Source organism: uncultured Serinicoccus sp. (assembly GCF_947500995.1).
In the GTDB taxonomy this organism is placed as follows: Bacteria; Actinomycetota; Actinomycetes; order Actinomycetales; family Dermatophilaceae; genus Ornithinicoccus.
This window is the reverse complement of sequence record NZ_CANMUA010000010.1, coordinates 1-55,936: the sequence shown is the minus strand read 5'-3', so window position 1 is coordinate 55,936 and position 55,936 is coordinate 1. Positions and strand designations below refer to the sequence as shown.

The following is a 55,936-nucleotide window of genomic DNA, read 5'->3' as shown; positions in this document are numbered from 1 at the left end:
CGGTGAACGGGACGAGACCGCGGAGGTCTGCGCGGACGCCAAAGCAAACCCGGAGCCGGACCCGAAGCTCCGCGACACCGAGAACGTCCCTCTCGGTCAGGACGTCGACGAGTATGTCGAACGTGAGGTCCTCCCGTACGTCCCCGACGCCTGGGTCGACCACGCCAAGACCAAGATCGGCTACGAAATCCCCTTCACCCGCCACTTCTACGAGTACGTTCCACCCCGCCCGCTCGAGGATATTGACGCCGACGTCAAGCGGCTCATTGCCGAGATCCAGGACCTGTTCGCGGAGCTCGAGTCGTGACTCAGGTTCGCGAGGCTCGTCTGAGCCATCTGGGCAGCGTGACGCTCGGCAAGATGATCCAGTCGACCGGTGCCGACGGGTCCGTCGACTTGCCCTACGTGCGGGCGGCTCACATCCAACCTATGGGTCGGTGGCACGAGGCAACGCCCAAGACCATGCCGTTCTCGCCGGTTGAGGCAAGGGACCTTGACATTCGACGTGACGACGTCCTCGTCGTCGAAGGCGGTGCCGGCTTCGGGCGTGCGTTTCGAGTTGCGGCAGACATGCCAGGGTGGGGCTACCAAAATTCCATCGTGCGCATCCGACCTAAGGCAGGCAGGGCAGACGGTCGATTTCTCGCCTACGCGCTGCAGTCGGCCCTTGACACGGGGCGCATCGCGCTGGAGACGAGTGTCGCCACGATCCCTCACTTCACTGCGGAGAAGGTCTCCGCCTTCAGGGTGCCTGCACCCGCCCTACGGGTGCAGAGTGCTGTCGCTGACTTCTTGGACCGGGAGACGGCGAAGATCGATGCGCTGATCGCTAAGCAGGAAGCGTTGACACGCTCCGTCTTGGAGCATCGAGACGCGGTGATTCTAGGCCTGATCACGGGGGGCAAGGGCGCGGCGAAGCGTGAAGCGTCGGGGGTCGACTGGATCGGTGACATGCCGGAGCACTGGGAGACCAGGCCGCTGCGCCACGTTCTCGCTTCCGTCGAAACGGGTGTGTGGGGTTCCGATCCCGCAGTGGAGGGGGAGGGTACCCCGTGCGCTCGAGTGGCAGACTTCGACCGGGAGCGGCTGCAGGTAACCGACCCGATCCCAACGCTTCGTGAGGTGTCGGTCGAGGACGTTCGTCGGCGCGGATTGCGCCGGGGTGACCTCCTGATCGAGAGGTCAGGCGGAACCCAGGCCAACCCCGTCGGGTTCGTGGTCTCTTTCGAGAGCGACACTGAGGCAGTCTGCTCCAACTTCATTTCACGGTTGCGGCTCCAGGACGGCATGAACCATAGGTACTGGCTCTACGCCTTCTATGCCGCGCGCCTGACGCGCATCACCGAGAAGTGGACCAAGCAAACGACAGGCATCCAGAACCTCGACTTCGGCGGCTTCTCTTCCGAGCACTTCCCCTGCCCACCATCATCGGAGCAGGACGAGATCGTGGCGGAGATCGACCAGCTCATGTCCAGCACCGGTGCCCAACTGCAGCGGCAGCGCTCACTTGGTCAACTGCTGGTCGAGCGGCGTGCGGCCTTGATCACTGCGGCGGTCACGGGCAGGTTGGACGTCACCACCTACGGAAAGGCGGGCTGAGGCGTGGCGGTGGAGCACGAGCGGCAGCTCGAGGACGAGTTGTGCGACCACCTCGGGGCGCATGGGTGGGTCTACGAGCCAGGCTCCACCGGCTACGACAAGAAGCGGGCGCTGTGGCCCGATGACCTGTTCGCCTGGCTGGAGGCCACCCAGCCGGAAACACTCGCCGCAATCGTGAAGATCGACAAGGATCGGGAGCGACTGCTGGACCGGCTTGCCGAGTCGCTGGACCGTCCTCTCGACGCCGGTGGCGGCACCCTGGCGGCGTTGCGGTACGGGGTCAAGTTCACCAAGCAGCTGGACCTGTGTCAGTTCCGGCCGACGGAGTCGATGAACCCGACGACCACGAGGCGGTATGCCCAGAACCGGTTGCGGGTGGCGCGGCAGGTGTACTACTCGGAGAACAAGACCGACTCGATCGACTTGGTCTTCTTCGTCAACGGCCTGCCGGTCGCCACAGCGGAGCTAAAGAGCGAGTTCCAGCAGGACGTGCACGAGGCTATCCGCCAGTATCGCCACGACCGCCCGCCGGTGGACCACAGGACTCGTCGGCGGGAGCCGCTGCTGGCGCCTGGTCACCGGGCCCTGGTCCACTTCGCGGTGGACAACGCCGAGGTCTACATGACGACTCAGCTTGCTGGACCGGAGACCCGCTTCCTGCCGTTCAACCGCGGCGACGCCGGCCACGCCGGGAACCCGCCGAACCCGCACGGGGCGGCTACGGCATACCTGTGGGAAGAGGTGCTCGACCGCGACACCTGGCTGAACATCCTGGGCAAGTTCATGCACGTGCAGGTGAGCAAGCGCAGGGACCCCGCGATGGGCAGGATCACCCGGTCCTCGACGGTGATCTTCCCTCGCTATCACCAGCACGACGCGGTCACCAAGCTCCTGGCCGATGCGAAGAAGGACGGGCCGGGGCAGCGGTACCTGGTGCAGCACTCGGCCGGGTCGGGCAAGACCAACTCGATCGCGTGGCTCTCGCACCAACTCTCCACGCTGCACGACGCCGGCTCGGACAAGGTGTTCGACTCGGTGCTGGTGATCACCGACCGCACGGTGCTGGACGACCAGCTGCAGGACGCGATCTACCAGATCGACCACAAGCGGGGCGTGGTGCTCCCGATCGGGCAAGGCACCGACAGCGACTTCGCCAATCGGTTCTCGTCCAAGTCGCAGGCCCTGACCGAGGCGCTGACCACTGGCGGGGCGATCATCGTCGTCACCATCCAGACGGTTCCGTTCGCGCTGGAGGCGATCCGGGAGTCCAAGGCGCTGGCGGGCAAGCGGTTCGCGGTGATCATCGACGAGGCCCACTCCTCCCAGACAGGGGAGTCCGCCAACAAGCTGCGACAGACCCTGTCGGGCAAGGTGCTCGACGACGTCACCGACGGGGACGGCACAGTCGGTGTTGACGACCTGGTCCGGCTGGAGCTCGAGGGCCGGGGCGCGCTGCCGAACGTCTCCTTCTTCGCCTTCACCGCGACCCCGAAGGGCAAGACGCTGCAGATGTTCGGCACCTCCGACACGGGGGAGGAGGTCGACAAGAGACCGTTCCACCTGTACTCGATGCAGCAGGCCATCGAGGAAGGCTTCATCCTCGACGTGCTCAAGAACTACACCACATACCGGACCGCGTTCCGCCTGGTCCACGGCGGGCAGGACTACGACTCCGAGACGGTCGACCGGTCCAAGGCGATGAAGTCGGTGATGCAGTGGGTCAAGCTGCACCCCCACAACATCAGCCAGAAGGTCGCGATCATCGTCGAGCACTTCCGCGCCAACGTCGCACCCCTGCTCGACGGCAACGCCAAAGCCATGGTCGTGACCGACTCCCGCAAGTCCGCGGTGCGCTACAAGCTGGCGATGGACAAGTACATCGCCGAGCACCACCTGACCGACGTCGCCACCCTGGTCGCGTTCTCCGGGTCGGTCGAAGACCCCGAGTCCGGGCCGGAGGAGTTCACCGAGCACTCGATGAACACGGACCTGCGCGGCCGGACGATCCCGGAGGCGCTGGGGACGGACGAGTACCAGGTGCTGATCGTGGCGAACAAGTACCAGACCGGCTTCGACCAGCCGCTGCTCTGCGCGATGTATGTAGACAAGCGGCTCGACGGGGTGCAGTGCGTCCAGACCCTGTCCCGGCTCAACCGGGTGTATCCGGGCAAGACCACCTACGTGCTGGACTTCGTCAACCAGGCAGAGGACGTGCTGGCGGCGTTCAAGGTCTATTACGAGGGTGCCTACCTGACGCAGGCTAGCGATCCCAACATCGTCTTCGACCAGTGGGACAAGCTCGCTGGGGTCGGACTCTTCGACGACGTCGACGTCGACGCCTGCGCGAAGGCCTACTGGGGCGACGGGACCACCAGGCCCAGCCAGGGGAAGCTGTCTGCTGCGCTGGCGCCGGTCAAGGAACGGTTCAACACGGCATACCGGCGGGCGCTGCAGAACCGGGACGACAGCGAGACCGACCGGCTCGACACCTTCCGCCGTGACCTGCGCACGTTCGTCAGCACGTATGACTTCCTCGCCGCGATCGTCGACTACGACGACGTCGAGCTGGAGAAGCGCGCGACCTTCGCGCGTCTGCTCGCCGAGGCGCTCAAGGACTCCAACCGGCACGAGGACACCATCGACCTCTCCGACGTCACCCTGACCCACCACGCGCTGCACAAGCAGCTCGAGCAGGAGCTCGACCTGGCGACCGGACAGGCTGAGGGGCTCGCGTCCGTCCTCGCAGCCGGGTCACGCGGTCGTCATGAGGCCGACCTGGTGCCGTGGTCGGAGGTGCTGGCCCACATCAACAGCCTCTTCGAAGGCGACGGCCTCTCCGACGGCGACCAGGTTTCCGCGGTCGAGACCGTGCTGCGCAAGATGCTCGAGAACGAGGACCTGCGTGCGCAAGCGGTGGCCAACAACAAGACTGACTTCTTCTCGGGGCCGGACTTGTGGAACACCATCCAGGAGGTGATCGTCGAGGCCACCGACAGTCAGCAGCGCGGGCTTGAACGCCTGGCCGCCGACCGGTCCCGCGAGGAGATCCTGACCATTATGGGGATGATGAAGCTCTGGGAGACGCTGCGCGAGTCAGCCTGACCCACTCCAAGGTCAGGACGTGGGCCGGCCGGCCCCCACCCCGGTGTCGGGGTAGCGCTCCAGGGCCCACCGGCGCTGGCCGGCGGCGCGCTCCAGTGCCACGCGATCCTTGGCCGGCAGGTCGTCGTGCAGCAGCCATTCCTCCAGGGTCGCGAGCTCCCACGACAGACGTGAGCGCACCCGGTCGAACATTTGACGGCAGCTGCGCGAACAGAACCTCGTGGGTCTGCCGGCTGCGTACCCGGACGGCCACGCGCACATCTGATCGCACACGGGGTTGAGGCACCGGTACTCGGTTCCCGGCTGCACGGTCTCCTCCAGGCCGCTCACGACGTCGGTCGCGACAGGCTCGGCGATGGACTGCAGGTAGGTCTGCAAGGTTCGCTTCAAGGCGCCACCTCGGCGCTCGGGATGCTGGTCAGGCATCGTGGTTGGTAGGCGCCCCATGGTATCTCCTCTAGTCGTTAATGGCGATCTTAGCGGCGGCGAGCCGCGGGATTTATGACTAGCCGATCTGACCGGCCACAACGTCCAAAAGTAGACGGGTCACAGCAAGTGAGCAGCGGAGCCATGCGCGTGCAGCGACATCTCTCCAACTGACACCACGGGAGGTGGGAACTGCGCATAACTGGACGGAAATGGTTGCGCTAGGGGCAGCACTCCGCTAGGTTCCCCTTAGGTCTCTTCGCCCCCGCTCCGGACGGAGTGAGGGCGCACCGGCTGCTACCGGTACGCCCTCAGCGACAGACCCGACTGAACGCTGCGAAAGCGAGGATCCGTCATGGGTCAGTCTAGGGATGCCGTGTGCCCGCGGCCAGCCCGTGTGGTCTCTTGGACGTTCCGGTTCGACACCGGCCCTCAGGTCTGGGACTGGACGACCGGGCCGCCTGATGTGCGTGCCTTGCGTTCGATCCGTGCCCCGCGATCGACGGAGAAGAGCCGCCACATCCCTGTCCAGGCTCACTCCGTCACGCTCGACGGTCCGATCCGTCTGGAGTCCGGGCTTGAGCACGACCTGGTGCGTGAGCTCGACCGTGACCCGGACGTGAAGTGGATGATGTCGCAACCCGTCAGGCTCGGGCTCAGGACGGCTGACGGTCGGTCCCGAGTGCACACTCCCGACCTCCTGGTGCTCGGGCGGGAGAGTGCCGTGACCATCTGGGACGTCCGGCCCGTCCAGCGGCAGGACGAGAAGTTCGTCGAGAATCGCGACCTGACCGAGGCAGCGTGCGTCGAGGTGGGGTGGGGCTATCGGGTCTACGGCGGCGCCTCGCCCGTGCGGCGGGACAACGTGCGGTGGCTAACGGCATACCGGCGGGCGATGCCGTGGTACCCGGCCGCCCGGGACGAGCTCGTCCGGATCTGCCGGGATCCCGGCGCGAACGTCGGGGTGGTTCTGGACGCGGACCGAGGCGCAGGGCATCTGGTCAGCGCGATGTGGCACTACGCCTGGATTGGTGCCCTCGTCGTCGACCTCGACCAGCCGATAGGCCGAACGACTCCTATTCGTGCGCTCCGGGACATGCCGTGAGCGACCCGGCCGTTCCCCTCACGCTCGGGTCGCGGATCCTGAGCGAGGACGGTTACGCGGTCGTCACGGACCTGGAGCGCCACGGGGTGCGTCTGCGCTTCTCCACCGGAGAAGACCGGTCCGTGACCTTCACCCAGCTTCAGGCGCGATCGGTCGGTGACGACGGTCCACAGGCCGTCCACGTCTCCCTGTTCCCGTGGTGGCTTCAGCTCGAGGATTCGGTGCGCCGCGAGGCACTCTTCAAGCAGGAATGCGTCCTCGAGGCACGGACCGGGTTCCGCTTCGGGCTGCGCGAGCTCGCCCAGCCCGGTGAGCCCTTCTACCCGTTCGGTGACGACTTCGGCCTCAGCCTGGCGGCGCGGTACCGCGAGATGAGCAAAGTCGTCTCCTTCGAACGCTTCACCGACCGGGCGGTGATGCGCCGGGTCTACGACGGGGAACTGCAAGACCACAGGATCGCCCCCCGCACGCTGCAACGGTGGGACAACCTCTGGGCCAGCGGCGGGCTTCGGCGCCTCGTCGACGGGCGCGCAATCAAGGGCCGACAGGCCTTCGACGTCATCGATGCCGACTTCAGACGGCTTGCCCTGGAAAAGTTCGCGCAGTACGACGGCTCGAAGAGCCGGCCCAACCTGCAGGAGATCGAACGACAGATCCGCGTGGCCCTCAAGAACGAGGGCATCACCGACCCGCACCTGCCGGACCGGATCACCCAGGAATTCCTCAGCTACCACTGGCGAGCGACCGGATCCTCAGTGCGGGCCCAACGCTCCAAGTCCCTGCGCCGAGTCGCCGGACACCAGAGCTACCCGGCCCAGCACCCGTCCGAGCTCGCCACCGACCTGACCATCGCCAACAACTTCGTCCTCGACCCCCTGCGGGAGCGCGCCATCAACGTCGAGGTCGGCGTCATCCACTCGATCGCCACACGGGTCATCCACGGCATACGAGTGTTTCCGCGGGGAGCCCGCGGCATCGACGTCGGGCTCCTCATTTATGACGCCATGCGGCAGTTCGCCATGGTCGTCGACGGCACCACCATCGATGACTTCCGCTGGTGCGGCATCCCCGAGTCCCTCGATCTGGGCGGCAACCCCGTCCACATCGGCAGACGACCCACTGTCAAGCGTGACCTGACGATCCAAGGAGTGCACTACCTGCCCGGGGTGGCCCCCACCTCCTTGCGCAGCGACCACGGCAGCATCTTCGTCGGCGAGCACTTCCGCGCCCTGCTGAACCACTTCGGCATCGAGTTGCGGCTCTCGCGCGGCAAGAAGCCCACGGACAACCCGCACTCCGAGCGGAAGATGGAGGACCTCGAACGGGCCTACCAGCAGGTGCCCGGATACAAGGGCCGCTCCATCCACCAGCGGGGACGCTTCATCGGCATCGAGGCGGACGAGCCGCTCTTGACCGCCGACGAGCTCGAGCGCCACTTCCGACGATGGGTCGCCCTCGACTACCACCGGATGCCGCACGACGGACTCACCCTGCCCGGAGCACCGGGCATCCGCCTGACCCCCTTGGAGATGCACGACGCCCTCGCGGACGCAACGGGCCGGATCCTCGTGCCGCAGCACCCCGACCTGCTCTACCAGTTCCTCCCGATCATCTGGCTGTCCCCCGGGCACGCCGGTGTCGAGCACAAGAACCTGACCTATGACGCTGTAGTCCTCGAGGACTTCCGTTCGGTTAGGCCCGGCACCTTCCGCGCCCAGGACTCGGCCATGCCCTTCCACATCGACCCGCGCGACGTGACACGCCTCTGGTTCCGCCACCCGGACACCGACCGGATCCACGAGATCCCGTGGAAGGCCCGGCACCTGATCCACGCACCCCTCGGCGATGTCGTCCGCGACCGCGCGCTTGAGCGGATAAAGGAGCGCGGCGGCAACCGATCCATCAACAGGACCCGCATCATGCGCCAGATCATCGAGGAGATCGGGGAGCTCACCACCGCCCCGACTACGGACGAGTGGCGCGCCAGACTCGCGGCAGCGCAACTGCGCTGGGAGCAATCGCAACGCGACCATGCCGAGGTCGCCGACGCTCACCGCGTGCTCGAGGAGCAGGCCGCGGCGGGGCTGCCGAGGATCCGCCGGCCAGAGCCAAGCACGACGCCCGACGGGGCCGAGGACCCGTTCGACTTCGACGCCGCGCTTCCGGACTACGACGAGGAGGCGATCTGATGGACGCGCGCCTGTGGCACCAGCAAGCGACCGCGCCACCGGTCGAGCTTCCCGCGCCGGTACGGGTGGAGGTGTTCGACGAGATGCCGGACGCGGATCAGGACGCCCACTGGGAGGTGCTCAGCTCTGGGTTGGCGACCGTGGTCCTGCCGTCGGTGCTGGCGCGGCGTGCCACCACGCGACTGACCCGGCTGGTGGAGCGCAACGCGCTTCGACCGCCTGGTGCGAAGGCGATCGGGTCGGTCAGCGCCCCGTTCGCGGTTGGCAAGTCCACGTTCGTCAAGGACTGGGCGCAGGCGGCATACCGAGACCTGCTCGGCCCCGCCTGCGCGGACCCGCGGCCGACGTGGAACCCCGAACCGGGGGTGACCGCGGACTGGATCCCGCACGCCTACATCACTCTGCGGGCCGCCTCCAGGATCCGTGACGTGCTCGCCGCGCTGCTGCTCACGATGGGCTACCCCAGCGAGGGCCTGGTCCGGGTCACCACGACACGGGTGGTGCACGCCTTCCGGCAGCACGGGGTGCGGCTGCTGCTGATCGACGACGCCCACTTCCTGGACGTGTCCAACAAGGACTCCCGGGACATGCTCGACTTCCTCAAGTACCTGAACACCGAGCTCGGTGAGCTGGGCGGCACGATGATCCTCATCGGCGCCGACCTGCACGACTCGCCGATCTATCTGGACCCTCAGATCAACGCTCGCCTCGAACGGGTCACGCTGCGCCCCTACGGGTTCGCCACTGAGGAGGAGAAGCGGGAATGGCAGCGGTTCCTCAAGGACGCCGAGGCCGTCCTGCTGCCCTACTTCGACTGTGCCCCGCCGGGGGTGTTCGCCCGCGACCTCGCCGGCCATATCTGGCGCCGCTCCCAGGGCTACGTCGGCGACACGGCCCTGCTGCTCACCGAGGCTCTGCTGGCCGCGTTCGACGACGGCTCGGAGACGATCACCACCGACCACCTCGACGCCGTCCCCCTGTCGGCCAGGGCGACCGCGGGCGAGGTCGACCTGCGCACCGCGACGGCCCGGCCCTCGAAGCGTCGGGCCAAGGTGGGTGCCTCGTGAGCGCCTCCCCGCTGCCGGTCAGGCCCGCGCCCCGCCCCGGGGAGCCGCTGTCCTCGTATGCGGCCCGGCTGGCCGACGCCAACGGCCTGGCCCGGGGCCGGGTCCTCCCGGCGTGGCGGCACGACATCGACGTCCCGATGAGGGAGCTGTCCGCGATCGGCTCCCTCGCCGCGCTCGACCCAGGGGCGGCGACGCAGCTGACGATGGACCGCTACCCGTTGGCCATCCGTGGCCACGGGCCCCAGCGACGCCACGGATGGCGACTGCACCACGCCGTGGCCTGGGTCTGCCCGTCCTGCACAGTGTCGACCGGCCACCGGGAGCTGCTGTGGCAGACCGCGTTGGTCCCGGTCTGCCTGCACTGCTCCTGCTACCTGATCCGAGCCCGCTCCCCGCACGTCGCCGTGCCCGCGCCCCCGCGCGTCCTTGAGATCGTCCAGACCCTGGCAAGGCTGGCCGAGGCCTCGGTCGAGGACCGAGGCGCCAGACAGGTGCTGTACCGGCGGCGACGCCGCTGCCAAGACTTGGCTGCCACCCTCAACGGCGACTCCTTGGACCTGGGTGGGGACCTGCCACCGGTGGACCTGGCCGCGGCTCGACGGTGGGGTGCCTACCCTTGTCCGGACCCGGCCACCGTCGCGGCGCTGCTCGTCCTCACCGGACGACGACGTGGTCGACGCAGCAAGCCGGCTCACCTGCGCTGCCACCAAACGGCCCTCTTCACCGACGCCGACCGCGACCGGCTCGACTGGTTCCTCACCCGGCTGCGCCACCACGTAGATCACGACGACCTGCGCACGGGCCACGTCCCCAGCATGCTCCCCCCACCCCAGGGCGACGACGCTCGGAAGCCCGGGGCGTGGCTGTCGCTGACCCGTGCCGCCACCGCACTGCACATGCTCATCAGCCAGGCCACCGGCGATACCGCGACGCCGGGAGAGGCGATGGCCGCGCTCGGGATCGCGGGTATCCCCTCCTGCGTCCTCATCGACGGCATCGACGCAGGGCAGGGCATGCGTGAGCAGGACGGCGACCTGCTCACCACCGCGCTGCAGGAGCTGCTCGCGGCCGGGCTGATCGACTACCAGCGCCGCCGCGACACTCTTCGACCCGTCAGCCGGCTGCCCAAGACCACCCACCGGCGGCTGCCCACGGCGATCGCGACGAAACCGGCCTTCAGGAGACTGGCGCTGGCATGGATCTGGACCAGGTTCACCCACGGCCCCATGCGCTCCAGCCCCTGGCCCACCACCCCCGACCGAGACGTCGCCGCATTCGACAAGCGGATCGACCCCGAGACGCGGCTGCTGCTGCACGAGACCGGGCAGCAACTCCTCGCCGACACCGACCTGCTCCAGATCCCCGCCACCCAGACCACGTGGGCCGGCATCGCCAGGAGGTACGGATGACACCCGACGACACGCTCTCCGTCGAGTCCTTGACGCAGGTGGCCAGGCGCTTCCTCAGGGCCATTGGCGACACCCCGTCTCGGCGATGGACGCCAGCTACTTCGAAGAGCTGCGCCTCATCGTCGAAAACCTCCTGACCGCCGCCAGCTGCACTTCCGCCCGACCCGAGCAACGGGTGTGGCTGGTGTGGGACTGCCAGGATCCCGTCGCCTGCTACCTGAGCGAGCAGGAGGCTACCGAGGCACGCGCCGACCTGCAGCACCAGCTCCTGTCCGACTACGGCGCGGGCACGGAGCTGCTGGACAGCATCACGGTCAGCGCCGCGACCCTCGAACCCGCCGAGTGCACCGCGACAGGAGTCAGTCGATGAGGGGCATCAGCCGCGAGGTCCTGGCCCGCGACGCCGCCTGGAGCCTGGCGGACGGGAACTGCAAGGGCATGGCCACCCGCTGGGGCCGGTGGGAACGCCACTACCTGACGGCCGAGGCCGTCGACGACCGCACCCGGGCCCTGATCGCACCGGCCGAGGTCTGCGCCGGATGCCCAATCGTCGCCGAGTGCGCCGACCTGGCCGAGCTGTCCGGGTACACAGGGATCGCCGGCGGCCGCGCCTACCGCAACGGCCGCGAAGACACCTACCGCCTCCGCGACCCTCACAAGCCACGACGCAGAACCGCATGACCGCTGCACCCGCACTGCCGATCTCCATAAGCCCCCGCGATGGAGAATCCATCGAGTCCTGGCTTGAGCACCTCGCCGACGCCAACGGCCTGACCACCGCCCAGCTCCTGACCCACCTGCGCAGCCGCGGTGCCAGCACCCGGTACCTGACTCTCGCGCCGGCACCAGGCACGATCCGTGCCCTTGCCGAGCTGGGTCGCACCACCCCGGACACCGTCCGGGACGCCACCCTCGCCAGGTTCGACGGAACCGCCCTCGACCTGACCGGTCTCGACGCCCTTGATCGACACTCTTACCGGCAGGTGGCCTCACGAGGATGGACCCCTGCGCATGGTACTCAGATCTGCCCGCCCTGCCTCGCCCAGACCGGCACCTGGCAGAGCGCCTGGCGTCTAATGATCGTCACCGCCTGCACCCGCCACGGAACCCTGCTCGCCGCCGCCTGCCCCAGCTGCCGGCGGCCTTTCCGCGACCAACGCCACTCCCACCTGCGCCCGGTCGGCGCAGGCACGATTTGCGGGAACCCCCTCGGCGCTGGACCCACCAGCCAGTGCCAGCACGACCTCGCCGCCATCCCTACCACCACGGTCGACGACCCCCTCCTGGTCACACAGGCTCGCATCGACAATGCCCTCAGCGACCGGCCCGTCACGGTCCTCGGAGAACCGGCCGGTGGTGCGGCATACCTGGGTGACCTGAGACACCTGACCACCCTCTTGCTCCACCTGGCCTGCCGACCCGGCGCCGAGCAGCTCGCCGGCTGGGCGAGCGACCTGCTACCCGAGAGCCAGCGACGCACCGGGGATCGAGGACCGCGCTGGGGCATGCGCCCACCCGCTCCACCGGCGCTGCGCGCCGCCGCACTCACCATGGCCGACAGAATCTTGGCCGCAGCGAACCTCGACACCGCCGCGACCGCGCTAACGCCATGGACCGAGCTCACCCCGGCCGCAAACGACGGACCGCTCGGATGGCTGGCCGATCGCACCGTGATGACCCCAACCCTGTCGCGGCTCGTGCTGTCCGCCCGCGCCCCGCACCGCCGCCTGTCCCACCACCTCGACAGCCACCCCCACCGCGGAGCCCGCATGCCGATCAACCTCGTCGCCATCCCCCAGGTCATCCCGCACCAGCAATACGCCGAGCACCTGGTCGGAGCGTTCGACAGTCGCGAGGAAGTGGTGCGCCAGTTCGCTTCCCTCTGCCTGGCCCGGCTCCACCCCGACATCACGTCCTGGGCCGCCGCCGCTCAGGCCCTGGGCATGCCAGGCTCAATGGGCACCCGCTGCGCCCGCGCCTGCTCCGCCACCCGGCTCACCACCACCCAGGAATGGCAGGACCGCATCCGGGCAGCCATCACCGACGTCCGGCCCCGCAACTACCGCGCCACCGAAGCCAAGATCGAGCACCGCCTCCACCTGACCAACCGCTGGTTCCACGAATGGACCCGCCTTCACCGACCCGGCACCCACTACACCAGCGTCAGCTACGCCCTGACCTGGCAATGGGTCCACGTCGCCCACGCCCACCTCGACCTCTCACCTACCTGGCAAGGCACCAGGCCCACCGCCAAGGAACGCGCCCTCTACCGCCAGTTCGAGAACTCACTCAACGACAAGCAACAGTTCGAACTCGCTTACGCCCTCCACAAGCGTGCATGAGACACGCGGTACAGCCCCTTGTCGGTGCCTCCCTCTAGGGTGATGATCATGACGGCGGGACCGCGCATGCTGATCACAGACCTGGACAACACGCTCTGGGACTGGTTCGAGGCGTGGTACCAATCCTTCAGCGCCTTGCTCGATGGGCTCGTCTCCATCACTGGCCTGGACCGGCAGGTACTGGAGGAGCAGATCAAGGCGGTCCACCAGCGACGAGGAACCACGGAGTACTCCAACCTCGTCCGCGAGGTGCCCGCTCTGGTCGAGTTCGCTGGCCCGGACGATCCGTTCGACGTCTTCGACGAGGCGTTGCACGCCCAGAACTCCGCGCGCAAGCGCACCACCAGGCTGTACCCAGGTGTGGGCGAGACGTTCGAAGTGCTTAAGCGTCAGGGAGTACGGGTCGTCGCCTACACCGAATCGGGTGCCTACTGGACGGAGTGGCGTCTCCGAAACACGGGTCTCGACGGCGTCATCGACGTGCTGTACTCCTCGCCCGATCATGACGTAGCCGCGGGCGTCACCCCTGAGGATCTCAGAACAGGGCGGTTCACAGGCACATACGGGTTGCAAGCCACCCAGCACAACCAGCTACCCCTGGGTGTCCTCAAGCCGAACAAGCAAGTGCTCCTGGAGATCCTGACCGAACAGCAATGCGCCCCGGACGAGGTCGCTTACCTCGGCGACAGTCTCATGAAGGACATCGCGATGGCACAAGGTGCAGGAGTCCTGGATGTCCACGCAGCGTACGGCCAGGCCCAGAAGCGACCCGAGTACGACCTCTTGCGGCGAGTCACGCACTGGACCGACGCGGACGTGGCACGCGAAGCGGCCCTCAGCCAAGGAGGTGGCGAGATCGTTCCCGGACTCATCTGCCACCACGAGATCAACGAGATCCTGCCCGTCTTCGGGGCCTCACTGGTGGGTGCGCCTTGACCGGCGAGGACCCCGGCACCTCGATCGATGACGAGGGGAGTGGACCCGCTGGGGAGGGTTCTCCCGAACGTCTAACCCGGGACCAGGAGATCGGCCACTACATCGACATGTGGAAGCAGGCCGTAGCCGTACAGATGCACTTCAACGACATCGAGTGGCGCATCCGCGGACTGGCGCTGACCGTGGCAACGTTCGCCCTGGGCGCAGCCGGCGTAGCCGCCAAGGACGGTACCCGGGTCGGGTGGTTCTCCCTGGGGTCCCTGGTCATCTTGATCGGACTTCTGCTGTGGTACGCCTTCTACTTCGTCGACCGCGTCTGGTACCACCCACTCCTCAAGGCTTCGGTGAAGCACGGCACCCAGATCGAGGACGAGATCAAGCGAACGCTGCCCGAGGCAGGCATGACAGCGTCCATCACAGCAGGCAGCACATACCAGACGCGCGGAGCTGTTCGCTGGCTCAGTCGGCGCAAGGCGATGCACTCCGACGACAAGCTCGTCTGGTTTTACCAGGTCGGAGCCTTCGCCCTGGCACTGGCCGCCATCGCTTTCCAGGTCGGCGCGTTGGCTACGGCGGCTGCGCCCGCCGTCCCGCCAGCTCCGGATTCGACATCGGAACGTGCATCGGCTCCAGGCCCATGACAACACAGGGAGCCCTGGACAGCGTGTCGGCGAACACGGAGTGCCGGGCCTATGCTCCCAGGGTCAGATGCGAGACTCGTGAGGGAGGTGCATTGGGAGATGACTGAACCTCCCGTGTGTTGGTCCCAGGCGGCGCCGGTGTGGCACTTCACGAGGATCGAGCACTTGTCGACCATCATCGATCAGGGCCTGCTCTCAGACGCACGCGCCAAAGACCTAGGCTTGATGACAGTCGAGGTGGGCAACACGGACATCAAGGCCCGGCGAACATGCCGTCAGGTGCCCGTCGAGCCTGGCGGCGTAGTCGCCGACTATGCGCCGTTCTATTTCGCTCCTCGAAGCCCGATGTTGTACGCGATCCATCGGGGCAACGTGTCGACCTACCAGGAGGGCTGCGGCCGGCTGCTCTACCTACAGACCACCATCGAACGGCTCGCGGGGTTGGCTCTCCAGATCGTACTCAGCGACAGGAACGCCGTCCTGGACTACGCGGCCTTCCACGAGCTGGTTCCAGGTAACGCGCCTCCGGAAGACTTCATAGACTGGGAGGTAATGCGTGCACGCTACTGGAACAACACGCCTGATGAGCCGGCGCGTAGGGAACGACGTATGGCCGAATGCCTCGTCCACGGAGGCGTGCCATGGGAGGCGTTCACGGAGGTCGCCGCCAGTTCCAGCCAGGTGGCCCACGAGGCCAGAGCGTTACTGGCCAGGCATGGAATCGCCACCCCAACGACTGTCCGTCCTAACTGGTACTTCTAGGACATGGAAGAGAGTGCGATGATCAAGGAGATCGCAGGCAACCTCCTGCAGGCCGACGCGGACGCCCTGGTGAACACCGTCAACACGGTAGGAGTCATGGGCAAGGGCATCGCTCTGCAGTTCAAGAAGGCCTACCCGGCAATGTTTGTAGACTACACAAGCGCCGTCAAAGCTGGCGACATCGAGTTGGGCAAGGTGCACGTATGGCCAACTGAGCATATGACGGGGCCGCGCTACATTATCAACTTCCCTACCAAGGGCCATTGGAGAGCGAGGTCGCGATTACACGACATCGAGGCAGGTCTAGAAGACTTGGTTCGAGTTGCGAGGGATCTGCAGATTCGATCGATCGCGTTACCGCCGCTGGGCTGCGGTAACGGCGGTCTCGACTGGCGCGATGTCCGACCGCTGATCGTTCAGACGTTCGCCCAAGAGGAAGACGTGGATGTGCTCGTATTCCCGCCTAAGGGAGCGCCTACGGCCAGCCAGATGCCCACGGCGACGACGAGGCCCAAGATGACTGCAGGGCGAGCTGCCCTCGTTGAAATCCTTCGGCGCTACACGCAGCAAGCAATGACACCACCTTCCCTCATCGAGTCACAGAAACTTATGTACTTCCTTCAGGCGGCAGGGGAACCGCTGCGCCTGAACTTCGCCGCCAACCGTTACGGCCCGTACGCGGATAACCTTCGGCATGTCCTGCACATGGTCGAGGGCCACTTCATCCATGGCTACGGGGACGCCAGTGCGCCGGTTCAGGAAGCTGAGCCCTTGACGGTCTTGCCGGGTGCAACCGAGGAAGCAGTCGCAGCGTTGGCGGAACGCGCTGATACTAGGTCGCGGATCGACCGCGTGCTTGACTTGGCTGCGGGATTCGAGTCTGCCTACGGGCTCGAACTGCTTGCGACCGTGCATTGGCTCGCCACCCAGGCTGATCACCAACAAGTATCTGAGGATTACTTGGTGGGGCAGGTCGAAGGCTGGTCTCCCCGCAAGTCGCGGATGTTCACGGCGAACCACGTTCAGTCGGCACTCGCTGCGCTCCGCGACCGCGGGTGGCTCGCCGGCCAGGCAGTCCCGGTCTAGCGGAGTGCTCGTCTCGACTCAACTGGCCGGACAAAGAACATCGCAGTAGCGATGCATCCATCGCAACCCCGCCTAGCCCGAGCCGTTACGACTTTGCACAGCGACAGGAGTTTCTTGTGAAGGAATATTCTACAATTCGGCAGCTTGCCTCAGATACTGGCCTTGTCGTCGATCGGCTGGACAGTAGAGGAGAGAACTTTCCGGTGGAGCGCGACTGGGGAATCTACCGTGGCTCAGGATATGGACTTGCCGGCTCTGACGACAACGGTTGGTTGGTCACGTTCGCAGCCAACAAGATCAGCCCGACAGGTCGAATCGTGGGGGAAGGGTACCTCGTAGCGCACGCGGTCGAGACTTCTCCCGAGAACTCCGCTGGTATTTTTGGAGTGGACCTTGACGAAGAAAGCGAACACACAACGCCCACTTTTGGTGGCCGCTGCCTGCTCCTTGGAGGGCCATGGGATGAAGACGAGAACGACGCACTAAACCAGCAGGCTGCGCAGCAGCCCTGGTTTAAGGCTCGCAGAGGAGGGGCCGCGGCGAATGTCGAGCACTTGGACCAGTGGTTGACCTCCATGGGGCGCGGTGTTACGGAAGATCATGCGTAGGGACCCGGTTCGGCCGACGCAAGTCTCGGGCGCCCCACTCTGCAGACCGCGCGGGATTCGCGCGGCGCCAGTCGCCTGCTTCGTCGGTCTGCGGGCGTGTACCTGCGTGGACCCCTTCGCGCTCACTCACAAAGCGTCCTGACCGTCACCTACCGAAGGCCTGAATCCAGGACGGCGGTCACCGCCAGCGGGCTGCGTACCTTGCGCGACGAGACGCAAGGGAACCGATCGGGCAAGGTTGGGTGCTCGGGATTGTGCAACCTCCGCTGCATCTCGACACAAGTTCGCACAAACGACCGCCGTATGCGGCAATAGGCGGGCGTGATGGACACCATCACTTTACGTTATGGAGGAGTTGGCTGTACGGGCTCAGGGTTACATCGTCCGCGCTCCGGCTCCGGCCGAAGCACGTCGATCCGCGTAGTTCAGCCAGCCGTCGGAATGTGGCGGAACTACTGCACCGACCGTCTCACCGGCTCTCCTCAGGCGCAGCAGCTGGTGGGCATGGTCGAGCGGAATAGACCGGCTGCTATGCGCAGGGCTTCGCTCATCGTGAGGTAGGGCGCCCACGTGTCGGTCAGGTCGTCGACGGTGAGGCCGAACTTGATGGCGTACGTCGCGGCAAGCATGAGCTCCCCGGCACCGTCGAGCGCAGCATGCACCCCCAGGATCTTGCGGGTCTGGGTGTCGATGACGAGCTTGAGGACCCCGCGGGTGTCCTGGTTGACCAGGGCGCGCGGAATGTCCTGCGCGCTCAGGACCCGGCTCTCAGCGTGGTGGCCGAGTTCCAGGGCTCGGGCTTCGGTCAGTCCGGCGCTGGCGAGTTGAGGAGTGGTGAACGTGACTCCGGGCAGGCCGCGGTAGTCCACGGTAGACAGCTCGCCGAGCGCACCGGACGCGGCGACCCGGCCCGTTTGCGCGGCAACGTAGATGTACTGCGGGGCACCGCAGACGTCCCCGGCGGCGAACACCCGCTGGTTGGTCGTGCGCTGGTTCTCATCCACGACGATGAAGCCGCGGGCGTCCGTGCCGATCCCGGCGGCCTCCAGTCCCAGACCGGTGGTGTTGGCGTAGCGGCCGGTGGCGACCAGCAGGCGCTGGCCCTGGACCTGAGCACCGCTGACCGTGGTGACCTTGACCCCTTCGGCGGTGGGTTCCACTTCCCGCCCGTGCTCCTCGACCACCGTGATCCCGTCCTGCGCGAAGACGCTTCGCAGCACGTCAGCGACCTCGGGTTCGGCGTAGGGGGCGATCCGGCCCACGAGGGTGACGTCAACGCCCAGCTGGGCCCATAGCTGAGCCTGCTCCAGACCGACATAGCCCCCACCCAGCACGACCATCGAGACGGGCAGGTCCTGCTGTTCCATCGCGGTGCTCGACGTCAGGTACTCGATCTCGCTCATGCCGGTCAGGTCCGGAATGAGCGGGGCTGCTCCGGTGGCGATCACGTACGACGCCGCGCGCAACATCTGGTCCTCGACCTGCAGCGTGTGCTCGTCCAGAAACCGCGCATGCCCGTAGGTGATGGCAAACTCGTGCGCCTCGGCGACATCGACGTACTTCGCCTGGCGCAGGTGCTCGACCAACCCCTGCTTCTGGTTCATCAGCTCCCCCACCTCGGGGGCATCAGCACTGGTGGGCACACCCTGAAACGGGCTGGTCAGCGCCCGGTGGCGCCGGCCAGCTGCAGCGAGCAAGCTCTTGCTCGGGATGCATCCCACGTTCAGACAGGTACCGCCGAGCGGACCATGCTCGACCAGCAGCACGCTCTTTCCGCGGGAGCGCGCCTCGATCCCGGCGGCCATGGCCGCACCCCCGGTGCCGATGACGATCAAGTCGTACTGGACCATGACTGCTCTCTTCCGGTCGGGACGCAGGGTCGCTTAGACCGTAAGGCTTCCAGTGCACTGGAAGGTCAAGAGCTACGGTGCAGGTATGCGCATCGGAGAGTTGGCCGCGGCAACCGGCGTGAGCACAAAGACCATCCGGTTCTACGAAACGGCCGGCGTGCTACCGGCGCCCGCACGGACCACATCGGGCTACCGGCAGTACGACGCCAGCGCGGCGGACCGGCTCGCATTCATCAGAGCCGCACAGGCAGCGGGACTGACCCTCGCCCAAATCCGAGATGTCATCTCAGCCCGCGACATCAGCGAAGCACCCTGCCACCACGTCGCCACCCTGCTGGCCGACCACGCCGCCGCACTCCAAGCACGGCTCTCTCAACTCAGCGAACTGCTCGAGCATGTGCGCTGGCTCAGCCATCGGGCGACCACGCTGGATCCCGGCCAGTGCCTCCCCCAGCATGTCTGCCACGCCATCCCGACCAGCCAACTGACGGACCGCTCCTCCAGCCGCTGAACACCACATCCGGTATGCCGATCCCGCGACTACTCCACCGCACCCTCCTGCTGCGCGTGACACTGCACACCTTCGGCATCCCTCGGGTACGCCGGCAGCCCCGCGACCCGCTCTGACACACCCTCCGATTCTTCGGTGGCCAGCTGGAGGTTTGGCAGTCTGCCGCTACTGCGCTCCGTCGGCTCTTCCAGGGAACCTCAGGAGTGTTGGGCAAGCGGAGGCCGGGTAACTGGTGCACGGTCGTAAGTCCCGACGGCTCTGGTCAGAGGCCGAAGGCTCCGCCACTGACCAAGATGGCGATGCCCAGTCCGATGAGGACGATGGGGAACAGGATGTGCTCCCACCGCTCAAGGACTTCGGCGATCGGGGGGCGGGTGGCCACGAACTTGGCCAGCATGACAAGGACCGCGACCAGCCCGAGGAAGACGATGCAGTAAGCCACCACGGCCGCCGGTCCCACGCTGAGGAAGACCGGGACGTAGACGCCGATGTTGTCCCCACCGTTGGCGAAGGTGACCCCCGCGACCGTCCAGACGGCGACGTTCTTGCCGGTGACCTTGGCATCGTCACCATCGTCGTCGTTCCCGCGCCAGGCCTCCCATGCGGCCCACAGACCCAAGACCAACGGGATGAGTCCGAAGTACGGGATGACTGCCGAGGGCAGGAACGCGTCCGCGCCCAGGGTGACGAGCACTGCCGCGCCAAGGATGCCCGCGAACCCCAGGTACTGGCCCAGCACGATCCGGGCCGTGGTTCCGGACTGTCCTGCGCCGCGCGCGAAGAACAGCGAGAGCACGATGATGTCGTCGATGTTGGTCGCGATGAACAGGCCGATCGCCTGCAGGACCGAGGACAGGATCATGCGCCAGCCTCGGCGGCGCAACATCTGGCGATCGAGCAAGCCGGATCGAGACACGGGGCGTTCTCGTCCACTGCGAGGGCAACCTCGACCAGCGCGGTCAGCGCCCGCGCCAGGTGCGGATCCGCGATCTCATAGCGTGTGCGGCGGCCTTCGAGCTCGGCGACCACGATGCCGCAGTCTCGCAGGCAGGTCAGATGGTTGGACACGTTCGAGCGCGTCAGGCCAAGGTCGCGCGCCAACTCCGCCGGGTAGGCAGGCCGCTCAAGCAGCACCAGGAGAAGCCGTGACCGGGTGGGATCCGCCAGCGCCCGGCCCAGCCGGTTCATCACATCCAGACGAGAAGCAATGGTCAGCACGCGCTGAACTATACAGCACTGACTGTACCAATAACGGTGACTGCAGCGCCTCCGATGCGTCGCTCCGCTCCGTTGTCAGGGGCCCCAGCCTGGCGCCTCCGCCAATGCGGACCACGTGGGAGGTGAACCACGCGCCCCCCTGGCGTGTGGCCCTACTTTGCGCGGATCGTCGGTTTGAGCGACAGTCGCGCAAGATCGACCCCTCACGATCGTGCAATCTTCACTGCATCTCGACAACCAGGCGGACGAGGACCACCATGGCGACGAGCTCGACCAGCGTCTGGGTCACGACGACCAGCGGGACGACCGCCAACGACGCCGGCAGCGCCAGCGCGAGCGGCAGCACGACCAGGGAGTTGCGGGTGGCGGTGGAGAAGACCACCGCCCGCGTCGACGGCACGTCGAGACGCGCGGCGCGACTCACGGCCATCCCGAGGGCGGCGGCGATGACGACGAAGGCCACGTAGATGGGCACCACCCGGGCGACCTCCGCCGCCTGCGCCCCCAGCCTCGCGACCTGGGAGCCGACCACCAGCGCCAGGGTCGCCATCAGCAGGGGAACCATCGCTGCTGCCATCGTGTCCTCGACCAGACGGCCGGCGCGGTGCCGTGGGGAGAGCGCATGGACGAGGGCGGCCGCCGTCAGCGGGACGACGATGAGCAGGAGGAAGGCCTCCACGAAGGGCGCGACCTCGACGACCGACAGCACCCCGGGTCCGGCGAGCACCACGAGATAGAGCGGCAGCAGCAGGACCTGCAGCACCATGAGCAGCGGGACGGCGGCGAGCAGGCGATCGCGTGCCCCGCCGGCCAGCCCCGTGAAGACGATGACGTAGTCGACGCACGGGGTCAGCAGCACCAGCAGCACGCCCAGCAGCAGGCCGGGGTCGTCCGCCACGAACCGCGACAGTCCCCCGGCGACCAGCGGGACCACGACGAAGTTCGCGACCACCACGCTGCCCAGGAAGCGGGTGTCGCGCAGCGCGTGGCCGACGTCGACGAGGGGCACGCCCAGGAAGGTCGCGAAGAGCAGGGCCATGAGGGCCGGTTCGATGCCCGGCTCCAGCACCGGTCCGAGCTGGGGGCGGGCCATCCCGACGGCGGCGCCGAGGGCGATCGCCGCGAGGAGCAGCGGGACCTGGTGGGCGTCCCACCAGTCGACGACTCGGCGCGGCATGTCGTCCGTCAGCCGCCGGAGCGCTCTTCGACGAGCCCGGCCAACCGGTCGAGGTCCGCGGCCACCGTCTGGCAGTCTCGGTCGAACTCCTCGTCGGTGAGCTCGATCTGGCGCACGGTGAAGACGACCTCGCTGCCGTGCGGGTGAGCCAGGACCCGCAACGGGTTCGTGACGACGGTGCCGGACGGGAGGACCACGTCGTAGACCCGGTCGCGGTCCGCTCTGATCACCCGGCTGATGTGACGGCTCCTCATGCGCAGAGCCTGACACGTGACGGGCCACCGCGACGCAGATCCCCTTGGGCTGACGGACGCGCGGTGTCCGGCATACCCCCTAGGTTGAGGTCATGAGCACCGATACGGGCGACGTCGCCCGGCTGGAGGTCCGAGCCCTCACGCCCGAGACGTGGCAGGCCTTCGACGATCTCGTGCTGCGGCACAACGGCATCTTCGGGGGGTGCTGGTGCACCTACTTCCAGCCCTCGTGCGCCGACCGGCTGCCGGGAGCCGAGGGCAGCAGGAAGATGAAGCGGGAGTATGTCGAGTCCGGGATCGCGCACGCCGCTCTCGTCATGGACGGTGACGAGGCGGTGGCGTGGGCCGAGTTCGGCACCCCGGAGGAGCTGCCCAACATCCACCACCGCAAGCAGTACGACACCGAGAAGGACGCCGACCCCGACCACCGCATCACCTGCGTGTTCGTCGACCGGCGCTACCGCCGCCGCGGCCTGACCGAGGTCGCGATCCGGGGTGCCCTCGACCTGATCGCGCAGGACGGCGGGGGAGTCGTCGAGGCCTACCCGCACGACCTGACGCACCAGACGAAGAAGATGTCGTCCTCGTTCCTCTACAACGGCACCCGGCGGCTCTACGAGCGTCTGGGGTTCACCTACGTGCGCCCCAAGGGCCTGAAGAACTGCGTGATGTCGATCGAGGTGCCCGCCGGATGAGCACCCCTTCCCCGCGCGCCGCACGTGCCCTGGCGCTGGCGGCCACGGTCGCGAAGGACCACGGCCTGCCGGCTGACGACCTGCACGTGCTCCACGACTCGTTCAGCGTCATCGTCCACCTCGCGCCGGCACCGGTCGTCCTGAGGGTGCCGACGCTGACCGTGCTCCCCCTGGCGGAGGACGTCGCCCAGCGACGACGGGAGATCGACGTGTCGGCCTGGCTCGCCGGGCAGGGCTTCCCGGTGGTGACGCCGAGCGACCTGCTCCCACCGGAGGTGCTCGTGGTCGAGGACGTCGCGATCACGGGATGGCACTGGGTGGAGCACCGCAACGAGGGCTTCGACCCGGCCGTCTTCCGCGGGCGCATGCCCCTGGTGGCCGACCTGCACCGCGCCCTGCCCGGGTATCCCGGAGCCCTCGCGGAATGGGTGCCGCTGCACGGGTGCGAGTCGATGCTGGACGGTGTCGAGTCGTCCGAGGTGCTCCCTGCCCAGGACGTCTCACGGGCCCGGCGGGAGCTGGCCGTGGTGCGGGAGCGCTGCTCCGGTCTCGAGGGCCTCGTCCCGACGCACGGCGACGCCCCCTTCTACAACGCACTCGTCACGCCGCAGGGCACGCTCGTGGGAGACCTCGAGCACGTGGGTCTGGCCCCGGTGGAGTGGGACCTCGTCGGCTGCTCCGAGGAGATGGTTGAGGCCTACACCGCAGCAGGCGGGGCGGTCCCGGACCCCGAGCGTCTGCGCATGATGGAGGTCGCCCGCAACGTCCAGCTCGTGGCTGCCCACACCTTCGTCCCGTCGGTGCCCGAGCTCGGGCCGGGGATGGCTCCGCTGGTCGAGGCCTGGCGCGGGTCGCCCGAGCTGGTCTGAGGGGCTGGCGACCGGAGGAGTCGGTAGGTGTCCGGTCACTGGTGGACGTGCGCCCGCTGCCCTTCCCGGTCGAAGATCATGATGAGCTCGGCAGGGCCGTCCACGGCGCGGAGCGCGTGCGGGGTCATCGTGGAGAACTCCGCCGCCTCGCCGGTACCGACCTCGATCTCCCGGTCGCCCAGGAGCAGCCGCACCCGGCCGTCGATGACGACGAACCAGTCGTGGCCGGGGTGGACCCGCTGGTCAGGACTCTTGGCCGTCGGCTCGAGACGCATCTTGATCGCCACGGTCCCTCCGTCCGGGCGGCTGAGCGGCCACGTCGTCTGGCCCCCGGAGCTGTGCGGGGCGGGCCGGATGACGACGTCGTCGTCGCCTGGCCGTTCGAAGAGGGCGTCCAGGCTCACCCCGAGGGCCTGCGCCAACGGCACGAGCACGTCCAGCCCGAGGGTCCGTCGGCCCGTCTCGATGCGGCTGATCGTCGACGGGCTGAGGTGGGTGCGCTCGGCCAGCTCCTCCAGCGAGTAGCCCAGCGTGGTGCGCAGGCTGCGCAGCCGGGTGCGGGCCAGGGTCTCGACGTCGGTGGTCGGGCTCATGGGGCCAGTGTCCCGCAGGCGTTGCGAATTCTGCAAACGGATTCTCTGATAGTGCACGACAGGTCTACCGTGGTCACCATGACGACGCACCACGACTCCCATCAGCACGACCACCGCTCCGGACCCGTCATGGAGCGCCACTGCGATGTCGCCATCATCGGCGCGTCGGCCGCCGGCCTGGCCGCGGCGCTCCAGCTGGCCCGCCAGCGACGGACCGTGATCGCCGTCGACGACGGCACCCCGCGCAACGCCCCGGCGGACCACATGCACGGCTACCTCGGCCGGGAGGGCGCAGCGCCCTCCGAGCTGGTGGCCGTCGGACGCGAGGAGGTGCGCAGCTACGGGGGCGAGGTGCTGACCGGCCGCGTGCTCGCCGTCCACCCCGCGGTCGACGGGCGCTTCCGCGTGGAGCTGAGCGGCGGGCATACCCTCCTGGCCCGACGCGTGCTCGCGGCGAGCGGCATCGTCGACGAGCTCCCCGACATCGAGGGCGTCGCCCAGCGGTGGGGCCAGGACGTCATCCACTGCCCCTTCTGCCACGGCTACGAGGTGCGCGACCAGCGGCTGGTCCAGGTCATCTCCCACGCGATGGGCCTGCACCCCACCGCGGTGCTCCGCCACCTCACCGACCGGCTCACGGTCGTGCTGCACGACGTGACGGGGTGGGACTCCGGCGCCGAGGCGACCGTCACCCGGCTCGAGGCCGCCGGCGTGCCCGTCGTACGGACCGACGTGCGGCGTGTCGTGACCGGGCCGGACGGTGGGGTGACCGGTGTGGAGCTCGTCGACGGGACGGTGGTGGGCGCCGACGCGGTGCTCGTCGGCACGCGGTTCCACGCCCGTCTGGAGGCGCTCGCGCCGCTCGGGATCGAGGCGACCCCGCACCCCACCGGTCTGGGTGAGGTGCTGCAGGTGGACCCGATGACCGGGCAGACCGCCGTCGCCGGGGTGTATGCCGCGGGCAACCTCACCGACCCCTCCCTCCAGGTGCTGCCCTCGGCCGCCCACGGGAGCCGGGTCGGCGCGATGATCGCCTTCAGCCTGGCCGACGAGGACCTGCGCTCGGCGCAGCGCACCTCCGGTGAGGAGGGCGACTGGGACGCCCGCTACGGCACGGGGGAGCGCATGTGGAGCGGCAACCCCAACGGCACCCTCGTCGCCGAGGTCGGGGGTATGCCGCCCGGCCGGGCGCTCGACGTCGGCGCCGGAGAGGGTGGCGACGCGCTGTGGCTGGCCGAGCAGGGCTGGGACCTCACCGCCAGCGACATCTCCGGTGCCGCGCTGGAGCACGTGGGGGCCGAGGCGGGCCGCCGCGGCCTGGAGGTCACCCTGCTGCACCGCGACGCCAACGCACCGGGCGCCTTCGAGTCCGGTGCCTACGACCTCGTCTCGCTGCAGTACGGCTCCTTCCTGCGCACACCCGAGCAGCGTGGGCTGCGGTCCCTGCTGGGTGCCGTCGCCCCCGGGGGGACCCTGCTGGTCGTGGGCCACGACCTGTCCCCGCTGCGGGAGCCGGTCGACCCGGCGGAGCAGACCCGCATGTTCGACCCGGGCGCCTACGTCGGGACCGAGGAGGTCGCCGCGGCCCTCGAGGCGGAGGCGGGATGGCGGGTGGAGGTCTTCGAGATCCGGCCCCGGCCGGCGGGCGCCGCCTCCACCCACCACGTCGACGACGTGGTGCTGCGGGCCGTCCGGGAGGGCTGACGCGACGGTCCGGCGGGTGCCTCGACGCCTGTCAGCACCTCGAGGCCGCGCCCGGTCGGACCTCCAGAGCCGGGCCGCCTGCCGCAGGAGGCGGCCCCGCGCGGACCCCGGCGACGACCGCCTAGGGTCACCCCATGACGGCCGCCTCCCCCCGACGTGCCGTCGCCACGATGGTCGTGGCGATGCTGCTCGGGACCTCGGTGTGGTTCAGCGCCAACAGCGCGGCCGACGGGCTGCGCGTCGAGTGGGGCCTGGACGCGTCCGGGGTCGGTCGGCTCACCCTGGCGGTGCAGCTGGGCTTCGCGCTCGGCACGGTCGGCATGGCGATGTCCGGCCTGGCGGACCGCTTCCGCGCCAGCCGGGTCTTCGCGGTCTCTGCCGTCGTGGCGGCGCTCACCAACGCGGGCTTCGCGCTGCTCGCCACCGGCCCGTTCGAGGGCATGGTCTGGCGCTTCGTCACCGGGATGGCCCTGGCCGGTGTCTACCCCCTGGGGATGAAGATGGTCGTCTCCTGGGACCCCGGCCGGGCCGGCGCGAGCCTGGGCTGGCTGGTGGGCATGCTGACGCTGGGGACGGCGCTCCCGCACGGGATCCGGGCCGTCGGCGTCGGACTGGACTGGACTCAGGTGATGCTCACCTCCTCGGTCCTCGCCCTGGGCGCCGCGGCGCTGGTCCTCGCCCTCGGGGACGGGCCGCACCTTCCCCGGGCAGCGCCGGGTGGTCTGCGCTGGGGGGCGGTGCTGCGCGCCTTCACCGTCCGCGACTACCGTTCCGCGGCGCTCGGCTACTTCGGGCACATGTGGGAGCTGTACGCCTTCTGGACCCTCGTGCCGCTCCTCGTCGCCGACGTCCTCGCACCGACCGACGGGGTAGTCCCGGCGTGGTCCTTCGCCGTCATCGGCGCCGGCGCCCTCGGGTGCGTCGTCGGCGGTCGGCTGTCCGCGACCTGGGGGAGCGCGCGGGTGGCCGTGGTGGCGCTCGCGGCCTCCGGGCTGGTGTGCGCGGCCTACCCGTTGCTCGTCGCAGGACCGGCCCGGCTGGTGCTCGTCGTGCTCCTCCTCTGGGGCGTCGCGGTCATCACCGACTCGCCGCAGTTCTCCGCGCTCAGCGCACGCGCCTGCCCGCAGGACCTGGTCGGCAGCGCCCTGGCCATCCAGAACAGCCTCGGTTTCGCGCTCAGCGCCGGGTCGATCCTGCTCGTCTCCGCCACGTATGCCGGTCTCGGCGCCACTGTCGCGTGGCTGCTGCTGCCCGGCCCCGTCCTGGGGCTGCTGGCGATGGCGCGGGAGCGTCACCGCGCCGGGTGAGGCGGCCGTCTCCGCCCGCGCGTGCCCCGGCGGACGCGCATACGGCAGGCTGGGGTCCGTGGCGAGCAACCAGTCGATCCGGATCCGCAGGGCGGTGACGCGGTATGCCGCGGGGCACGGGGCCCTGCGGGCCGCCACCGACTCCTATGTCGGGCTGGTCACCCAGCTGCTCGACGACGCGGGCATCAACTACCTGGCGGTGACCGGCAGGACGAAGACCGTCGAGTCCTTCGCCGGCAAGGCGGCGCGACGGACGAGCACCGGCCGGCTGGCCTTCCCGAAGCCGCTCACCGACATCACCGACCAGATCGGGGTGCGGGTCGTCACCTACGTGCAGGCCGACGTCGAGGCCGTCGCCCAGCTGCTGGACGCCCAGCTGGAGGTCCGCGACGACCGGGACATGGGCCAGGAGACCGCGGCCGAGGGCCGGTTCGGCTACGCCAGCCGACACCTCCTGGTGGCCGTCGACGACGAGCGTGCCCGTGCGGCCGGCATCCCCGTGGGCCGGCCGGCCTCCGTGCAGATCCGCACGGTGCTGCAGCACGCGTGGGCCGAGTTCGAGCACGACGTCCGCTACAAGGGGTCGGTGCCGGAGGAGCACGCGCACGACTTCGACCGCCGTTTCACCCTGGCGGCCGGGCTGCTCGAGCTCGCGGACCAGCAGTTCACCGCGATCCGGGACCGCCACCGGCAGGAGCTGGCCTCCCCGGCCGACGCCCCGGACGACGACCCCCGGATCGGGGCGACCGACCTCGCCGCGTTCCTCGCCGGCCAGTTCGCCGACGCCGGGTGGTCGCGCACCGACCACTACGCCTGGATCAGCGGCCTGCTGCTGGAGCTCGGCGTCACCTCGCTGGCCGAGCTGAGGGAGGTCCTGCGCGGGGTGGACGACGCGGTGATCGACGCCCGGATGGGGTACCGCTACCCCCCTGGCGCGGTGCGCCGGCTGGACGACTCGCTGCTGTCGGTCTACGGCGAGCGCTACGTCGCGCTGCACGGCAACGCCCACCGCCAGGAGCTCCTCACGGCCCGGCTGGCGCGGCTGCACCCCTAGTCGCGACGGGCTGGCAGACTCGCCGGATGCGCGCCATGGTCCTGCCCGCCGCCCGGTCCACGCCCCGGGTGCAGCACATCCCCGAGCCGGTCGCCCCGCCGGACGGCGTGGTCGTGCAGGTGCACGCGACCGGGCTGTGCCGCAGCGACTGGCACGCCTGGGCCGGCCACGACGACATCGCCTTCCCGCACGTCCCCGGCCACGAGCTCGCCGGCGTCGTCACCGCGGTCGGCGCGCAGGTGCGCCGGTGGCGTGCGGGCGACCGGGTGACGGTGCCCTTCGTCTGCGGGTGCGGCCGGTGCCAGTGGTGCCGCTCGGGCCAGGCGCAGGTCTGCCCGGACCAGCAGCAGCCCGGCTTCACCCACCACGGGTCGTTCGCCGAGCTGGTGGCCCTCCACGCGGCCGACACCAACCTCGTCGCCGTGCCGCCCAGCATCGAGCTCACCACGGCGGCGAGCCTGGGGTGCCGGTTCGCCACGGCATACCGAGCCGTCGTCGACCGGGCCCGGGTGGCGCCGCAGGAGTGGGTGAGCGTCGTCGGCGCCGGTGGCGTCGGGCTCAGCGTCGCGATGATCGCCCGGGCGGTGGGGGCACGCGTGGTCGCGGTCGACCGCAACCCGCAGGCCCTGGCGGTCGCCGCCGGGCTGGGGGTCGAGCACACCGTCCTCGCCGACGGCGGCGACGTGCCCGCGGCGATCCACGACCTGACCGGCGGGGGCAGCCACGTGGCTGTGGACGCCGTCGGCAGCGAGCAGACGTGCAGCGACGCGCTCCTGGGTCTGCGCCGCCGGGGTCGCCACGTCCAGGTGGGACTGCTGCCCGGGGTGGTCGGCCACCCCCGGGTACCCCTGGAGCGGGTCATCGGGTGGGAGCTGGACCTGCTGGGCAGCCACGGCATGCCGGCCGTCGACTACCCGGCGATGCTCGCCCTCATCGAGCGGGGCTCGCTGGCGCCCGAGCGGCTCGTCGAACGCGTCGTCGGGCTGGAGGAGGCGGCCGAGCTGCTGCCGGTCTTCGACCGTGCCGTGGTCGCCGGGATGACCCTCATCGACCCGAGCCGCTGACAAACCCGTCGACAGCCGGCGGGGACCCGGTCATCCTGGGACCGTCGCGCACCGGCGCGGCATGCCAGGAGGACAGCTGCGATGACCACCACGCCCAGCCTCGACGATGCGGCGCTCGCGGAGGCCGCCGAGGAGGACGGCTTCAGCGGCCTCATCAGCCTCGACGTCCCCGGGCAGGACCCGACGACCCGCGCCTACGGGTATGCCGAGCGCGCGTTCGAGGTGCCGCACACCCGGTCCACGCGGTACGCCCTCGCCAGCGGCGGCAAGACCTTCACCGCTCTCGCGGTGCTGCGGCTGGTCGAGCAGGGCCGACTCCGCCTCGACGAGCCGGTGCGCGGGGTCCTGGGTGGGGACCTGCCGCTCGTGGACGACGCGGTGACGCCCCTGCATCTACTGACCCACACCTCCGGGATCGGTGACTACCTGGACGAGTCGGCCGGGTGGGAGGTCGACGACTACGTCCTGCCCGTGCCCGTCCACACCCTCGTCGACACCGAGGCCTTCCTGCCCGTGCTCGAGGGCTACCCGCAGGTGTTCGCGCCCGGGGAGCGCTTCGCCTACTGCAACGGCGGTTACGTGGTGCTGGCGCTCGTCGTGCAGCGCCTGAGCGGCCAGGGCTTCCAGCGGTTCGTCGAGGAGGAGGTCTGCGGGCGGGCCGGGCTGCGCAGCACCGGCTTCCTGCGCGGTGACGAGCTGCCCGCGGACGCGGCCCGGGGTTACCTCGACGCCACCGGTCTGCGCACCAACGTCCTGCACCTGCCCGTCCTCGGGAACGGCGACGGGGGCATCTTCAGCACCGCGTCGGACCTGCACGACTTCTGGGGCGCGCTGCTCCAGGGGCGCATCGTGGGTCCCCAGCTGCTCGAGCTGCTCACCACGCCGCGGCACGACGTCCCCGACGAGGGCCTGCGGCACGCCGCAGGTCTCTGGCTGCACGCCACGGAACCCCTGCTGGTTATGGAGGGCTGTGACGCCGGGGTGTCCTTCCGGTCCACCCACGACCCCGCGACGGGCGCGACCCTGAGCGTGCTCGGTAACACCTCCACCGGGGCCTGGCCCGTCATCGGTGAGCTCGCCGACCTGCTCGTCGCGGGCTAGCCGTCCTGCGGCGGGTCGCTGAGCCGGGCGACCAGGACCTCCAGGCCCCGGCGCGCGGCCTGCTCGGCCAGGCGTACGCGCTCGAGCATCTGCTGAGCCGCGCCGAGGTCCCGGGTCGCACGCCGCTCCGCCTCCCGGCAGGCCTCCACGCCCTCCTCGCGCTCCCTCTCGTCCGCGACGCGGTCGTCCTCGTAGCGCTGCACCTCGGCCGCGGCCAGGTCGACCGCCCGGTCGACCAGGAAGCGGTAGGACGTCCGCAGCTTCTTCTCGGTGGTCTTGCGCGCCAGACCGTCGACCTCCTCCTCCACGCCCTGGCGCATGAAGGGCAAGGGGTCGGAGGTGTAGGCCGCCTGGGCCGCCGCCTGCTCGGCGGCCACCCGCCTCTCCTGGGCGTCGGCCAGCGCCCGCTCGGCCTCGCGCACCGCGGCGGTCGCCGCCTCGAGGTGCGGCCCGAGGCGCGAGTCCAGCGCATAGGTCAGCTGCTCACGCTCGCCTGGGTCGAGCCCGTCCGCCATGGCTGCGCCTCCTCCGTGTCCGGTGGCCCTACCCTCTCATCCGGGCGAGCTCCTCAGGAGGGGCGTGGTGCGGCCCCGACCCGGCGGCGGCCTCAGAAGACCGGCTTGCCTCCGGTCACCCCGAGCACCGTGCCGGAGACGTAGCTCGCCTCGTCGGAGGCCAGGAAGACGTAGGCCGCGGCCACCTCGACCGGGTGCCCGGCCCGACCGAGCGGGGTGTCCGAGCCGAAGCCCTCGACCTTGTCTGCAGCCATGGTCGCCGGGATCAGCGGGGTCCAGATCGGGCCCGGAGCGACGGCGTTGACCCGGATCCCCCGCGGCCCCAGCTCGGCCGCCATGTTGACGACGAGGTTGTTGAGCGCGGCCTTGGTGGCGGCGTAGTCGAGCAGGTGGTCGGACGGGGAGTAGGCCTGGACCGAGGTCGTGACGATGATCGACCCGCCCGGGCTCAGCTCCTCGGCCAGCTCGCGCACCAGCCAGAACGGGGAGAAGACGTTGGTCGCGAAGGTCCGCTCGACCTGCTCGGGCGGGAAGTCCTCGAGCAGGTCGTGCGTCATCTGGTATGCCGCGTTCGCCACCAGCACGTCGAGGCCGCCGAGGGCCTGCACGGCGTCCCGGGCCAGTTGCTCGTTGGCGTCCCGTCGGGTGAGGTCGACGGTGAAGAGGTGGCAGGTGCCGCCCGCCGCCTCGACCAGCTCGCGGGTCTGTTCGGCGTCGTCCTGCTCCTGCGGCAGGTGGGCCACCGCGACCGCCGCACCCTCGTGCGCGAAGGTCAGGGCGACCGCGCGACCGATGCCCGAGTCACCGCCGGTGATGAGCGCCCGCCGGCCGGTGAGGCGGTCCCGGCCGGTCCAGGACTGCTCTCCGTGGTCGGGCTGCGGGTCGAGGTCGGCGACGCGGCCGGGCCAGTCCTGGTGCTGGCCGGGGACGGAGGACAGGTCTGCTCTGGTCATGGTTCTCCTAGGACCGTGGGGAGACGTGGTGGGTTCAGACGTCGCGGGACCAGTGACGCAGCGCGCCGCAGGCCTCGAGGAAGTCCTGGGGGTCGACGGTCCCCAGGTCGAGGCAGGCCTCGTCCAGGCTGCCGTCGATGCCGCCGGCCTCGAGCAGCGCCTGGGCGCCGGGGAGGTGGCCGATGACCTTGTAGTGGCTGAAGGCGTCCGAGACGAAGTCCCGCGTGGCCGGGTGTCCGGCGAGCTCCTCGGCGCCGGCGCCGTCCCCCAGCAGGGCCACCGCGTCGAAGAGCACCGAGGGGGCGCCGTCGATCTTGTGGTCCACGGGACGCCGGGTGCCGTCGGCGAGGGTGACCCCGCCCACCTTGAGGCCGATGGTCTCGACCAGGGCCCCGCCCTGCTCGAAGGTGTCCCGGAGCGCGTCCAGCACCGAGGCCTCGACCCCGTCGGTCACGAGGATCCCGAGCTTGCGCCCGGCGAAGCTCTTCGGTGCCCGCGTCATCATGCTCAGGGCCGGGGACTCCGGCAGGTCGTGCCTCGGGGCGCGGTGCGCCTCGGTCGCGTCCGGCAGCTCCATTCCGAGCCCGTCGGCCACGCCGGCCGCGAGATCCTCGTCCACGTTGCGCAGGTTGGCCACGACACGGGTGCGGATCTGCGGGATCTCGCACTTGGCGAGCTCGAAGACGAAGGCCATCCGGATGTGCTGCTGCTCGGTCGGGCTCTGGCTGCGCCAGAACTGCCCTGCCTGGGAGTAGTGGTCGGCGAAGGACTCCGGTCGGGTGCGCCGGGTGTCGCCGCTCTCGTGCCGGGCCACGCTGCGGTAGCCCCGGTCGGCGTCGGCCCGGGGACCGGCCGCCGCCCCGGTGAAGGAGTTCGGCTCATAGGTGGCGCGGCCGGACTGCGCGCCGGTCTGCATGTGCCCGTCCCGTTGGAAGTGGGCCACCGGGCACCGGGGGGCGTTGATGGGCAGCTGGGTGAAGTTGGGGCTGCCGAGCCGCTTGAGCTGCGTGTCGAGGTAGGAGAAGTTGCGGCCCTGGAGCAGCGGGTCGTTGGTGAAGTCGATCCCGCGCACGATGTTCTGGGTGCAGAAGGCCACCTGCTCGGTCTCGCTGAAGACGTTGTCCACCGTCCGCTCCAGGCGCAGGGTGCCGATGACCCGCAGCGGCACCTGCTCCTCGGGGATGACCTTGGTCGCGTCCAGGACGTCGAACTCGAACTGGTCGGCGAACTCGTCGTCGAAGGTCTGCACGGCGAGGTCCCACTCCGGCAGGTCGCCGTTGTGGATGGCCTGCCACAGGTCGCGGCGGTGGAAGTCGGGGTCCGCGCCATTGATCTTGACCGCCTCGTTCCACACGACCGACTGCAGCCCCTGCCGCGGGACCCAGTGGAACTTCACGTAGGTGCTGGCTCCGTCCGCGTCGACGAACCGGAAGGTGTGCACACCGAACCCCTGCATGAAGCGGAACGAGCGGGGGATGGCGCGGTCCGACATCTGCCACAGCAGCATGTGCGTGGACTCGGGCATCAGCCCGGCGAAGTCCCAGAACGTGTCGTGGGCGGACTGCGCCTGCGGCCAGCCCCGGTCCTGCTCCTCCTTCACCGCGTGGACGAGGTCGGGGAACTTCACCGCGTCCTGGACGAAGAAGACGGGGATGTTGTTGCCCACGAGGTCCCAGTTGCCCTCGTCGGTGTAGAACTTCACCGCGAACCCGCGCACGTCGCGGGCCAGGTCGAAGGAGCCCAGGTTGCCGGCGACCGTGGAGAACCGGACGAAGACCGGGGTCTGCTTGTCCGCCTCGGCGAACAGCGAGGCGCAGGTCAGGTCGGAGAGGTCCTCGGCCGCCGTGAAGGTGCCGTGGGCGCCGTACCCGCGGGCGTGGACCACCCGCTCCGGAATGCGCTCGTGGTCGAAGTGGAAGATCTTCTCGCGGAGGGCGAAGTCCTCCAGGAGCGTGGGGCCGCGCTCGCCCGCCGTCAGGGAGTTCTGGTCGTCCGAGAGCGGGAGGCCCTGAGCGGTGGTGAGGACCCGCTGGTTCGGACCGGGCCGCTGGTGCAGCTCGCCGCCCTGGCCCGGCTCCGTCCGCTCCGTGTAGACCGGGTTGTCGGCGGCCTGACCCGCGCTGCTGGGGGTCGGCGGGCGAGGGACCTCCGGCGCCGGAGGGTAGGAGGGTGCGACCGGCTGGTGCCGGTGCGCCGCGGATGTCGGGGTGGTGGCGTCGCCGTCGCGGTGGCCCATGTCGAACTCCTCGGTCGTGGGGGCATGCCCCGGCGAGGTCGACAGCCGGCGGCACGAACACCATCGACGCTAGCCACCGCGGCGCCCTCGCGCGCGCTCATCCGCCAGGGGACGAGCAGGGATCACGGACCGAGGGGCAGCATCCTCGCCAGGTCCGTGCGGATCAGCGCCGGACGGGTGGTGGGGGCGTAGCGCTGGAGCACCCGGCCGTCCGGACCCACGAGGAACTTGGTGAAGTTCCAGGTGATCCGCCCTCCCAGCAGGCCCTTCTTCTGCTGCTTGAGCCACCGGTAGAGCGGGTGCGCACCGGACCCGTTGACCTCGACCTTGGCGAACATCGGGAAGCTCACCCCGTAGTTGCGGTGGCAGAAGTCGCCGATCTCCTCGGCGTCACCGGGCTCCTGCCCGCCGAACTGGTTGCACGGGAAACCAAGCACCACCAGACCGTTGTCGGCCAGCTCGGCGTAGAGCTCCTCGAGGCCCGCGAGCTGGGGGGTCAGGCCGCACCGGCTGGCGGTGTTGACCACGAGCACGGCCCGCCCGGCATACACGCCGAGGTCCTGCTGCTCGCCCGCGAGGGTCTCGGCGGTGAAGTCGTGCAGAGTCCTCACGCGCGCTGCTCGTCGTCGCCGAGAGCCGCCTTCCCGGCCTTGTCGGAGGCGGAGCGGATCTGGCTCGAGTACTTCCCCTTGGTCTGCCGGTCGGCGAAGTCGGCGGCCTTGTCGAGGTAGGACTGGGTCTTCTCCGGGTTCTTGCGGGCGAACCTGCGGGCGGCTGCGGCGGCAGCGCCCACGGCGGCGATCTTGCGGAACGGCATGAGAGTCCTTCGTCGTCGGGATGGCATGGTCTCACCTGCTGAACGTCCCAGCGGTGTGGATGTTTCCGCGCCGCCGCCCGGCGACCGGGGCAGCACGCCGCGCGCCGCGTGCGAGCACCTCCTACGGTGAGGACATGCAGATCGGATTCAAGCTCTTCGCCGAGAACTTCTCCCCCACCGAGCTCGTCCGGCAGGCCGTCGAGGCCGAGCGGGTGGGTTTCGACTTCGTCGAGATCAGCGACCACTTCCACCCCTGGCTGCCCGAGCACGAGCACTCGCCCTTCGCCTGGTCGGTGCTCGCCGCCATCGCGGCCTCGACCGAGCGCATCGGACTGGCGACGGGGGTCACCTGCCCGACGATCCGCTACCACCCCGCGATCATCGCCCAGGCCGCGGCGACCACCCAGATCCTCGCCGACGGGCGGTTCACGCTCGGGGTGGGATCCGGCGAGCGGCTCAACGAGCACGTCGTCGGCCAGGGCTGGCCCGAGGTCCGGGACCGACACCAGCTCCTCCGCGAGGCGCTGGAGATCATCCGGCTGCTGTGGCAGGGCGGCTACCACTCCTACCGCGGCGAGTTCCTCACCATCGAGGACGCCCGGGTCTTCGACCTGCCGGAGACCCTGCCGGAGATCATCGTGGCCATCGGGGGACCGCAGGCGGCGCGCCTGGCCGCCGAGCAGGGCGACGGCATCTTCACGACCGACCCCGACGCCTCGCTCATCGAGGCCTTCGAGCAGGCCGGTGGCTCGGGGCCGCGCTACACCGAGGTGCCCCTCGCCTGGGCCCCCGACGAGCAGGCGGCGGCCGAGTCCGCCCACCGGATGTTCCGCTTCGGCCTCGGCAGCTGGCGGGTCAACAGCGAGCTGCCCAACCCGGCCCACTTCGACGCCGCCACCCAGTTCATCACCCCGGACTCGATGCGCGAGGTCTTCGCCTGCGGCCCCGACGTGGAGCGACACCTGGAGGTCGCGCGGCAGTTCGCCGACGCGGGCTTCGACCGGCTCGCCCTCATCAGCGCCGGGCCGGACGTCGACGGCTTCCTGCGCTTCTTCGCCGACGAGCTGCGTCCGCGGCTCCAGGAGCTGTCGACCTAGGACGACGCCTCGGGGCGGGGCGGTGGGGGTGCGACCTCACCGACCTGCAGCCCGTCACCCGCTCGGGTCGTCCCCGCCACGTGCGTGGCTCGGGCACCACGCGCAGCACTCTGCGGGGACATGTGCGTCCGCCCGGGAAATAACGCGACCGGATGGACATTTCTCAGCAGCCTGTGGCCCGTGAGGTTCGTGAGGTTCGTGAGGCTGCAGCCGAGCGGGCCGCTGGTCTGGAGGCGACATGCCCCCATCGTGAGCGGCCAGGCCCTCAGGCCTCGATGACGCAGTCCTCCAGCGGGGTGGAGCAGCACAGCAGGACCTTGTCGGTGGCGATCTCCCGGGGGCGGATCCCGCCACCGTGCCGCATGTCGACGCTGCCGGTGAGCAGCTGGCTCTTGCAGGTGCCGCACACCCCCTCCGCGCAGGACGACGGCAGGCTGAGACCCGCCTGCGCCGCGGCGGCGAGGATCGTCTGTCCGGGGGCGCAGGCCACCTCCCGGCCGCTGCGGGTCAGGGTCACGGTATGCGTCCGCGCACCGTCGGCGGGCTCGTCGCCGACGCCGTCGCCGGTGGCCGTGGTGCCCCGCCACGGCGTCTCCCCGGCCACGACCGCGCCGGCCGGGTCGAGGGCGAAGGACTCCTGGTGGCACCGCGCCGGGTCGCAGCCGAGCTCGGCCAGCAGGCCGTGGACGGCGTCCATGTAGGGGGCCGGCCCGCAGGTGAACACCTCTCGGGCGGCGGCGTCGGGCGCCAGCTCCGCGAGCAGCCCGGAGGTGAGCCGCCCGCGGGCGCCACGCCATACCTCGTCCTCGCCGTCGCCCTCGCAGACCACCGCCACCCGCAGCCACGGCAGGGCCGCCGCGAGGTCCTCGAGCTCGCGGCGGAAGACGATGTCGGCCGGGGTCCGGGCGCTGTGCACGAAGACCACGTCGTGCGGCCCCTCGGTGCCGGCCAGGGTCCGCAGCATGGACATGAGCGGGGTGATGCCGCTGCCGGCGGAGAGCATGAGGTGCGCCGCCGCCGGGTGCTCGTGGGTGCTGAAGACGCCCAGCGGCCCGCTGACCCGCAGCCTGCCGCCCACCTCGAGCCGGTCGTGCAGCCACGTCGACACCGGCCCCTGCCGTTTCACGGTGAGCGTGAGGGTGCCGGTCTGCAGCGGGGAGGAGGCGATGGTGTAGCAGCGGCTGAGCTCCCGGCCGTCCACCGGCGCCGTCACCGTGACGTACTGCCCCGGCCGGAACTCCAGCGCCGCACCCTCCGGCAGCGCCAGGGTGAGGCTGCGCACGTCGTGGGTGACCTGCTCGACGTGGACGCACACCAGGTCCTCGTCCACGCTGTCGAGGGAGGTCGCGGCGACCGTCTCGCGCACCAGCACCTCGGTCATCGGGCCAGCTCCTCGCGCAGCCGCGCGACGTACCACGCGGCGAAGGACTCCACCTGGCGCTCGCTGGGGGAGTAGGGGCCGGGCACGTAGGCCGGGTCGCCCACCCCCTGCTGGGCGCGGGCGCAGAACTCGCCGTCCTCCTCGTTGGTGTGGTCCCACACCTGCGTGAGCCGTTCCAGGTCGTAGTCCTCCCCCTCGACCGCGTCCTCGTGGACGAGCCAGGTGGTGCGGACCAGCGTCCGGTCCGGCGCCAGCGGCAGCACCGCGAAGGTCACGACGTGGTCGGAGAGGAAGTGGAACCACGCGTTGGGCTGGGTGTGCACCGAGGCCCGGCCCAGCCGCGGGGTGTCGAAGTCGGCGAGGAGCCGACGGCTGGCCACCGTCCCGTCGAGCGTGTAGGACTCCCCGGCACCGTCCAGCGCCTCCCGCTGCACCCGGAAGCCCGTGACCCGCTCCTCCTCCAGCGCCTCCACCTCGGCGAATGCCATCCCGCGCTCCAGGCAGGCGGCCTCGAGCTCGGCCTCGGCCGCGAGGTAGCGCTGGTGGGCGGGCATCAGCCGCGCCGGGATGGCGGCCGGGTCGTAGCCGTAGGTCGGGAAGAAGGTGCAGGTCAGCTCGGGGTGGCCGCCTTCGCAGTGGTAGCACTCCCGGTTGTTCTCCATCACCAGCTTCCAGTTGGCGTGCTCGACGAGGTCGTGCTGGGCGGCGACCTTGGTGCGCAGCGGCTGGTGCGGGTCGAGGTAGGGCGCGACGGTGGCCGTCATCTCCTCGACGTCGGCCGGCGGCTCGTCGGCGAGGCAGACGAAGACGAGCCCCGACACGGTCCGCACGTGCACCCGCCGCAGCCCGAAGCACGACCTGTCGAAGGTGGGGGCCTGGTCGCCGGCGTGCAGCAGGGTGCCGTCGGTGGCGTAGGTCCACCGGTGGTAGCCGCAGACGATGTTGCCGACCGACCCGGAGCGCTCGGTGAGGACGCGGGAGCCGCGGTGCCGGCAGACGTTGCGCAGGGCGCTGACCTCCTCGTCGTCGTCGCGCACGACGATGACCGAGTGCGGGCCGATGTCGACGGTGACGAAGTCGCCGGGCTCACGGATCTCGGCCTCGGTCGCGACGAAGATCCAGCAGCGGGCCCACACCGCCGCCAGGTCGGCCTCGAAGACCTCCGGGCTGGTGTAGAAGGGCGCGTCCAGGCTGAAGCCCGGCACGCGTCGGGCGACCAGCCCGGCGAGGTCGGTCGCCTCGGGGGTGGAGGTCAGGGTGGTCATCGGGTCCTCCTTCGGGTATGCCGCTCAGACGGCCAGGCAGAGGCGCAGGGCGTCGTAGACGGCGGCGTGGATGTTGCGGCTGGCGACCGCGTCGCCGATCCGGAAGAGCTGGAAGCCCGGGCCGGGGCCGGCGGGAAGGGTGGCGCGTCCGGGCACCGGCGGTGCAGCGGGCGCGGGGGACGCCCCCACCCCGACGAGCACGGGCACGGGCGCGGGCGTCGCGGCCCGCGCCGCGCCGACGCCGATGAGCTGGGGCCGGACGGCCAGCAGCGCCTCGTGGTCGACCGCCCCGGCGTTGACCGACAGCGGCACGAGCTGGTGGTAGAGGTCGTCCAGCGGCAGGGTGCCGTGCTCCACGACGACCTGGTCGACGCGGCGCTCCACCTCGGCATCGGAGTAGTCGTGGCGCAGCCGCGCCACCAGGCCCCCCTCGGGGTGGCGGGTGACGCCGACGAGCCTGGTCGCCAGGGTGACCGCGACCGCGTGCTCGTCGAAGGCCCGCAGGTAGGCCGGGGAGTTCATCCCCCCGACGAGCGGGGCGATCATCCGCTCGGGGGTGACGAACTCCACCCGCGCCCCCCGGACGGCGAGCAGCTCGGCCGCGTCCACCCCCGGCTCGGCACCGTTGTCGTCGTAGACGAGCACGCTGCCTCCGGTCCGCACGTCCCCGGACATGACGTCCCACGTGTCCCGCACCAGCGTGGCGCCCTCGAGGAGGAAGTCGTGGTTCGGCATCCCTCCGGTGGCGACGACGACGACGTCCGGCTCCTCCGCCAGCACCGTCTCCACCTCCGCGTAGACGCCGAGCCTCAGGTCGACCCCGAGGTGCCCGAGCTCGCTGACCCGCCAGTCCACGACGCCGATGAGGTCACGGCGGCGGGCCGGGCGGGACGCCAGCTTCACCTGGCCCCCGGGCAGGTCGTCGGCCTCGAGGACGACGACCTCGTGGCCGCGCTCGCCGAGCACCCGGCCCGCCTCGAGCCCGGCCGGGCCGGCCCCCACGACGACGACCTTGCGGCGTGCCGGTGCGGGCGGGACGACGTGGCTCAGGGTGAGCTCGCGCCCGGTCGCCGGGTTGTGCAGGCACTTGGCGTCACCGGACTCGTAGATCGCGTCCAGGCAGTAGTTGGCCCCGACGCAGGGGCGTACCCGGTCCTCCTCGCCCGCGGCGATCTTGGCCACGAGGTAGGGGTCGGCCATCTGCGGACGGGTCATCCCGACGAGGTCCAGCAGCCCGTCGCGGATGGCGTGCCGGGCGGTGGCCGAGTCGGAGATCCGCGAGGCGTGCATGACGGGGATGTCGACCTCGCGCCGGATCTCCCCGGCGAAGTCGAGGAACGGCGCCGAGGGGGTGCCCATCGAGGGGATGACCCGGGCGAGGGTCGCGTCGCTCTCGATGGTGCCCTTGATGACGCTGAGCAGGTCGACGCCGTCCTGCGTGAACGCGCGCAGCGCGGTGAGCGCCTCCTCGCGCTGCAGCCCGTCGGGGCGGTCCTCGTCCATGGACATGCGGATCGCCAGGACCGGTTCCGGCCCCAGGGCGGCCCGCACCGCGCGGACGACCCGGCGGGGGAAGGCCATCCGGTGCTCCAGGGAGCCTCCCCACTCGTCGTCGCGGTGGTTGGTGGCGGGGGAGAGGAAGGCGTCCAGCAGGTGCCCGTAGCTCTGCAGCTCGATGCCGTCCAGGCCGCCCTGGACGCAGCGCTGGGCTGCGCTGACGTAGTCGTCGACGATGCGGTCGAGGTCCCACGCCTCGGCGACCTTGGGGAAGGCCCGGTGCGCCGGCTCGCGCAGCGGCGAGGGGAAGACCGTCGGCAGCCAGTCGGCGGTGTAGTTGCTGGTCCGCCGGCCCAGGTGGGTGACCTGGCACATGACGGCGGCGCCCTCGGCGTGCACCGCGTCGGTGAGGCGGCGCATCCACGGCACGATCTCGTCGCGGTGCAGCTCGAGGTTGCCGAAGGCCGGCGGGCTGTCGCGGGCCACGACGGCCGAGCCACCGATCATGGTGAGCCCGACCCCGCCGCGCGCCTTCTCGAGGTGGTAGGCGAGGTAGCGCTCGCGCGGCAGCCCGCCCTCGGCGTAGGCCGGCTCGTGGCTCGTGCTGACGACCCGGTTGCGCAGGCGGAGCCCCTTGATCGTGAAGGGGTCCAGGAGCGGGTCCAGCGTGCGCATACCGTGAGTCTGCGGCGCGGGCGGCCGTGCGCACCAGCGCCGGAAAGTGCACGGTGTCGTGCACACTGGCTGCATGATCGACCGGCGTCTGCAGGTGCTGCGGATGGTGGCGCAGCGCGGCACCGTCACGGGCGCGGCCGAGGCCTTGAGCTACACCCCCTCCGCCGTCTCCCAGCAGCTGCGGACCCTGGGCCGGGAGCTCGGGGTCGAGCTGCTCGTCCACGACGGTCGCGGGGTCCGGCTCAGCCCGGCGGCGCAGGTGCTCCTGGACCGCACCGACGAGCTGGTGTCCCGGTGGGAGGAGATCCGCGCCGAGGTCGCCCGGGTGGCCGAGACCGGCGGCGGGGTGCTGCGCCTGGCCGGCTTCTCCACCGCGGCCTCCGCGCTGCTGCCGCCGGTGGCCGCGCGGGTGCGCGCCGAGCTCGGGGGAGAGGTGCAGATCGTCGAGGCCGACCCGGAGGAGTGCTTCGAGCTGCTGCTCACCGGGCGCGCGGACGTGGCGGTCGTCGTCGCGGTCTCCACGCTGCCGGCCAGCACCGACCCGCGCTTCGAGCAGCGCCACCTGCTCGACGACCCGATCGACCTGCTCGTCCGGGAGGACCACCCGCTGGCGGGGCAGGAGTCGGTCTCCCTGCGGGACCTGGCGGCCGAGCGCTGGATCATGGACCGTCCCGGGCGGCCGTACCACGAGCTGCTGCAGACGGCGTGCACCGGCGCCGGCTTCACGCCGTCCGTCGCGCACTACGCCGCCGAGTGGGACACCGGCGCGGCCCTGGTCGGCGCCGGCCTGGGCATCGCCCTGGTGCCGCGACTCGCGCACGTCCCCGCGGCATACCCGGTCGTCCGGGTCCCGCTGCACGGCGACCCGGCTCCGGCCAGGCACCTGCGCACCGGCATCCGACGGGGCAGCGCGGGCCACCCCTCGGTCGCCGCCGCGCTCCGGGCGCTGGAGGACGTGGCCGCTCCCCGGCGCCGACCCGGCACGGGACCGGCCGCCGCTCAGCCCGCGTAGGCCTCCCGAGCCAGGGAGAGCAGCTCCTCCAGCACGCTCGGCGGGTCCTCCCGCCACCAGATGAGCAGCACCTCGACGGGCGGGGCGTCGCGGACCGGGCGGAAGACGACACCGCGCCGGGAGTACTGCGCCGCCGTCGCCTGCGAGGTCAGCCCGATCGCCCGGCCGGCGGCGATGACGGTCAGCCACTCGTCGGTGCCGCGCACCTCGCGCCAGGACCCGGGAGCCCGGTCCGGGGACCACAGGTCGGTCGTCGTGGTCCCGGTGGCGGTGTCCAGCGCCACGGTGCGCCCGGCGAAGTCGGCCATGCGCAGGCTGCGGCGTCCCGCCAGGTCGTGCTCGGCGGGTAGCGCGGCCATCCGCGACTCGCGTCCCAGCACGGCGGTGGCGATCTGGGAGACCCCCGGGTCGCGGCGGACCACGGCCAGGTCGACCGTGCCCTCGTTGAGCCCTGCGAAGCGGGTCGTCGTGTTGACGAAGGTCAGCTCCGAGCCGGGATGCCGTCGCGCCCACTCGCGCTGCACCGTGGCGGTGTGCGCGCCGAGGGCCGCCCAGGCATACCCCACCCGCACCTCGCGCCCCTCGTCGTGCGCGGCCCGGACGACGGCCCGCGCCTCCTCGACGCTGGCCCGCGCGTGCCGGAGCACGCGTCGACCGGCGGTGGTCACGGTGACCACGCGGCCGCCGCGCTGGAGCAGCCGCACCCCCAGCGTGCGCTCCAGAGCGCCGACGTGCCGGGAGACGGACGCCTGGGTGGTGCCCAGCGCGATGGCGGCGTCGGTGAAGGTGCCCTCCTCGACGACGGCGAGGAAGGAGCGCAGGTCGCGCAAGGACACCTCGGGGTTTGTCATACGACAAGTGTATGCAGCGAGCGAGCCGTGCATTTTTCGTATGCCTCGGGTGTCCGCAGACTCGGGGGATGTCGATCACCCAGACCCCCGCCGGCCCACGAGGCGCCGCCCAGGTGTCCGCCGCGACCACCCCGCGGCGCACCAGCCCGCGCGACGTGCTGCTCATGGTGACCGCGGCGACGAGCACGCAGGTCGGGGCGGCCTGGGGCAGCCACGCCTTCGGCGCGATCGGCCCGGCCGGCGTGGTCGCGGTCCGTCAGCTCGTGGCCTCGGTGGTGCTGCTGCCGCTCACCCGGCCCGACGTCCGCCGGCTGACCAGGGGGCAGTGGGCGCGGGTGGTGTGGCTGGCGGCGATGTTCGCCGGGATGAACCTCGGGCTCTACGCCGCGGTCGAGCGCATCGGGCTGGGGCTGGCGGTCACCCTGGAGTTCCTCGGGCCGCTGGCGGTGGGTCTCCTCGGGTCGAGGTCGGTGCGCGACCTGGCGCTGGCGGCCGTCGCCGGCGTCGGGGTCTACGTCCTCGTCCTGCCGGGGCCCAGCAGCGACTACCTCGGCGTGGCCTTCGGGCTGGCGGCGGCGGCGTGCTGGGGCGGCTACATCCTCGCCAACCGCTCGGTGGGGGCGGCGCTGCCCGGGGTGCAGGGGACGGCGCTCGCGACGGCGGTGTCGGCGACGGCATACCTGCCGGTGCTGGTCTGGCTGGCCCTCACCGACCGGTTCACCCCGGCCGCGCTCGGCTTCGCCGTCGTGGCGGGCGTGCTCTCCACGGTGGTGCCGTACTCCCTCGACCTGCTGGTGCTGCGCCGGGTCCCCGCGCCGGTCTTCGGGGTCGCGATGAGCGCCCACCCGGTGCTGGCGGCGCTGGTGGGCATGGTGCTGCTCGGTCAGCTGCTCGCGCTGCACGAGTGGGTGGGCATAACGCTGGTCGTCGCGGCCAACGCCGTGACGATGTGGGTGTCGGGCCGCCGACCCCGCTGAGCCGGGTCGCCCGCGGGTAGGGTCGTCCCGTCGGGCGGCGTCGTCCCGCCGTGCCACTCTCCAGGGAGGTCAGCATGAGCGTCGACGAGCACGACGCAGGCCGCGCCGAGGGGGCCGAGGAGGCCATCGAGGAGGTGGGCCGGCTGACCCGGTCCCTGCTCCGTGAGGGTGTCGCCCTGGCGGCCCGGCTCGAGCTCGAGGGCATGCACGCGACGGACCGTCGTGCCCTGGGCCTGCTGGACCGGCTCGGCGCCGCAGGGGCGGCCTCGCCGAGTGCCCTGGCGGACGGGCTGGACCTGACCAGGGCTGCCGCCACGGCGGTGGTCGACCGTCTGGTGGCCGCCGGGCTGGTCGCCCGCCGGCGCTCCGCCTCCGACGGCCGTCGGGTCGAGCTGACCCTCACAGCACGGGCGCGCGCCCTCGGCACGGAACACCTGCGGCCGTGGAACGAGCGGATCACCCGGGCCGGCAGCGCTCTCACGCCGTCCGAGGCGGCGGTCGTGCGCCGCTACCTGGCCGCGGTGCTGGATCCCGACCCCGAGTCCGATGCCTGAGCGGTTGCGCCGACCGGGATCAGGTAGTTAGATATATCTAACTACCCGGGAGGCGTCCATGTCGGTGACCATCGAGGGTCTGGCGAAGACCTACCGCGGCCGCAGGGTGCTGGACGGGCTGACCATGAGCGCTCAGGACGGCCGGGTCACCGGGTTCCTCGGCCGCAACGGGGCCGGCAAGACCACCACGCTGCGGTGCCTGCTGGGTCTGGTCCGCGCCGACGCGGGCCGGTGCCTCGTCGACGGACGGCCCTTCGCCGAGCTGGACCACCCCTCCGGGGCGGTGGGCGCCCTCCTGAGCCAGGAGGCCCACCACCCCGCACGGTCCGGCCGTGACCACCTGCGCATCCTGGCTTCCGCGTCGGGCCTCCCTCGCCAGCGGGTGGCGCAGGTGGTCGAGGAGGTCGAGCTGTCGGACGCCGCAGACCGGCCGGTGCGCGGCTACTCCCTCGGAATGCGCCAGCGTCTGCACCTCGCCGCCGCCCTGCTGGGCGACCCGGCGACCCTCGTGCTGGACGAGCCGACCAACGGGCTGGACCCTCCCGGGGCGCGGTGGCTGCGTGACCGGCTGCAGGGGTATGCCGCGCAGGGCCGGTGCGTCCTGCTGTCCAGCCACGTCCTGGGTGAGGTCTCGAGGACCGTCGACGACGTGTGCGTCGTGGCCGGGGGCCGGATCGTGGCGCAGGGCGGCCTGCACGAGGTCATGGGCGATGACGACGGGGTCCTGGTCGAGACCGACGAGCCGACCCGGCTGCACCGGCTGCTGGTCGAGCTGGGTGCGACGACGAGACCCGTCGAGGGTGGTGCGGGAGGCCTGCACCGGCTCCTGGTGCACGGGGTCGCCCCGGAGACGATCGCGCGGGCCGCCTCCCACCACGGCGTCCTCCTCACGCTGCTGCACCCGGTGCAGGCGGACCTGGAGGCGCGCTTCCTCGCCCTGACCGAGCCCGGTGGTGACGGCGGGGGTGGGTCCGCATGAGGGGTCAGGTGCTCGCCGAGTGGCAGAAGCTGCGCACCGTGCGGTCCACCTGGGTGGTGCTGGGGCTGGTCCTGCTGGTGGAGGCGGTCCTGCGCAGCGTGGGGGTCGTGGTGGCGCCGGACGGGTCGACCGCCGACGAGGCCCTCCTTGCCGTGCGTCCCTCGATCACCTTCCCGACGGCCGTGGCGCTGCTGCCGGCGCTCCTGGCGACCGTCGAGTGGCGGTACGGCACCGTGGTCAGCACCTACGTGGTCCGTCCCTCGCGGGGGGCCGTCCTGGCGGCCAAGCTCGTCGTGGGTGGGGCGGTCGGTGCGGGGACCGCCGTGCTGGGCTCGGCCGTCGGGGTGGGCGCGGCCCTCTTGGTCTCGGCGGCGACCGGTGGTCCGGTGCCGACGCCGTGGGCGCTCGCCGTGCTGCTGGGGTCCAGCCCCGTGGCCGGCGCGCTGCTGGGGATGTCCGCCGTGGTGTGCGGCCACCTGCTCCGGGACCAGGCGGTCACCGTGACCGTCCTGGTCGTCGTACTGTTCGTCGCCCCCGTCCCCGTGGCGCTCCTGAGCCCTGCCGGGTACGGCTACACGCCGTCCGGTCTGGTCGACGCCCTGGGCGGCCTGGGACAGGTCGACGTCGCGCTCGTCGGGCCGTGGACCGCCGCCGTGCTGCTGACCGGGCTGCTGCTGGTCCTCCTCGCGGCCGCCCGCTGGGACGGGCGCAGGGACCTGGTCTGAGCCCGACGTGGGGGAGGCGCACCGGGCCGACCCGGCACCTGGTGCGCGCCCGCGCCTAGGGTGGGGCCGGAGGCGACCGACGGTCGTGGTCCGCCCGACGGAGGAGGAGGCACCGTGGCAGAGCTCGGCGGCGAGGTGACGGTGCACGTCGACGCACCCCCGGAGCGGGTGTGGGCGCTGGTGAGCGACGTGACCCGGATCGGGGAGTTCAGCCCCGAGACCGTGGCGGGTCGGTGGACAGGCGGCTCGTCCGGCCCGGAGGTGGGCGCGACCTTCGCCGGGAAGGTGGTGCGCAACGGCGTGGGGCCGACCTACTGGTCCGCCTGCCGGGTGACCCGGTGCGAGCCGGAACGGCTCTTCGAGTTCTCGGTCGGCACCAGGAAGGTCGTCGTCAACAACTGGGGCTACCGGCTGCGACCGTCGGGGGAGGGCACCGAGGTCACGGAGTACTTCCGGCTCGAGCCCGTCCTGCCGCTGCGTCTCTACTGGGCGGTGCTGGGCCGGGCGCGCGGTCGCACCAACGAGCAGGGCATGCGGACCACGCTGGAGCGGATGAAGGCGGTCCTCGAGGGGTGACCTCGATGGTGGTGCAGAAACGGTGCGGCACGTCCGTCGCCCTGACGACAGATGTGCCGCACCGTTCTTGCACGAGGGTGGTCAGTCGAGGATCTCGCGCAGCGCGGCGGCGAACTCGGCGGGCCTGCCTGCGGGCCGGCCGTGGAGCTCGCCCATGAAGCCGCCGTGGTCGCCCGGCACCACCACCGCCTCGCGGCGCAGCGCCCGGGCCACCGACCGCGCGGCCCGCGCGGCGAGGGTGTCGCCGGAGTCCTCGCCCGCCGCCAGCACGAGCCGGTCGCCCAGGGCGCGGAGCCGCTCCAGGTCGGGCTCGTAGGCGGTGCACGAGCGCTGGTTGCGCAGCAGCGGGTCGTCGCGGGTGCCGTCGTCGTCGGCCGGCATCCCGAAGGCGGCCGGGTCCGGCGCCGGCCGCCTCAGGTAGGTCTCGTCCAGCTCTCCGTCGGCCACGACCAGCGCGATGAACCGCGCCATCGCCGCGCCGTGTCGCGCTCGTAGGTCTGGCCCACGTCCTCGCACGCGGCGAGCACCACCTCCCGGTCCGGCAGGAAGGCGACCAGCGGCGGCTCGTGCGCGACCACCCGGCGCACCTCGTCCGGGTATGCCGCCGCGTGCGCCAGCGCGTTGACGGCACCCCCGCTGGAGGCGAGGACGTCGACGGGTCCACCCCCGAGCGCCGTCACCACCCGGTGCAGGTCGTGCGCGTGCTGCTCCGGGGTCAGCGGGCTGGTGCCGGAGGGGTTGCGGCCCGCGCCCCGCGGGTCGAGGGTGACCACCGGCCGGTCGTCGACCAGCTCGGCCAGCGCCGCGAACCCGGTGGCGTCCATGGGGGAGGCGAAGGCCAGCAGCACCGGTCGGTCGGGCGAGGCGTCCGACAGCCCGCCGTGCACGTCGTACGTGATGAGGTCCTCGCCCTCACCCACGGTGCGGGTGACGGTGCTGCGTGCTCCTGCGGTCATGGGTTCGTCCTGTCCGGTGGGTGGTCGTGCTCTGCACGGTGAGACACCGCGGAGCTCCCGGACTCATCGCCCTCGACGCGACGAGCCCGGCACGGTTGACTGGCCCCATGAGCACCGAGCAGACCGACCAGGCCGAGCAGCGCGTCGTCAGCGCCACCCGCGAGATCGACGCACCGGCGGACGTGGTCTTCGAGCTGATCGCCGACCCCGCCCGCCAGCCCGAGTGGGACGGCAACGACAACCTGGCCGAGATCGTCCGCGGCGGCCGGGTCCGGGCCGTCGGCGACGTCTTCTCGATGCGCACGACGAACGACAAGGTGCGCGACAACCACGTCGTCGCCTTCGAGGAGGGGCGCCGCATCGCCTGGCGTCCCGCGAGCGAGGGCCAGGACCCGGCCGGGCACGAGTGGGTCTGGGAAGTGGAGCCGCTGGACGAGGACCGCTGCCGGGTCACCCACACCTACGACTGGACCGGGCTGACCGACGAGTCCCGGATGGCCCGCGCTCGCAGCACGAGCGCCGACATGCTGCGTGCCTCCCTCGACCGGCTGGCCCAGGTCGTCGCCGCTCGCCGGTAGACTAGGCGGGCCGCGTGCCGTGCGTCCGCCTCCGGACCGGTGCGGCGGCATACCTCCTGACACCACCGACGATCCTGCGAGGACTCGCCCTGTCCATGCTGCCTGCCTCCGCGCCCACCAGCACCCCCGACCCGCACTCGGTCCGTGCCGCGCTGCGCTCCCCGGCGCGCCTGCGCACCGAGATCCTCGCCGGTCTCGTCGTGGCCCTGGCCCTCATCCCCGAGGCCATCTCCTTCTCGGTCATCGCCGGCGTCGACCCCCGGGTCGGGCTGTTCGCCTCCTTCACCATGGCCGTCACCATCGCCGTGGTCGGCGGCCGCCGCGCGATGATCTCGGCGGCGACCGGGGCGATCGCCCTGGTCATCGCCCCGGTGATGGCGCAGCACGGCCTCGACTACCTCATCGCGACCGTGCTCCTCGCCGGTCTCCTCCAGATCGTGCTGTCGGTCGCCGGCGTCGCCCGGCTCATGCGCTTCATCCCGCGGATGGTCATGGTGGGCTTCGTCAACGCCCTGGCCATCCTCATCTTCCTGGCGCAGATCCCCTACCTCGTCGGCGTGCCGTGGCTGGTCTACCCGTTGGTCGGGCTGGGGATCGCCGTCATGGTCCTGCTGCCCCGGGCGACCACCGCCGTCCCGGCCCCGCTCGTGGCGATCGTGCTCATCACCGGGATGGCGCTGCTCGCCGGCTGGCGGCTGCCCGACGTCGGTGACGAGGGGCAGCTGCCCGACAGCCTGCCCTCGTTCTTCGTCCCGGACGTCCCGCTGACGTGGGAGACGCTGCAGATCATCGGCCCCTTCGCCCTGGCCATGGCCCTCGTCGGGCTCATGGAGTCGCTCATGACCGCCAAGCTCGTCGACGACATCACCGAGACCGGCTCGGACAAGACCCGCGAGGGCTGGGGCCAGGGCGTCGCCAACCTCGTCACCGGCGCCTTCGGCGGCATGGGCGGCTGCGCGATGATCGGCCAGACGATGGTCAACGTGCGCGTCTCGGGGGCGCGCACCCGCATCTCGACCTTCCTCGCCGGGGTCTTCCTGCTGGTCCTCGTCGTGGTCCTGGGCGACCTCGTCGCCTCGATCCCCATGGCGGCCCTCGTCGCCGTGATGATCATGGTCTCGGTCGCGACCTTCGACTGGCACTCCATCGCCCCCGGGACCCTGCGGCGCATGCCCAAGAGCGAGAACCTCGTCATGCTCGCCACCGTCGTCACGACGGTCGCCACGCACAACCTCGCGATCGGCGTCGTCGTCGGGGTGCTGACCGCCATGGTCGTCTTCGCCCGCCGGGTCGCGCACTTCACCCAGGTGGTGCGGGTCGACGGCGGCGACCCCGAGGTGGCCCGCTACCGCGTGGTCGGCGAGCTCTTCTTCGCCTCCAGCAACGACCTGGTGCACCAGTTCGACTACGCCGGCGACCCGCAGACGGTCGTCATCGACATGAGCGAGTCGCACATCTGGGACGCCTCGACGGTCGCCGCGCTCGACGCCATCGAACGTCGGTATGCCGCGCACGGCACCACGGTCGAGATCCACGGGCTCAACGACGCCAGCCGCGCCCGCCACCAACAGCTCGCCGGGCACCTGGGGAGCATGTAGCCGCAGGTCACCCGGTGGTGGGGTCCACCCAGGCGGTGAAGACGGGGATGCCGTGCCAGGCCGCCCCGCCCCGGCCGGTGTCGAGGGCCACCGCCACGACGGCGTGCGGGCGGTCCAGCCGCAGGTGGATGCGGCGGACGAGCACCTCCTGCTCGTGCGCCAGCCCGGTGGCCCGGATCCCCATGCCGGTGACGGCTGCCGCCTCGAAGCCGGTGGCCGAGTAGGCGGCGACCGCGGCCTGCCGGGCCTCGGTCTCGGCGGGTCGCTCCTCGGGCCGGACGTAGCGCGCCAGGGACGCCAGCGCGGTGGCGAAGCCGGGGGCGTCGGCGAGGTCGTGCTCGGAGGTCAGCCGCCAGGACGGCACCCACCCGCTCCACTCCTCGACGACGTCCTGGAAGGCGGCCCGGACCTCCCGGTGCTCGCTCACCGTCCAGGCGTGGCCGTCCTCGAGCACCGCGACGGCGTCCGGGAGCCGGGTCGAGGCCAGGGCGGCCGCCACCTCGTGCGCCGCCGCGATCACCTGCTCCCGTGGCACCGCGGGGTCGGCGACGACGCTCACCACCGTCAGCCCGGAGGCCGTCGTCGGGGCGACGACCCCGACCGGCCCGGCCGCCACGGTCTCGAGCACCAGGTGCCGGGCGGTCGCCGCGTCGGTGCCGAGGCCGCCGTCGTCGAGCTCCACGAGGGGGGTCCGCCAGGAGATCCGGGTCGCCAGCGCGGAGGCCAGCACGAGCCGGGTCAGCTCGGTGATCTCCAGCGGGAAGGTCTCGATGAGACCCCCGGTGCGCTCGGCCGTCCACCGGTCGGCGCCGGCCTGGTCGGGCAGGGGGCCGTCCTCCACCGCGCCCGGCACCGCCCAGCCCCCGAAGTCCGCCGTGAGCGCCGCGGCGTCGGCCCACCGCGCCACCGCCGCCGACACCGCCGGGTGCGGGTCGGCGAGGAGGTCGGCGAGCGCCGCCCGCGCCTCGCCCGCCGGGAGCCCGAGCTGGTCCTCGAGGAGCGCGCGGTCGGCCGGCTCCGCCTGGTCGGCGACGAGCGCGAGCAGCAGCCACGCCCCGAGCCCGGACCCCACGCCCGGGGCGGCGAGGACGTCGGAGTCGAAGCGCACGGCATACCGGCGGACGGCGGCGGGCGCCGCGGTGTCGGGGTCGGGGGCGGGGGCAGGGTCCATGTCCACGGGTCCGATCCTGGCACCTGCGGGTCGGCTGCGTCGGCGGCATAGGCTCGGTGCCGACGGCACGACCCCGAGGAGCAGCCTGATGCGCAACCCGGTGCAGGACTACCTGGAGCAGATCGTCGACCAGTGCGGCGCCGCCGGAGGCGAGGTCGCGGCCTACATCCCCGAGCTCGCGGCCGCCGACCCGGACCGGTTCGCGCTGTGCCTCGCGACCGTGGACGGGCAGGTCTACGAGGTGGGGCAGGCCGAGCACCGCTTCAGCATCCAGTCGATCTCCAAGCCCTTCACGTATGCCCTCGGGCTACACGACCAGGGCGTCGACACGGTGGCGCGCAAGGTCGACGTCGAGCCCTCCGGCGATGCCTTCAACGAGATCAGCCTGGCCCCCGGCACCGGCCGGCCGAAGAACCCGATGATCAACGCGGGCGCGATCACGGCGACCTCGCTCGTCGCGGGGGAGGACGAGGACGACCGGTTCGCGCGGGCGCTGGGCTGGTTCGGTGACTTCGCCGGACGCGAGCTGGAGGTGGACGAGGAGATCTACGGCTCCGAGCTGGCCACCGCGCACCGCAACCGCGCCATCGCGCACATGCTCCGCGAGTTCGAGATCCTCGAGGACGACCCGGAGGAGGTGCTGAGGCGCTACGTCCGGCAGTGCTCCATCGCCGTCGACACCCGCGACCTCGCGCTCATGGCCGCGACGCTGGCCAACGGCGGGCGGCAGCCGCGGACCGGACGGCAGCTGCTCGACGCCCATCCGGTGGAGCACGTGCTCTCGGTGATGACGACGTGCGGGATGTACGACGCCGCCGGTGACTGGGTGAGCGCCGTCGGGATGCCGGCCAAGAGCGGGGTGAGCGGCGGCATCATCGGCGTCCTGCCGGGCCAGGTGGGGGTCGCGGTGTTCTCGCCGCGGCTGGACGCGCACGGCAACAGCGCCCGGGGGGTGGCGCTCTTCGAGCGGATGTCCCGCGACATGGAGATGCACCTCATGCACGTGAGCCGGGGGTCGCGCAGCGCGCTGCGCAGCAGCTACTCCCTGGAGACCGCGCGCTCGCGGACCCGCTGGCAGGGCGCCGACGAGGAGGTGCTGGACCGGGTCGCCGGTCGGGCCCGGGTCTACGAGCTGCACGGCGACCTGCTCTTCTCGGGCGCCGAGTCCGTGGCCCGGACCGTGGTGGAGGACGCGCCGGAGCTGGCGGTCTTCGACCTCACGCAGGTCAACGAGATCGCGCAGGTGAGCCGGGTGACCCTGCTGGCGCTGCGGGACCGGCTGCGCGAGGCCGGGGCGGAGGCGGTGGCCGTGGATCCCGCCGGGGTCTTCCCGGACCCGGACGCGGGGACCGAGCACGCGTCTCCGGCCTTCCCCGACCTGGCCTCGGCGGTCGAGTGGTGCGAGCGCGAGCTGATCCGCGCCCACTGCGGGCCCCGCCCGGATCCGGACCCGGTGGAGGACCACCCCTTGATGCGCGACCTCGGGACGTCGGCGACCGAGGCGGTGCGCTCGGCGATGACCCGCCGGGTGGTGCCGGACGGCGAGACGGTCCTCGAGGTCGGCGGCCCGTTCGCGGGGGTGCACCTCATCGTGCGGGGCCGGGCGGAGGCGCTCGGGACGGGGCCGGACGGGCAGCCGGTGACGCTGGTGACCATGGGCCCTGGCACGTCCTTCGGCGAGCTGGCCCTGGGGACCGACGACGAGCAGCAGACGACGATCCGGGCGGTCGAGGAGCTGGAGCTGCTCGTGCTGTCGGCGGAGGACCTCGCCCGGCTCGCCGACGAGGACCCGGTGATCGGGGTCCAGGTCTGGCGCGCCGTCGCCCGCGACGCCTACCGGGTCGCCGACCGTGCCCTGCGCCGCGGCGCCGTCCGGGCCCGCTGAGCCGCGGCGGACGCGTCGTCCTGCCACCCCGGACGAGCGGTCGTGCTGAGGCCGGTTGTCCACAGGCGGTGCACAACGTGTGGAGAACGACACCGGTGTAACTCCAGGTCCAGCCCACGCTGCGAGCGATGAGACACCGCGCCCCACCGAGTCCATCCTCAGAGAGCACCAGCAGGGACCACCAGCAGCGACCGCCAGCAGAGACCACCTCGGAGGACCATGAGCGACCTGACCGACCTCGTCGACCGCCATGTGCGCGAGGGCGCGGCGCCCGGGATCGTGGCCGCGCTCGGTGACGCAGGAGGCCACCTCGAGGTCGCGGCGGCCGGCGACCTCGACCCCGACGCCGTCGTCCGCATCCAGTCGATGACCAAGCCGGTGGTGGCCGTCGCCGCCCTGCGCCTCGTCGCACGTGGCCGGCTCGGCCTGGACGACCCCGTCGACCGGTGGCTGCCCGAGCTCGCCGACCGCCGGGTCCTGCGCCACCCCCACGCGGCGGTCGACGACACGGTGGACGCCGAGGGGCCGATCACGGTGCGGCACCTGTTCACGTGCACGAGCGGCTACGGCATGGTCCTGGACGACTCACCGCTGCGCTGCGCGATGGCCGACGCCGGTGTCGAGGCCGGCCCGGAGCCGGTCACGCTCGCGGCCGACGCGTGGCTGGCGGCACTCGCGAGCCTGCCTCTGGTCGCGCCACCGGGGCGGACGTGGCGCTACCACCACTCCTTCGGCGTCCTCGGCGTCCTGCTGTCCCGCCTCGTCGGCCGGCCGCTCGGCGAGCACCTGCGCGAGGACCTCCTGGACCCCCTGGGCATGACCGACACCGGGTATGCCGTGCCGCCGGCCCACGCGCACCGCCTCCCCGCGGCATACCGTCGGTCGGAGGACGGCGGGTTCGTGCAGGTCGAACCGGCCGGCGCCGGTCACTACGTCGCCGGGCAGACCGCCGACCGCAGCCACGACGAGCTGGTCTCGACCCTCGCGGACTACGCCGCCTTCGCCCGGATGCTGGCGGCCGGGGGCGTCCACGAGGGCGCGCAGGTCGTCGACCCCGAGCTCCTCCTCGCCCTGCGCACCGACCAGGTGCCGGCCGGCGCCAAGGACCCGGCGGGCTTCTTCCCCGGCTTCTGGGAGAGCACGGGGTGGGGCTACGGGGTCGGCGTCGAGCTCGTCGGGGAGCACGCCGGCCGCTTCGGCTGGTCCGGCGGCCTCGGCACGGACGTCTGGGTCGACCCCACCACCGGCAGGTATGCCGTGCTCCTCACCCAGGTGGAGATGGGCCCGGCGGCCTCCCGGCTGCTGGCCGACGTGCAGCGGCTCTGAGCAGCAGTCCGGCGGGGCGAGCCCGGGACGGGGCCGGGGCACTACGTGGTGAGGGGGTCCGTGGCCCCCGGGGACGCGGGCGGGGGTCCGGCCGCTACCCCTGGGCGACGCCGTAGACGTGCTCCACCCGGAGCCGGACGACGAGGCGTCGGTCGGCCACCATCGCCCGGCGATAGTCGTCCCAGTCGGGGTGCTCACCCTGGGCGTCGCGGTAGAGCGCGACGAGGTCCTCCACCGTGGCGTCGTGCTCGTCCTGCGCGGTCGGGGAGAGCTCCACCGTGCCCTGGGCCACGGCGTACGACCAGCCGCTGGCGCTGGTGACGAAGAGGCTGGAGCGCGGGTCGCGGCGCAGGTTGGCGACCTTGGCCCGGCCGTCGGTCGTGGAGACCCGGACCAGCGAGGCCTCCGGGTCGATGGCGTAGGTGACCAGGGAGAGCTGCGGCTGACCGTCGCGCTTGATCGTGGTGAGCGCGCCGTTCGAGCCGGCGACGAGGATGTCACGCAGAGCCGGGTCCATGTCCCCATCATGGCCGCTGCGGTGCGTCGCGGCCAGGGTCCGCGGCCGGCGGACCTCGTCCGGCGCCCGCCGCGCCGCGACATCCCGGGCCCGGGGGTCGCGTAGGTTCGCCGGCATGCACTCCTTCCACCTCGTGCGGGTCCCGGCCCGGGTGGGTGCGCGGGCGATCGCCCGGCCTCCGCACGACGTCCCCGGCCTGCGGCACGCCGAGGTGAGGGCGACCATGACCCTGGGCGCCCCGGTCGTCTCCCCGCAGCGCCTGCAGGTCCACCGCCTCGCCGTCTTCGCCCGCTGGGAGGACGAGGCGTCACTGGAGCGCTACCTCGCGACGGACCGGCTCGGGCGCACGCTCGCCGACGGGTGGCACGTGCGGCTGGAGTTCCTCCGCCGGTGGGGGCAGGTGCGTCGGCTGGGGCCCCTGCCGGAGATCGCCGGGCGGTCCGACCCCGCCGAGCCGGTCGTCGCCGTGACGGTGGCACGGATGCGGATCCCGGAGGTGCCGCGCTTCGTGCACTGGGGCCGGCCGGTCGAGCGCCAGGTCCGCGACCACCCGGCTGCGACCCTGGCGCTGGCGGCATACCGACCGCCGCGCACCGTCTCGACCTTCTCGGTATGGCGCAGCGCCCGCGAGATGACCGGCATGGTCCACGGCCGCGACGCGTCGGCGGACGGCGGGCACGGCGGCGAGGTCGGCGGGCGGCACGTCCGGGCCATGCGGGAGCGCGAGCGTCGCGACTTCCACCACGAGTTCACGACCCTGCGCTTCCGGCCGCTGTCCGAGCACGGCACCTGGGAAGGGCGCCGGGTCGTGCCGGACTGAGGGCATACCCGCCCCTCGCGACGCAGGGTGCGCCGGAGGTGTCGCGACGGCTGCTGCGCGAGAGAGGTCGCGACGGATGCTGCGCGAGAGGTGTCTCGACGGCTGTGGCCTCACGCGTCCCGTCGGCCTCACGAGCATCAGCGCGCGGAGATGTGCCCATCGGCCGGGTTTATTTCTCCGCGTCAGCGCGATATCCCCGGACAGAGCCCCGCTGAGTGGTGGGCTTTGAGGTGATGCTCGTTGCCTACCGGTCGCCTTCTTCGAGGGCGACGGTTCCAGTATTGCTGGTCTTGTAGATCTTGGCCA

54 protein-coding genes (1 of these 54 cut by a window edge) are annotated in these 55,936 nt (G+C 71.2%); 34 read left to right on the top strand and 20 right to left on the bottom strand.

The features are described from left to right. The 3 genes in view from Q0967_RS15360 to Q0967_RS15350 are tightly spaced (at most 9 nt apart) and all read left to right on the top strand, a layout consistent with a single transcriptional unit that may run on beyond the window. On the top strand, positions 1-307 hold the end of the coding sequence (locus tag Q0967_RS15360) for a class I SAM-dependent DNA methyltransferase (protein ID WP_299450854.1). It extends 1,673 nt beyond the left edge of the window; the window shows 307 of its 1,980 coding nt (coding positions 1,674-1,980); its start codon lies beyond the left edge, outside the window; the stop codon is at positions 305-307. Further along, positions 304-1,599, top strand: coding sequence for a restriction endonuclease subunit S (locus Q0967_RS15355; protein ID WP_299450852.1), 1,296 nt, complete (start codon positions 304-306; stop codon positions 1,597-1,599). The genes Q0967_RS15360 and Q0967_RS15355 overlap by 4 nt, the downstream gene beginning before the upstream one ends. Positions 1,600-1,608: 9 nt before the next feature. Continuing rightward, positions 1,609-4,701: a type I restriction endonuclease subunit R gene (locus Q0967_RS15350; RefSeq protein ID WP_299450851.1), complete on the top strand. Its 3,093-nt coding sequence runs from the start codon at positions 1,609-1,611 to the stop codon at positions 4,699-4,701. A gap of 12 nt (positions 4,702-4,713) precedes the next feature. Here the strand turns inward: Q0967_RS15350 and Q0967_RS15345 are convergent, their stop codons facing one another. Next, positions 4,714-5,091 carry a hypothetical protein gene (locus tag Q0967_RS15345; protein ID WP_299450850.1) on the bottom strand — a complete coding sequence of 126 codons (378 nt, stop codon included), beginning with the start codon at positions 5,089-5,091 and terminating at the stop codon, positions 4,714-4,716. Between the two features lie 391 nt (positions 5,092-5,482). On the opposite strand from Q0967_RS15345, the gene Q0967_RS15340 reads away from it, so the two are divergent. The 11 genes from Q0967_RS15340 to Q0967_RS15290 all read left to right on the top strand — a co-directional run bounded on the left by Q0967_RS15340 (position 5,483) and on the right by Q0967_RS15290 (position 16,664). After that, on the top strand, positions 5,483-6,232 hold the full coding sequence (locus tag Q0967_RS15340; protein WP_299450848.1) for a TnsA-like heteromeric transposase endonuclease subunit: 750 nt from the start codon (positions 5,483-5,485) through the stop codon (positions 6,230-6,232). Then, a complete protein-coding gene (locus Q0967_RS15335) occupies positions 6,229-8,421 on the top strand; it encodes a transposase (RefSeq protein ID WP_299450846.1) in 2,193 nt (730 codons plus the stop codon). Before Q0967_RS15340 ends, Q0967_RS15335 begins: the two co-directional genes overlap by 4 nt. Beyond that, a complete protein-coding gene (locus tag Q0967_RS15330; RefSeq protein ID WP_299450843.1) occupies positions 8,421-9,488 on the top strand; it encodes a TniB family NTP-binding protein in 1,068 nt (355 codons plus the stop codon). Before Q0967_RS15335 ends, Q0967_RS15330 begins: the two co-directional genes overlap by 1 nt. After that, positions 9,485-10,897: a TniQ family protein gene (locus tag Q0967_RS15325; protein WP_299450840.1), complete on the top strand. Its 1,413-nt coding sequence runs from the start codon at positions 9,485-9,487 to the stop codon at positions 10,895-10,897. The genes Q0967_RS15330 and Q0967_RS15325 overlap by 4 nt, the downstream gene beginning before the upstream one ends. An 85-nt stretch (positions 10,898-10,982) precedes the next feature. After that, on the top strand, positions 10,983-11,267 hold the full coding sequence (locus tag Q0967_RS15320; protein WP_299450838.1) for a hypothetical protein: 285 nt from the start codon (positions 10,983-10,985) through the stop codon (positions 11,265-11,267). Next, entirely contained in the window at positions 11,264-11,578 is a 315-nt protein-coding gene (locus tag Q0967_RS15315; RefSeq protein WP_299450836.1) for a hypothetical protein, read from the top strand. The genes Q0967_RS15320 and Q0967_RS15315 overlap by 4 nt, the downstream gene beginning before the upstream one ends. Further along, a complete protein-coding gene (locus Q0967_RS15310) occupies positions 11,575-13,239 on the top strand; it encodes a TniQ family protein (protein WP_299450833.1) in 1,665 nt (554 codons plus the stop codon). The genes Q0967_RS15315 and Q0967_RS15310 overlap by 4 nt, the downstream gene beginning before the upstream one ends. Positions 13,240-13,305: 66 nt before the next feature. Further along, entirely contained in the window at positions 13,306-14,175 is an 870-nt protein-coding gene (locus tag Q0967_RS15305; RefSeq protein WP_299450830.1) for an HAD family hydrolase, read from the top strand. Then, positions 14,172-14,816 carry a hypothetical protein gene (locus tag Q0967_RS15300; protein WP_299450827.1) on the top strand — a complete coding sequence of 215 codons (645 nt, stop codon included), beginning with the start codon at positions 14,172-14,174 and terminating at the stop codon, positions 14,814-14,816. Before Q0967_RS15305 ends, Q0967_RS15300 begins: the two co-directional genes overlap by 4 nt. Positions 14,817-14,867: 51 nt before the next feature. Beyond that, positions 14,868-15,578 carry a DUF4433 domain-containing protein gene (locus Q0967_RS15295; RefSeq protein ID WP_367181624.1) on the top strand — a complete coding sequence of 237 codons (711 nt, stop codon included), beginning with the start codon at positions 14,868-14,870 and terminating at the stop codon, positions 15,576-15,578. An 18-nt stretch (positions 15,579-15,596) separates the two neighbouring features. Continuing rightward, positions 15,597-16,664: a macro domain-containing protein gene (locus tag Q0967_RS15290; RefSeq protein ID WP_299450822.1), complete on the top strand. Its 1,068-nt coding sequence runs from the start codon at positions 15,597-15,599 to the stop codon at positions 16,662-16,664. 1,090 nt (positions 16,665-17,754) lie between these two features. On the opposite strand, the gene merA is transcribed toward Q0967_RS15290, so the two are convergent. Further along, positions 17,755-19,122, bottom strand: a complete 1,368-nt coding sequence (merA, locus tag Q0967_RS15285; RefSeq protein ID WP_066639538.1) for a mercury(II) reductase — start codon at positions 19,120-19,122, stop codon at positions 17,755-17,757. Between the two features lie 85 nt (positions 19,123-19,207). On the opposite strand from merA, the gene Q0967_RS15280 reads away from it, so the two are divergent. Next, positions 19,208-19,633 carry a heavy metal-responsive transcriptional regulator gene (locus Q0967_RS15280; RefSeq protein WP_066639540.1) on the top strand — a complete coding sequence of 142 codons (426 nt, stop codon included), beginning with the start codon at positions 19,208-19,210 and terminating at the stop codon, positions 19,631-19,633. A 262-nt stretch (positions 19,634-19,895) separates the two neighbouring features. Here Q0967_RS15280 and Q0967_RS15275 read toward each other — a convergent pair whose 3' ends face one another. From Q0967_RS15275 to Q0967_RS15260, 4 genes are all read right to left on the bottom strand, one after another. Then, a complete protein-coding gene (locus Q0967_RS15275; RefSeq protein ID WP_066639545.1) occupies positions 19,896-20,495 on the bottom strand; it encodes a cadmium resistance transporter in 600 nt (199 codons plus the stop codon). After that, positions 20,492-20,851, bottom strand: a complete 360-nt coding sequence (locus Q0967_RS15270; RefSeq protein WP_066639548.1) for a helix-turn-helix transcriptional regulator — start codon at positions 20,849-20,851, stop codon at positions 20,492-20,494. Before Q0967_RS15270 ends, Q0967_RS15275 begins: the two co-directional genes overlap by 4 nt. A gap of 220 nt (positions 20,852-21,071) precedes the next feature. Beyond that, positions 21,072-22,028 (bottom strand): arsenic resistance protein, encoded by a 957-nt coding sequence (locus tag Q0967_RS15265; RefSeq protein ID WP_299450814.1) that lies wholly within the window; start codon positions 22,026-22,028, stop codon positions 21,072-21,074. A gap of 8 nt (positions 22,029-22,036) precedes the next feature. Further along, positions 22,037-22,282, bottom strand: a complete 246-nt coding sequence (locus Q0967_RS15260) for a hypothetical protein (RefSeq protein WP_298752106.1) — start codon at positions 22,280-22,282, stop codon at positions 22,037-22,039. Positions 22,283-22,374: 92 nt separating this feature from the next. On the opposite strand from Q0967_RS15260, the gene Q0967_RS15255 reads away from it, so the two are divergent. Continuing rightward, entirely contained in the window at positions 22,375-22,977 is a 603-nt protein-coding gene (locus Q0967_RS15255) for a GNAT family N-acetyltransferase (protein ID WP_298752108.1), read from the top strand. Beyond that, the gene (locus tag Q0967_RS15250; RefSeq protein WP_299450811.1) at positions 22,974-23,846 is read left to right on the top strand and encodes a hypothetical protein; all 873 of its coding nucleotides are present in this window, start codon (positions 22,974-22,976) and stop codon (positions 23,844-23,846) included. The genes Q0967_RS15255 and Q0967_RS15250 overlap by 4 nt, the downstream gene beginning before the upstream one ends. Before the next feature lie 35 nt (positions 23,847-23,881). Here Q0967_RS15250 and Q0967_RS15245 read toward each other — a convergent pair whose 3' ends face one another. Continuing rightward, positions 23,882-24,439: a helix-turn-helix domain-containing protein gene (locus tag Q0967_RS15245; protein ID WP_298752112.1), complete on the bottom strand. Its 558-nt coding sequence runs from the start codon at positions 24,437-24,439 to the stop codon at positions 23,882-23,884. 78 nt (positions 24,440-24,517) lie between these two features. Here Q0967_RS15245 and Q0967_RS15240 point away from each other — a divergent pair, with 78 nt between their 5' ends. From Q0967_RS15240 to Q0967_RS15220, 5 genes are all read left to right on the top strand, one after another. Then, positions 24,518-26,143, top strand: coding sequence for an FAD-dependent oxidoreductase (locus Q0967_RS15240; protein ID WP_298752115.1), 1,626 nt, complete (start codon positions 24,518-24,520; stop codon positions 26,141-26,143). A gap of 134 nt (positions 26,144-26,277) precedes the next feature. Next, positions 26,278-27,450 (top strand): MFS transporter, encoded by a 1,173-nt coding sequence (locus Q0967_RS15235; protein ID WP_298752118.1) that lies wholly within the window; start codon positions 26,278-26,280, stop codon positions 27,448-27,450. 58 nt (positions 27,451-27,508) lie between these two features. Beyond that, positions 27,509-28,504, top strand: a complete 996-nt coding sequence (locus tag Q0967_RS15230) for a GTP pyrophosphokinase family protein (protein WP_298752120.1) — start codon at positions 27,509-27,511, stop codon at positions 28,502-28,504. Positions 28,505-28,530: 26 nt separating this feature from the next. Continuing rightward, a complete protein-coding gene (locus Q0967_RS15225; protein ID WP_298752122.1) occupies positions 28,531-29,568 on the top strand; it encodes an alcohol dehydrogenase catalytic domain-containing protein in 1,038 nt (345 codons plus the stop codon). An 81-nt stretch (positions 29,569-29,649) separates the two neighbouring features. Further along, positions 29,650-30,669 (top strand): serine hydrolase, encoded by a 1,020-nt coding sequence (locus Q0967_RS15220; protein ID WP_298752124.1) that lies wholly within the window; start codon positions 29,650-29,652, stop codon positions 30,667-30,669. On the opposite strand, the gene Q0967_RS15215 is transcribed toward Q0967_RS15220, so the two are convergent. From Q0967_RS15215 to Q0967_RS15195, 5 genes are all read right to left on the bottom strand, one after another. After that, a complete protein-coding gene (locus tag Q0967_RS15215) occupies positions 30,666-31,184 on the bottom strand; it encodes a hypothetical protein (protein WP_298752126.1) in 519 nt (172 codons plus the stop codon). The genes Q0967_RS15220 and Q0967_RS15215 overlap by 4 nt on opposite strands. Before the next feature lie 92 nt (positions 31,185-31,276). Continuing rightward, a complete protein-coding gene (locus Q0967_RS15210) occupies positions 31,277-32,137 on the bottom strand; it encodes an SDR family oxidoreductase (protein WP_298752128.1) in 861 nt (286 codons plus the stop codon). A gap of 34 nt (positions 32,138-32,171) precedes the next feature. Then, complete coding sequence (locus Q0967_RS15205; protein WP_299450806.1) at positions 32,172-34,373, bottom strand: catalase; 2,202 nt, start codon at positions 34,371-34,373, stop codon at positions 32,172-32,174. A 122-nt stretch (positions 34,374-34,495) separates the two neighbouring features. Beyond that, positions 34,496-34,984 (bottom strand): glutathione peroxidase, encoded by a 489-nt coding sequence (locus tag Q0967_RS15200; protein WP_298752134.1) that lies wholly within the window; start codon positions 34,982-34,984, stop codon positions 34,496-34,498. Continuing rightward, complete coding sequence (locus Q0967_RS15195) at positions 34,981-35,190, bottom strand: antitoxin (protein WP_298752137.1); 210 nt, start codon at positions 35,188-35,190, stop codon at positions 34,981-34,983. Before Q0967_RS15195 ends, Q0967_RS15200 begins: the two co-directional genes overlap by 4 nt. A 134-nt stretch (positions 35,191-35,324) precedes the next feature. Here Q0967_RS15195 and Q0967_RS15190 point away from each other — a divergent pair, with 134 nt between their 5' ends. After that, positions 35,325-36,287, top strand: coding sequence for a TIGR03557 family F420-dependent LLM class oxidoreductase (locus Q0967_RS15190; protein ID WP_298752139.1), 963 nt, complete (start codon positions 35,325-35,327; stop codon positions 36,285-36,287). 265 nt (positions 36,288-36,552) lie between these two features. On the opposite strand, the gene Q0967_RS15185 is transcribed toward Q0967_RS15190, so the two are convergent. The 3 genes from Q0967_RS15185 to Q0967_RS15175 are packed head-to-tail and all read right to left on the bottom strand — an operon-like array spanning position 36,553 to position 41,105. After that, the gene (locus Q0967_RS15185) at positions 36,553-37,668 is read right to left on the bottom strand and encodes a hybrid-cluster NAD(P)-dependent oxidoreductase (protein WP_298752141.1); all 1,116 of its coding nucleotides are present in this window, start codon (positions 37,666-37,668) and stop codon (positions 36,553-36,555) included. Next, the gene (locus Q0967_RS15180) at positions 37,665-38,933 is read right to left on the bottom strand and encodes an aromatic ring-hydroxylating dioxygenase subunit alpha (protein ID WP_298752142.1); all 1,269 of its coding nucleotides are present in this window, start codon (positions 38,931-38,933) and stop codon (positions 37,665-37,667) included. The genes Q0967_RS15185 and Q0967_RS15180 overlap by 4 nt, the downstream gene beginning before the upstream one ends. A 24-nt stretch (positions 38,934-38,957) precedes the next feature. After that, complete coding sequence (locus tag Q0967_RS15175) at positions 38,958-41,105, bottom strand: NADH:flavin oxidoreductase (protein WP_298752144.1); 2,148 nt, start codon at positions 41,103-41,105, stop codon at positions 38,958-38,960. 73 nt (positions 41,106-41,178) lie between these two features. Between Q0967_RS15175 and Q0967_RS15170 the strand changes: the two genes are divergently transcribed. Continuing rightward, on the top strand, positions 41,179-42,117 hold the full coding sequence (locus Q0967_RS15170) for a LysR family transcriptional regulator (protein WP_298752146.1): 939 nt from the start codon (positions 41,179-41,181) through the stop codon (positions 42,115-42,117). On the opposite strand, the gene Q0967_RS15165 is transcribed toward Q0967_RS15170, so the two are convergent. Next, a complete protein-coding gene (locus Q0967_RS15165; protein WP_298752149.1) occupies positions 42,105-42,968 on the bottom strand; it encodes a LysR family transcriptional regulator in 864 nt (287 codons plus the stop codon). The genes Q0967_RS15170 and Q0967_RS15165 overlap by 13 nt on opposite strands. A gap of 68 nt (positions 42,969-43,036) precedes the next feature. Here Q0967_RS15165 and Q0967_RS15160 point away from each other — a divergent pair, with 68 nt between their 5' ends. The 5 genes from Q0967_RS15160 (at position 43,037) to Q0967_RS15140 (ending at position 46,779) form a co-directional block, all read left to right on the top strand. After that, the gene (locus tag Q0967_RS15160) at positions 43,037-43,945 is read left to right on the top strand and encodes a DMT family transporter (protein WP_298752152.1); all 909 of its coding nucleotides are present in this window, start codon (positions 43,037-43,039) and stop codon (positions 43,943-43,945) included. 74 nt (positions 43,946-44,019) lie between these two features. Further along, on the top strand, positions 44,020-44,499 hold the full coding sequence (locus tag Q0967_RS15155) for a MarR family winged helix-turn-helix transcriptional regulator (protein WP_298752154.1): 480 nt from the start codon (positions 44,020-44,022) through the stop codon (positions 44,497-44,499). Positions 44,500-44,557: 58 nt separating this feature from the next. Beyond that, positions 44,558-45,478: an ATP-binding cassette domain-containing protein gene (locus Q0967_RS15150; protein ID WP_298752156.1), complete on the top strand. Its 921-nt coding sequence runs from the start codon at positions 44,558-44,560 to the stop codon at positions 45,476-45,478. Then, positions 45,475-46,203, top strand: coding sequence for a hypothetical protein (locus tag Q0967_RS15145; protein WP_298752158.1), 729 nt, complete (start codon positions 45,475-45,477; stop codon positions 46,201-46,203). The genes Q0967_RS15150 and Q0967_RS15145 overlap by 4 nt, the downstream gene beginning before the upstream one ends. 114 nt (positions 46,204-46,317) lie before the next feature. Beyond that, a complete protein-coding gene (locus tag Q0967_RS15140) occupies positions 46,318-46,779 on the top strand; it encodes an SRPBCC family protein (RefSeq protein ID WP_298752160.1) in 462 nt (153 codons plus the stop codon). Between the two features lie 81 nt (positions 46,780-46,860). On the opposite strand, the gene Q0967_RS15135 is transcribed toward Q0967_RS15140, so the two are convergent. Together Q0967_RS15135 and Q0967_RS15130 are read right to left on the bottom strand one after the other, a co-directional pair. Next, positions 46,861-47,250 carry a hypothetical protein gene (locus Q0967_RS15135; RefSeq protein WP_298752162.1) on the bottom strand — a complete coding sequence of 130 codons (390 nt, stop codon included), beginning with the start codon at positions 47,248-47,250 and terminating at the stop codon, positions 46,861-46,863. Continuing rightward, positions 47,193-47,735, bottom strand: a complete 543-nt coding sequence (locus tag Q0967_RS15130) for an alpha/beta fold hydrolase (protein ID WP_298752165.1) — start codon at positions 47,733-47,735, stop codon at positions 47,193-47,195. The genes Q0967_RS15135 and Q0967_RS15130 overlap by 58 nt, the downstream gene beginning before the upstream one ends. A 107-nt stretch (positions 47,736-47,842) precedes the next feature. Here Q0967_RS15130 and Q0967_RS15125 point away from each other — a divergent pair, with 107 nt between their 5' ends. Further along, positions 47,843-48,313: an SRPBCC family protein gene (locus Q0967_RS15125; RefSeq protein ID WP_298752167.1), complete on the top strand. Its 471-nt coding sequence runs from the start codon at positions 47,843-47,845 to the stop codon at positions 48,311-48,313. 95 nt (positions 48,314-48,408) lie between these two features. Beyond that, positions 48,409-49,911 (top strand): SulP family inorganic anion transporter, encoded by a 1,503-nt coding sequence (locus tag Q0967_RS15120; protein ID WP_298752188.1) that lies wholly within the window; start codon positions 48,409-48,411, stop codon positions 49,909-49,911. Between the two features lie 7 nt (positions 49,912-49,918). Here the strand turns inward: Q0967_RS15120 and Q0967_RS15115 are convergent, their stop codons facing one another. Next, positions 49,919-51,088, bottom strand: coding sequence for a hypothetical protein (locus Q0967_RS15115; protein WP_298752169.1), 1,170 nt, complete (start codon positions 51,086-51,088; stop codon positions 49,919-49,921). 82 nt (positions 51,089-51,170) lie between these two features. On the opposite strand from Q0967_RS15115, the gene glsA reads away from it, so the two are divergent. Together glsA and Q0967_RS15105 are read left to right on the top strand one after the other, a co-directional pair. Beyond that, positions 51,171-52,967: a glutaminase A gene (gene glsA / locus Q0967_RS15110; RefSeq protein WP_298752171.1), complete on the top strand. Its 1,797-nt coding sequence runs from the start codon at positions 51,171-51,173 to the stop codon at positions 52,965-52,967. A gap of 219 nt (positions 52,968-53,186) precedes the next feature. Further along, complete coding sequence (locus Q0967_RS15105) at positions 53,187-54,293, top strand: serine hydrolase (RefSeq protein WP_298752172.1); 1,107 nt, start codon at positions 53,187-53,189, stop codon at positions 54,291-54,293. A gap of 94 nt (positions 54,294-54,387) precedes the next feature. Here the strand turns inward: Q0967_RS15105 and Q0967_RS15100 are convergent, their stop codons facing one another. Further along, the gene (locus tag Q0967_RS15100; protein WP_299450792.1) at positions 54,388-54,927 is read right to left on the bottom strand and encodes a PPOX class F420-dependent oxidoreductase; all 540 of its coding nucleotides are present in this window, start codon (positions 54,925-54,927) and stop codon (positions 54,388-54,390) included. Between Q0967_RS15100 and Q0967_RS15095 the strand changes: the two genes are divergently transcribed. Then, on the top strand, positions 54,926-55,630 hold the full coding sequence (locus Q0967_RS15095) for a hypothetical protein (RefSeq protein ID WP_298752176.1): 705 nt from the start codon (positions 54,926-54,928) through the stop codon (positions 55,628-55,630). The two genes, Q0967_RS15100 and Q0967_RS15095, sit on opposite strands and share 2 nt — an antisense overlap. The last annotated feature ends 306 nt before the right edge of the window (positions 55,631-55,936 follow it).

Coding starts and splice junctions, on each gene's coding strand:
- Q0967_RS15340 (WP_299450848.1), top strand. CDS start 5,483: ATGGGTCAGTCTAGGGATGCCGTGTGCCCGCGGCCAGCCCGTGTGGTC.
- Q0967_RS15330 (WP_299450843.1), top strand. CDS start 8,421: ATGGACGCGCGCCTGTGGCACCAGCAAGCGACCGCGCCACCGGTCGAG.
- Q0967_RS15320 (WP_299450838.1), top strand. CDS start 10,983: ATGGACGCCAGCTACTTCGAAGAGCTGCGCCTCATCGTCGAAAACCTC.
- Q0967_RS15315 (WP_299450836.1), top strand. CDS start 11,264: ATGAGGGGCATCAGCCGCGAGGTCCTGGCCCGCGACGCCGCCTGGAGC.
- Q0967_RS15310 (WP_299450833.1), top strand. CDS start 11,575: ATGACCGCTGCACCCGCACTGCCGATCTCCATAAGCCCCCGCGATGGA.
- Q0967_RS15305 (WP_299450830.1), top strand. CDS start 13,306: ATGCTGATCACAGACCTGGACAACACGCTCTGGGACTGGTTCGAGGCG.
- Q0967_RS15295 (WP_367181624.1), top strand. CDS start 14,868: ATGCTCCCAGGGTCAGATGCGAGACTCGTGAGGGAGGTGCATTGGGAG.
- Q0967_RS15290 (WP_299450822.1), top strand. CDS start 15,597: ATGATCAAGGAGATCGCAGGCAACCTCCTGCAGGCCGACGCGGACGCC.
- merA (WP_066639538.1), bottom strand. CDS start 19,122: ATGGTCCAGTACGACTTGATCGTCATCGGCACCGGGGGTGCGGCCATG.
- Q0967_RS15280 (WP_066639540.1), top strand. CDS start 19,208: ATGCGCATCGGAGAGTTGGCCGCGGCAACCGGCGTGAGCACAAAGACC.
- Q0967_RS15275 (WP_066639545.1), bottom strand. CDS start 20,495: ATGATCCTGTCCTCGGTCCTGCAGGCGATCGGCCTGTTCATCGCGACC.
- Q0967_RS15265 (WP_299450814.1), bottom strand. CDS start 22,028: ATGCCGCGCCGAGTCGTCGACTGGTGGGACGCCCACCAGGTCCCGCTG.
- Q0967_RS15260 (WP_298752106.1), bottom strand. CDS start 22,282: ATGAGGAGCCGTCACATCAGCCGGGTGATCAGAGCGGACCGCGACCGG.
- Q0967_RS15255 (WP_298752108.1), top strand. CDS start 22,375: ATGAGCACCGATACGGGCGACGTCGCCCGGCTGGAGGTCCGAGCCCTC.
- Q0967_RS15250 (WP_299450811.1), top strand. CDS start 22,974: ATGAGCACCCCTTCCCCGCGCGCCGCACGTGCCCTGGCGCTGGCGGCC.
- Q0967_RS15245 (WP_298752112.1), bottom strand. CDS start 24,439: ATGAGCCCGACCACCGACGTCGAGACCCTGGCCCGCACCCGGCTGCGC.
- Q0967_RS15240 (WP_298752115.1), top strand. CDS start 24,518: ATGACGACGCACCACGACTCCCATCAGCACGACCACCGCTCCGGACCC.
- Q0967_RS15235 (WP_298752118.1), top strand. CDS start 26,278: ATGACGGCCGCCTCCCCCCGACGTGCCGTCGCCACGATGGTCGTGGCG.
- Q0967_RS15225 (WP_298752122.1), top strand. CDS start 28,531: ATGCGCGCCATGGTCCTGCCCGCCGCCCGGTCCACGCCCCGGGTGCAG.
- Q0967_RS15220 (WP_298752124.1), top strand. CDS start 29,650: ATGACCACCACGCCCAGCCTCGACGATGCGGCGCTCGCGGAGGCCGCC.
- Q0967_RS15215 (WP_298752126.1), bottom strand. CDS start 31,184: ATGGCGGACGGGCTCGACCCAGGCGAGCGTGAGCAGCTGACCTATGCG.
- Q0967_RS15210 (WP_298752128.1), bottom strand. CDS start 32,137: ATGACCAGAGCAGACCTGTCCTCCGTCCCCGGCCAGCACCAGGACTGG.
- Q0967_RS15205 (WP_299450806.1), bottom strand. CDS start 34,373: ATGGGCCACCGCGACGGCGACGCCACCACCCCGACATCCGCGGCGCAC.
- Q0967_RS15195 (WP_298752137.1), bottom strand. CDS start 35,190: ATGCCGTTCCGCAAGATCGCCGCCGTGGGCGCTGCCGCCGCAGCCGCC.
- Q0967_RS15190 (WP_298752139.1), top strand. CDS start 35,325: ATGCAGATCGGATTCAAGCTCTTCGCCGAGAACTTCTCCCCCACCGAG.
- Q0967_RS15185 (WP_298752141.1), bottom strand. CDS start 37,668: ATGACCGAGGTGCTGGTGCGCGAGACGGTCGCCGCGACCTCCCTCGAC.
- Q0967_RS15180 (WP_298752142.1), bottom strand. CDS start 38,933: ATGACCACCCTGACCTCCACCCCCGAGGCGACCGACCTCGCCGGGCTG.
- Q0967_RS15175 (WP_298752144.1), bottom strand. CDS start 41,105: ATGCGCACGCTGGACCCGCTCCTGGACCCCTTCACGATCAAGGGGCTC.
- Q0967_RS15170 (WP_298752146.1), top strand. CDS start 41,179: ATGATCGACCGGCGTCTGCAGGTGCTGCGGATGGTGGCGCAGCGCGGC.
- Q0967_RS15165 (WP_298752149.1), bottom strand. CDS start 42,968: ATGACAAACCCCGAGGTGTCCTTGCGCGACCTGCGCTCCTTCCTCGCC.
- Q0967_RS15160 (WP_298752152.1), top strand. CDS start 43,037: ATGTCGATCACCCAGACCCCCGCCGGCCCACGAGGCGCCGCCCAGGTG.
- Q0967_RS15155 (WP_298752154.1), top strand. CDS start 44,020: ATGAGCGTCGACGAGCACGACGCAGGCCGCGCCGAGGGGGCCGAGGAG.
- Q0967_RS15150 (WP_298752156.1), top strand. CDS start 44,558: ATGTCGGTGACCATCGAGGGTCTGGCGAAGACCTACCGCGGCCGCAGG.
- Q0967_RS15145 (WP_298752158.1), top strand. CDS start 45,475: ATGAGGGGTCAGGTGCTCGCCGAGTGGCAGAAGCTGCGCACCGTGCGG.
- Q0967_RS15135 (WP_298752162.1), bottom strand. CDS start 47,250: ATGGCGCGGTTCATCGCGCTGGTCGTGGCCGACGGAGAGCTGGACGAG.
- Q0967_RS15130 (WP_298752165.1), bottom strand. CDS start 47,735: ATGACCGCAGGAGCACGCAGCACCGTCACCCGCACCGTGGGTGAGGGC.
- Q0967_RS15125 (WP_298752167.1), top strand. CDS start 47,843: ATGAGCACCGAGCAGACCGACCAGGCCGAGCAGCGCGTCGTCAGCGCC.
- Q0967_RS15120 (WP_298752188.1), top strand. CDS start 48,409: ATGCTGCCTGCCTCCGCGCCCACCAGCACCCCCGACCCGCACTCGGTC.
- glsA (WP_298752171.1), top strand. CDS start 51,171: ATGCGCAACCCGGTGCAGGACTACCTGGAGCAGATCGTCGACCAGTGC.
- Q0967_RS15105 (WP_298752172.1), top strand. CDS start 53,187: ATGAGCGACCTGACCGACCTCGTCGACCGCCATGTGCGCGAGGGCGCG.
- Q0967_RS15095 (WP_298752176.1), top strand. CDS start 54,926: ATGCACTCCTTCCACCTCGTGCGGGTCCCGGCCCGGGTGGGTGCGCGG.
- Q0967_RS15100 (WP_299450792.1), bottom strand. CDS start 54,927: ATGCCGGCGAACCTACGCGACCCCCGGGCCCGGGATGTCGCGGCGCGG.